A 56,895-nucleotide genomic window follows, 5' to 3' on the forward strand; every position below is an offset into this window, starting at 1 on the left:
ATCGGCCATGCTTACGAGGCGATCGCCGCAGACGTCATTGCCCGCCACCGAAAGGCCGAAGGCTTCGACGTGCGCTTCCAGACCGGCACTGACGAGCACGGCCTCAAGATGGCGCAGAAGGCGCGCGATCTGGGCATGACGCCGATCGAGCTGGCGACCGAGATGTCGGGCTATTTCCGCGACATGTGCGATGCTCTGAACGTCGGTTACGATGTCTTCATCCGCACCACCGAACCGCGCCACCATGCCGCCACGCAGGAACTGTGGCGCCGCATGGAAGCCAATGGCGATCTCTATCTGGACCGCTACGAAGGCTGGTACTCGGTGCGCGACGAGGCCTATTACGACGAAAGCGAACTGGTCGCAGGCGAGGGGGGCGAGAAGCTTTCCCCGCAGGGCACGCCGGTGGAATGGACGGTCGAGGAATCGTGGTTCTTCCGCCTGTCGAAGTATCAGGACCGGCTGCTGGAGCTTTATGGGGCCAGCGAGTTCATCCGCCCGGAAACCCGCCGCAACGAGATCACCAGGTTCGTGGAAGGCGGCCTGCGCGACCTCTCCGTATCGCGCACCAGCTTCGACTGGGGCATCAAGGTGCCCGGCAGCGACAATCATGTGATGTACGTGTGGGTCGATGCGCTCACAAACTACATCACCGGCCTCGGCTTTCCGGACGAGGAGGGCGATTACGCCAAGTTCTGGCCTGCCGACCTGCACCTGATCGGCAAGGATATCGTGCGTTTCCACACGGTGTACTGGCCTGCCTTCCTGATGAGCGCCGGTCTGCCGCTTCCCAAGCAGGTGTTCGGCCATGGCTTCCTGCTCAATCGCGGGCAGAAAGAGTCGAAATCGCTGGGCAATGTCACCGATCCCGTGGCGCTCTCGCAGCTCTACGGTGTAGACGCCCTGCGCTATTTCTTCCTGCGCGAAGTCGCTTTCGGGCAGGACGGTTCGTGGTCGCACGAGGCCATCGTCACCCGCTGCAATGCCGAACTGGCCAACAGCTTCGGCAATCTGGCGCAGCGCACGCTGTCGATGATCTTCAAGAACATGGGCGGCGTGCTGAAGCCCGGCCTGCCTGCCGCCGAAGCCGATGTGGCGCTGTCCGACGCCGTGGCGCTGGGCATTGCCGGGCTGCGCCGTGCGTTCATGGATCTCGATTTCTCGGCCGGTCTGGAAAGCTGGATGCGTGCGGTCTTCGCCTGCAATCAGTATGTCGACGAACAGGCGCCCTGGACGCTGCGCAAGACCGATCCGGAACGCATGGAAGCCGTGCTGATGATGCTGCTGCGCTGCGTGCGCAGCCTTGCCATTGCCGTGCGGCCCGTGGTTCCCACCGCGATCGACAAGCTGCTCGATCAGATGGGCGTCACCGCCGATGCGCGCGACTATGCCGCGCTCACCGATGCGGACTGGCTCGAAACGCTGGCGGCGAGCGACTTCGCGCTCTCGCAGCCTGCGGGCGTGTTCCCGCGTCTGGAGCTCCCGGCGGACGAGCCTGCCTGATGCTGATCGATTCGCATTGCCATCTCGAATACGAAGGCCTTGTCGAGGACCAGCAGGCGGTTCTCGACCGCGCGCGCGAGGCGGGGATCGGGGGCTTCCTCAATATCTCCACCCGCCAGCGCGAGTGGGACAAAGTGGTGGGCACGGCCGCGCGCGAAGCCGATGTCTGGGCATCGGTCGGCATTCATCCGCACGAGGCGGACCAGCATGCCGATCTGGGCGAGGGGGCTCTGCTCGAAGCCACGGCCCATCCCAAAGTGATCGGCATCGGCGAAACCGGGCTCGATTACTATTACGACAAGTCCGACCGCGCGGTGCAGCAGGCGCTGTTCCGTACGCACATCGCGGTTTCGCGCCAGACCGGCCTGCCGCTGATCATCCACACCCGCGATGCCGAAGAGGACACCGCGCGCATCCTGACCGAGGAAATGGAGAAGGGGGCTTTCCCCGCCCTCATCCACTGTTTCACGGCGAGTGCCGGGTTCGGCCGCACGATGCTCGATCTGGGCCTCACGATTTCGCTTTCCGGGATCGTGACGTTCAAGAACGCGGCGGACGTGCAGGCCGTGGCGGCCGAAATTCCCGAAGACAGGTTACTTGTCGAAACCGACTCTCCGTTCCTCGCCCCGGTGCCGCATCGCGGCCGCAAGTGCGAACCGGCCTTCACCGCCGATACCGCGCGCTTCGTGGCTGGCCTTCGCGGGGTGACGCCCGAACATCTGGCGGACGTGACGACGCGCAATTTCTTCGCGCTGTTCCGGAAAGCCGCGGCGTGAAAGTGACAATTCTCGGCAGCGGCACCTCCACCGGCGTTCCGCGCCTGGGCGGCGAACACGGCGCCGACTGGGGCAAATGCGATCCGCTGGAGCCGAAAAACCGCCGCACGCGTGTCTCGATCCTGCTGGAAAGCGACGCGGGCAGCCGTATCCTCGTCGATACGCCGACCGATCTGCGCGCGCAGCTTCTCGCTAACGAAATTCACCGGCTCGATGCCGTGTTCTGGACGCACGATCACGCCGATCATTGCCACGGCATCGATGACTTGCGCCCGCTGCGCTATGGCCGTGCGGGGCCGATCCCGGGCTATGCCGCCTCCGAAACCGTGCGGCGGCTGCGCCAGCGTTTCGGCTATGTCTTTGCCGGGCAGGAAGGCTATCCGACGATCGCGACGATCGACAATCTCGATACCTTGCGCCTGTGCGAAGGCTTCCGGGTGGATCACGTCCAGATGCCGCACGGCCCGGCGCAATCGACCGGATACCGGTTCGATTGTGACGGAAAATCCATAAGTTACGCGACGGACTTCAGTGAGATTACCGGCGGCATGGTCGATACGTTCTACGGAACGGACGTGCTCGTGGTCGATTGCCTGCGCCGCGAACCGCATCCTACGCATGCGCATCTGGGCATGGCGCTGGAACTTGCCGATGCGGTGCGGGTTAAAACAATCGTGCTGACACATCTCGACAAGAGCATGGACTACGCCGCGCTGAGCCGCGAAGTGCCCGACCATGTGCACGTAGCGTTCGACGGTCTGGTGATCGAAGCATGACGGGCACGATCGTTTCCATCATCGCCGTGATCGCATGCCTGATCCTGGCCACGCGCGGCGCGCCGTTCCGCGATCTCGGCACGAACAAGACGATCCAGTATGCGGCGATCTGGGGCGCGATCATCATTGGGCTCGTTCTGGTGATCCAGCTCACCGGTTTCCGCATCGAACAATAGGTGGCCCGCGGTTCCGGGGGGCTTTTCAATCATCTATGATTTTACATAATATATATTATCAATCTCAATGCCGTTGCTGGGAGGTGCCCTGTTGCCGCCCGAGCCCCTCCATGTAAGGTGTCCGGCATGAAACGTTGCTTTGCCATTGTTGTTCTCTGCGCCGCCATGATGCTGGCGCCGGTCGTGCCGGCTGAGGCCAATCCCGACGAGATACCGTATCTTTGTGGACCGGAGGATCTGCCGGAACCCGGCAGCGCGGTCACGCTGCACCCCGTTCCCGGAACTTACGAGTGCAGCGCCGAAGGCATTACAATCCGCCTTCGCCTCGATGCCGATGGACACTTTGTCCAGAGTGCGGTCTCGCACGATCCGGAGTTTGACGGTCCCGACGGAAACTTTCTGGACGGGATGAACCTGTCGGGCCGCTGGGAGGCCGAAGGCGAGTATTTGCGTCTGTTCAGGCGCCCGTCCCGGCCACCCCGGCTGACGCTCGCCTCGGCCACGCGCGATCCTTCGGTGCATTGGCGGATCGAGATCCGAACGCCCGATGGAGAACCTGCGCGCGGGCTCTATGTTGGACTGGGTGAAGAGGCCAATCCCAGAGCATCGCTTGATGACGGAGTTCAGCTCGAAGAGGCCGGGTACGACTGGTCTCCGGGGCTTCGCTCCATAGTGCGGGAAGGAGACGATCTTCGGCTCGGGTCTTTTAGCGCGACGGACAATGGTCCCAACAGTTTCCGTTATGTCTACCATCCCAGCGAGGTGGAGCCTTTTGAAATCTATGGCGAGATTTCGGGCGTTTCCGGCCAGTGGGTCATCGTTCCGCTAGGTATCAGCGGTGCGGTTCTACGGCGGACCGGGCCGGAGAAATAACGGGCCGGTTTTCAGCGCAACCGTTTGACGAACAATCCACTTTCCCGCTTCTCGGTGGCAAAGTTGGGCAAGGACTGCACCAGTTCGGACAAGCGCGTAAAGCCGTAGCTGCGCGCGTCGAAGCTGGAGCGGTTCGCCACGCGCTGTCCCACTTCCGACAGACTGGCGAAACCATCTTCGTCCCGCGTACTGGCTTTCCAGGCATCACCCAGCAGCTTGATGAGTTCGTCATCCACGGCAAATGTGGACGGAACCTCTCCCCCCTGCTCTTCACGGCTTTCCCCGGCGGCAAGCGCGTCGAGATCGATGAAGCGCGTGCAGGCCTCGCGGAACGCCTCAGGCGTACGGCGGGTGCCGAAACCATAGACCGGCGTACCGTTCTGGCGGATGCGGATCGCCAGCGGCATGAAATCGCTGTCGCTCGACATGATACCGAAGCCGTCGACATGCCCGCCGTAGAGCAAATCCATGGCATCGATCGTCATCTTCATGTCGGTGGCGTTCTTGCCCTTGGTGAGATCGAACTGCTGCTGCGGTTCCAGCGCGTGGCGGTGGACCAGCGCGGCCCAGCCTTTCAGCGCCTGCCTGCTCCAGTTGCCGTAGATGCGCCGCACGTTGACAGTGCCGAGATCGCCCAGGATCGTGAGCGCCGCGTCCAGCGTGGATGGTGAGGCATTGTCCGCGTCGATCAGCAGGGCAATGTTGCGCTTGGGGCTGGCCATGGTCTCTCCCTTTTGGGTGATTCTGGAAGGATTTCGCCAGAGACCAATACGCGTAAGCCCCTGAGGTTGCACTTGCCATGGCGCAATTTCACTTCGGCGTTGTCACAATCCCGTGATACGAGCCGTGACGGTATCCCAGTAACAGGCCAGTAACAGGAAACGGGTGTCGTCATGAACAGGATCGGATGGCTGTTGCTTCCCCTCCTCTGCCTGCTGGGCGGATGCGGCGGGTTGAAGTTGCCGAACCCGCAGCTCTACGCCGAGGCGTGTCCGCCGGTCCGGAATGGCGGGCCCGAAATGGCCGGAGACAACCTGTTCTTCGTCTCCATGGCCTTGCGCGATTGCCGCAAGGGCGTGCTCGACTATGCCGGATTTCGTGAGCGGGACACCACCTATGGGCAGGCCGTTCATCAGGCGCCCCTCACCCGCGGCGCGCGCGAATTCGCGACCGGGCAGTTCACCCACGCGGCCTGGCTGGACTTGCTGAGCAAGCGGGTGAACGCCCCCGGCAACGGCGGGCGCCTGCTGGTGTTCATTCATGGCTACAACAACGATTTTGACGAAGCGCTGGATGCGGCGTGGAAAGTCTCGCGGCTTTACTATGCCGGTGTCCCCGCCGTGGTTCTGCGCTGGCCATCGCGCGCGAAAGTCCAGGGATACGTCGCGGACGAGGATAGTGTGGTCTGGGCTCAGGCCGAAATGAACCGCACGCTGACGGAACTGGCCAGCATCAGTCCCCAGGTCACGGTCGTCGCCCACAGCATGGGCAGCCGCGCTGCAATAGCCGGAATCGAGCACCTCAACCAGGCGTTCCCGGGGCTGGCCGGTCATGTGCGCCGGGTGGTCCTGGCCTCCCCCGATTTCGACCGGGACACGGCAATGCGCGAAGGCGGCGCGCTGGACCGCTTGCTCGCGTTCGACCGCAAGGTTGTGATCTACGCCTCACGCAAGGACGATCCGCTGAAACTGTCACGCGTGGCGCATGGCTATGCCCGCCTTGGCAGCAGCAACTGCACCTATGACGTGAGCTATGCCCGCCAGCAGCTTGGCGATGATGGCTGGTGCCACCTCACCCGGCCGAACCCGGATCTGGCCATAGTGGAAACCTCGCTGGCGGCTTCCGACGGGCTGCGGCATTCGGACTACATCGATTCCTGCGCCGTGCGGGTTGATCTCGCGGCGTTTCTGCGTGGCGAAGATCCCGGGAAATTCCGCCGTAAGCTTACCGGCGAAAACGGGACAGTGGGATACCAGATCGATCCGGATCTTGTTGCGGCATCGGGCCTTTGCCCGGACGGCGGTGATTAGGCCGTCCGGCGCACGCGGCGAACCACGAGGGCAAAGAGCAAAGCCACAACCAGCGGCATGAACGGCATGCCGGTGTTCAGTGCGACGGGACGCGCGAGCGCAGGGGCAACGAAAGCCGTCAGAATGCCCAGCTTTTCCCAATCGAGAAAGCCGCGACGCAGCCCTTCCCCCACCAGCCAGAGTAGAGGGAACGCCAGCAGCACCAGATCGTAATCGAGCGCGAAGGGCGTCACCAGCAGAGCGCCGGTGAGCGTTGCAGCGCCAAGGCCCGGCGACCATTTGCGTCCACGGCACAAGACGCCAATGCACAAGGCGGTGCCCAAGGCCGCGATCGCCTGCAAGGCATAGGCCGCTGCCACCGGCGCACCGAGCAGCCGGGCGGCGGCAAACAGGCTCACCATCTTGCCGAACGGCACACTGCCCGCTTCCATCGCAGCCTGCGCCCGGGCGCTGGCGGCGAGCCATCCGCTCCATATTCCGCCGCCGAATATGAGCACGGACAGACCGGCCAGCAGCAACGCGGTGAGTGCTGCCACGATGAATACTTTCCACTCGCGCGTAAGCAGAAGCGCCAGTGGTATAAGCGGCCCGAACTGAGGCTTGATCGTGGCAAGGCCGAACAGAACTCCAGCCAGCACCGGGCGCTTCCCGGCCAGCAAGACCCCGAGCCCGAGCAGTCCGGCAATGAGAAACGATGTCTGCCCGTGATCGATGACAATCGGCACGGCGGGATAGGCCAGGAACAGCAGCCATAGCGGCATGCCGGTCCCTGCCCTTTGCCACCATGGCCGCACTGCGATCAGATAGGCTGTTCCGGTCGCCAGCAGCCAGGCGGCGAGCGCCGGGAAATAGCCCAGCCATCCCAGCGGCCAGCACAGCGGCAGAAAGGAAGGGGGATAAAAGAACGCGGTGTAGCCGTCTGCCGAAGCGAAATATTGCCGCTGTGCGGCGATATGGGCGGCGCCGTCGTAAACGTTCGCCCCCTGATGCAGCATCTGCCCGCTGGTCCAGAAACTGATGAAGTCCGAGCCGAGCAGGAAACCGTTGCGGTCCACGCCCCCGTGGGAAGCCGCCACCAGAAAGACCAGCATGGCGCTGTTCAGCAGCGCCAGCAGCCACAGGTAGCCTGTGGCCCGGTCCCGCCCCAGCCAGTCCATTCGTTTTAAATAAGCCCCCATGCGGGCAGCTTGTGCAACGCCCCGGCGGGGTTGTCCATGGCGCCGCAGCCAGACGGAGCCTGCGATCTTGCCTTGCTGCGGCGCACAACATAGGGCTTATTCCGAAAAACAAACGGACAGGATCAGCCGATGCAGCGTTTCGAAGGCACCAGCAATTACGTCGCCACCGATGACCTCAAGGTTGCGGTCAATGCCGCCGTGCTTCTGCGCCGGCCCTTGCTGGTCAAGGGCGAGCCGGGCACCGGCAAGACCGTGCTGGCCGAACAGATCGCCGAAAGTCTGGGCGCGCCGCTGATCACCTGGAACGTGAAGTCCACCACCAAGGCGCATCAGGGCCTCTACGAATACGATGCAGTGGCCCGCCTGCGCGACGGCCAGCTTGGCGACGAGCGCGTGCACGACATTTCCAACTACATCCGCAAGGGCAAGCTGTGGGAAGCCTTCACTGCCCCCAAACTGCCGGTGCTGCTGATCGACGAGATCGACAAGGCGGACATCGAGTTCCCGAACGATCTTCTCGCCGAGCTCGACCGCATGGCCTTCGATGTCTACGAAACCGGCGAGCACATCGCTGCCGCCGAACGCCCGATCGTGGTCATCACTTCGAACAACGAGAAGGACCTGCCTGACGCTTTCCTGCGCCGCTGCTTCTTCCACTACATCAAGTTTCCCGAGCGCGAGACGATGGAAGCGATCATCGACGTGCACTTCCCCGGCATCCAGAAGACGCTGGTGAAGAAGGCCATGGAAGTCTTCTACGAGCTGCGCGAAGTGCCGGGGCTCAAAAAGAAGCCTTCCACCAGCGAACTGCTGGACTGGCTCAAGCTGCTGATGAACGAGGACATGCCGCTCGACGTGTTGCAGAATCAGGATGCGGCCAAGGCGATCCCGCCGCTGCACGGCGCGCTGCTCAAGAACGAGCAGGACGTGATGATGTTCGAGCGTCTGGCCTTCATGGCGCGCCGCGGGAATTGATATGACGGCCCCCTATCATGGCCGCTGCAATTGCGGCGCCGTTACCGCCACTTTCGCCTCGGAACCGCTCTGGGTGCGCCAGTGCTGGTGCCGCCAGTGCCAGCGCGCCGCCGCGGGCAGCGCCACTGTCAATGCGCTGTTTCCGATCGAAGGCATGACGCTGGCTGGTGAGGTGGCGTGGAAAGCCTATGACGCGGCCAGCGGGAACACGGTGGAACAGGGATTCTGCCCTTCCTGCGGCACGCCGATTTTCGGGCGCAATTCGTCCCGCAAGGATTCGCTGGTCGTCCGGCTCGGTTTTCTGGATGCCGGGCATGGCCTGAAACCTTCCTCGGTAATCTGGCTCGACGAAGCGCCCGCGTGGGCCGTGATCGACCCGGCGCTGGAACAGTTTGCCCGCCAGTCTCCTCCGCCCCTGTCTCCCGGCGCGAGCTGATCCTTGGAGCCTCTTTCCGGGCCGCTTCCGGCCTCACACACACGTTTTGGCGCCATCCGCGCAAGGCTGGAGGCGTTCGAGCCTCGTCCGGGCTGGCGGGCGTGGCTCTATGAATTTCTGCTTTTCGGTTTCAAGCAAGGCTGGGCCTGCCTGTTCGGCGCCTTGCTGCTGGCCCTCTTGCTGGGAACGCACTTGTTCTATCCGCAGAACGCGGTTCTGGCGCGGTACGACTTCCTGACGCTGAGCGCGCTCACGATCCAGATCGCCATGCTGGCGCTGCGGCTCGAAACGCTGGAGGAAGCCAAAGTCATTCTGGCCTTCCATGTGACCGGTACGGTGATGGAACTGTTCAAGACGGCGCACGGATCGTGGGAATATCCGGAGGCGAGCCTGCTGCATATCGGCGCCGTGCCGCTGTTCTCGGGTTTCATGTATGCCGCTGTCGGCAGCTATATCGCCCGCGTCTGGCGTATTTTCGATTTCCGTTTCAGCCACTATCCGCGAGCCGGGTTCACATGGCTGCTGGCAGTGGCGATCTATGTGAACTTCTTCGCGCACCACTGGCTGCCGGACGTGCGGATTGCCCTGTTCGCCGCGATTGCCCTGCTCTTTGCCCGCACGCGCATCTGGTTCCGGGTATGGCGGCAGGACCGCTGGATGCCGCTGCTGCTGGGCTGGTTTCTGGTGGCGCTGTTCATCTGGTTTGCGGAGAACATTTCCACGTTCTCGCACGCCTGGATCTATCCCGATCAGCGCAGCGGCTGGGCCCTCGTCCATCCCGGCAAGCTGGGGGCGTGGTATCTGCTGATGTACATTTCCTTCGTCCTTGTCGCGGCGGTGCATCGGCCGCAACAACGCGCCGATACCGGGCAGGCGTTTCCTACAGCGGCATGAATGGGATATGATGGCGGCGATGACCTGCCCCCGCTCTTCCCTCACGCCGCCACAATCCGGCCTGCCGGAAAGTCACACGGCGTTTGTGGCTGAACCGCGCATTTCCTGGCGGTTCGGGATCGGGCGAGGCACACAATTGCGGCGTTCCGTGTCACGCCGAATGTCACACAGGCCCCTTGGGCAAAGGCTGGGCTCATGCTGCTGAACTTCGTCGACGAACTGCGCGCCGCGGGCATTCCGGCTTCGCTCAAGGAGCATCTCGTGCTGCTCGAAGCGCTGGAGCGGGACGTGATCGAGCAGACGCCCGAGGCGTTCTACTACCTCTCGCGCGCGACGTTCGTGAAGGACGAAGGGCTGCTCGACCGGTTCGATCAGGTGTTCCAGAAGGTCTTCAAAGGCATCCTAACCGATTACGGCCAGCAGCCGGTCGATATTCCCGAGGACTGGCTGAAGAAGCTGGCCGAACGCTATTTCTCCGCCGAGGAGATGGAAAAGGTCAAGTCGCTGGGCGACTGGGACGAGATCATGGAGACGCTCAAGAAGCGGCTTGAGGAACAGCAGAAGCGCCATCAGGGCGGCAACAAGTGGATCGGCACCAACGGCACTTCGCCCTTCGGCCATTCGGGCTATAACCCCGAAGGCATCCGCATCGGCGGCGAAGGTAAGCACGGGCGCGCGATCAAGGTCTGGGAAAAGCGCGAGTTCGCCAATCTCGACAATTCGAAGGAACTGGGCACCCGCAACATCAAGGTGGCCCTGCGCCGGTTGCGCCGCTTCGCCCGCGAAGGCGCGGCGGAGGAACTGGACCTCGAAGAAACGATCCGGGGCACCGCCAAGCAAGGCTGGCTCGATGTGGTGATGCGGCCCGAACGGCACAATGCGGTGAAAGTGCTGCTGTTCCTCGACGTCGGCGGATCGATGGACCCGTTCATCAAGCTGGTGGAGGATCTGTTCAGCGCGGCCACCGCCGAGTTCAAGAACATGGAATTCTTCTACTTCCACAACTGCCTTTATGAAGGTGTGTGGAAGGACAACCGCCGCCGCTGGTCGCAGCGCACGCCGACCTGGGACATCCTCCACAAGTACGGGCATGATTACAAGGTGATCTTCGTCGGCGACGCAGCGATGAGCCCTTACGAGATCAGCCATCCCGGCGGCTCGGTCGAGCATATGAACGAGGAAGCCGGCGCGGTCTGGCTGCAGCGGGTGACGCAGACTTATCCTGCCACCGTCTGGCTCAACCCGGCGCCGGAGCGGCAGTGGCAATATTCCGGCTCGACCAAGATGATCCGTAACCTGATGGGCGGGGCGATGTTTCCGCTCACGCTGGAAGGGTTGGAAGCAGCGATGAAGGAACTGACGCGCAAGAAGAGCTGAGATGTCTTTGCTATTGGATATAGCAGGTAATCTTGCGATTGAACCGGCGCGGCGAAGGCCCATCTTCATGCCATGACCAAGTCCATGCCTGCCCTGTTCGTCGGCCACGGTTCGCCGATGACGATGATCACTGAAAACCCCGAGCGCCGCTATCTGGAATGGCTCGGCCCCCGCCTGCCGCGCCCCGAGGCGATCCTGACCGTGACGGCGCACTGGGAAACCAATGGTGCGGCGCATATCACCGATGGCGATCATCCCCGCACGATCCACGATTTCCGTGGCTTTCCCGAAGAGCTTTACCGCAAGCATTACGCCGCCCCCAACGCCCCAGCCCTGCAAGCACGTATCGAGGAACTGGCGGGACCGGGCCGCGTCGTGCGCGATACCAGCTGGGGTTTCGATCACGGTGTCTGGGGCGTGCTGGCCATGCTCTATCCCGATGCGGACATCCCGGTCGTGGCAATGAGCGTCGATCGCGCGATGGGGGCTGAAGCGCACCTTGAGCTGGCCCAGCGTCTGGCACCTTTGCGGGGGGAAGGCGTGATGATCGTGGGCAGCGGCAATATTGTGCACAACCTCGCCCTGTACCGCAGCACGATGGGCACGGTCCCGGAATGGGCCGACGATTTCCGCAACCGCATCAACGCCGCCGTTGTGGCGAACGACCATGCGGCCCTGACCCGCTTCTCCGCGGACGACAAGGCCGCGGCGGCGGCGATCAACTCGGCCGAGCATTACCTGCCGCTGCTCTATGCCGTCGGCGCCCGCCTTCCCGGCGACGAGGTGGCGGTGTTCAACGACAGCATCGATGGCGCCCTGTCGATGACGTCCTACCTCTTCGGAGACGTGACGCCTGCCAAGCCTCAGGACGGATAGAGCAGAATATCGGCAATGCTCTCCCGCCAGGCTGCTTCGTCGGGAGCGGCGATAGCGTCGAGATCGCCCGGCAGCGCGGCCCTGTCGTCCACCCATTCGCGCAGGGACGGGCCGCCGTTGATCACGTCTATGGCCAGACGGTCGAATTCGTATTCGTAAGGAAAATCGCGCCAGATCGGATAGTCCGGCCAGAGATTGCGGATCGCCTTGAACGCCAGCGCCTGCAACCGCCAGGGCCGGAAGGCCGCGTGATCGTAGAACGGCCCTTCGGCATGGATCATCAGCGCATTGCACAAGGTCTTCTGATGCTTGTGGAATGTGGGCTCGAACCAGCATTCGCGCAGCGCGCATCCGGCGAGCCAATCAGGCGCGAGCCGCTCCATCTCCGCCAGGACGGCTCTGGCATCGATATCGGGCGCGCCGAACAGCACTTCGAGCGGGCGCGTGGTGCCCCGGCCTTCCGAAAGCGTAGTGCCTTCCAGCATCACCGTTCCCGCATAGGCCCGCGCCATGTTCACATTGGCGGCATTGGGGCTGGGATTGATCCAGATCCGGCTTTCCGGCCAGCCGAAGCCCGGCGCGGCATCGGGCTGCCAGCCTTCCATGGCGATCACCCGGTAATCGACATCAAGGTCAAAATGACGGACGAACCAGTGGCCCATCTCGCCCAACGTCAGCCCGTGCCGCATCGGCATAGGCCCGGCACCGACGAAGCTTTCCTGTCCGGATAGCAGCGTAGTGCCTTCCACTGGGCGTCCGGCGGGATTGGGGCGGTCCAGCACCCAGACGCTCTTGCCCTGCCCTGACGCTGCTTCCAGCAGGTAGAGCAGCGTCGTCACAAAGGTGTAGATACGGCAGCCCAGATCCTGCAGATCGAACAGGAAGACATCGGCCGTGGACATCATCTGTCCGCTGGGGCGCCGCACTTGGCCGTAGAGGCTGAAAACCGGGATGCCATAGGCCGGATCGGTCTCGTCGGCGGTCTCGACCATATTGTCCTGCTTGTCGCCCTTGAGCCCGTGCTGCGGGCCGAAAGCGCTGGTCACGTTCACGCCTGCCGCGATCAGGGCATCGAGCGAATGGACAAGCCCCTCAGTAACCGAAGCGGGATGGGCGACGAGGGCCACGCGCTTGCCTTCGAGCGGCTTGCGCAGCGCAGGGTCCGCCAGCAGGCGGTCGATACCGAATTTCATGCGGGGCTGGGTGCCGCAACCTCTTCCAGGAAGCAAGCCGGATCGTGAAAGTCCGGTGCATCGCCAGTGTGGGAAAGGGCCCAGTAGCTCTTCACGCCCCCCTCTTCCTCAATCACGGCCGTAGCACCATAGCGCCAGGGCGGCGCAGGAAGACCCCCTGCAGGAATGGCGGCGTCGAAGATCGCCATGTCGCTGCCAAGCCGCATCGTGCACTCCGGCTCTCGCGGCATCGGGCGTTCGCTCATGCCCTCGCGCCGCTGCGTGAAGTCATAGACGTTCCACCGTTCAGACGGGGAAAGGTTGATCTCGGTGTAGGCCGGGCCATCGGGAGACTGCAAGAACAGCTCGAAACAGGTCGTTTGCCACAAACCGTCCGCCCGGCCCTTTCCTGCGAAAGGCGGGACCGAGAGCTTGCCGCAGCCCACGATTTTCCATCGTGCGCGCAGCCAGTTGGCGTCAAAACCGATGATCCGGAATTCCACGCTGCGCACGAGGGCAGGCGGATGGGCGGGGTGACAGGTCAGTACGGCCATGGGCCATGGCTATATGGCCGGTATTCAAACCGGCAATACCGATGCGTCCGGCCGCCATACCCGGAGCGACCAACGGTTGATACGCCTTGCCGGTCAAACACAGCTGCGGCTTTGTTTCGCGCGCGCCGCGTGCTAGGCGCGCCGCTCCTGACCACGCCGAAAAAGACCCATGACCTACACATCATCCCTGCTCCGCCTGCTCGACGAACGCGGCTACCTCCACCAAGTGACCGATGCACAGGGCCTCGATACCCTGGCCGCCAAACAGATCGTGCCGGGTTATGTGGGCTTCGACGCGACCGCCCCTTCGCTGCATGTCGGCAATCTGGTGTCGATCATGCTGCTGCGCCGGTTGCAGCAGGCCGGGCACAAGCCGATCGTACTGATGGGCGGGGGAACGACCCGTATCGGCGATCCCACCGGCAAGGATGAAGTCCGCAAGATGCTGACGGATGAGGCGATCGAGGGCAATATCGCCTCGATCCGCACCGCGTTCGAACGCTTCCTGACTTTCGGGGACGGGCCGACCGATGCCATGATGGTCAACAACCACGATTGGCTGGGTAAGATCGGCTACATCGAGATGCTGCAGAAAGTCGGCACCCACTTCACCGTCAACCGCATGCTGAGCTTTGATTCGGTGCGCCTGCGGCTTGAGCGCGAGCAGCCGATGACGTTCCTCGAATTCAACTACATGATCCTGCAAGGGTACGATTTCCGCCACTTGTGCGACACGCAGGGCGTGCGCCTGCAGATGGGCGGTTCCGATCAGTGGGGCAACATCGTCAACGGCGTCGAACTAACCCGCCGCATGGATTCCACCGAAGTCTTCGGGCTGACCACGCCGCTGATCACCAAGGCGGACGGCACCAAGATGGGCAAGTCGGTGTCTGGCGCGATCTGGCTAAACGAAGGCTCGCTGCCTGCCTACGACTACTGGCAGTTCTGGCGCAATTGCGACGACCGGGACGTGGGCCGCTTCTTGCGCCTCTTCACCGATCTGCCGCTCGACGAGATTGCCCGGCTCGAAGCGCTGGAAGGCGGCGAGATCAACGACGCCAAGATCGTGCTAGCCAACGAAGCGACCAAGCTGTGCCGGGGCGAAGAAGCTGCCGCCGCCGCCGAAGCCACCGCGCGCGAGACTTTCGCGGGCGGCGGGCTTGGCGAGGATCTTCCCACCATCGAAGCGGGCAGCGAAGGCATCCGCCTGGGCGCGGCTTGCACGGCGCTCGGTTTCACCGCTTCCAATGGCGAGGCCAAGCGCAAGATTGCCGAAGGGGCGGTGAAACTCGACGATCAGACGATGGACGATCCCGGCTTTCTGATCACCGCTGGCGCCGGTGAAATCCGCAAGCTGAGCCTCGGAAAAAAGAAGCACGGCATAATTAAAGGCAACTGACCGGCAAAAATGCACCGTTCGTCCGGCATGAAACTGCCGGGTTTACCGAATATTGGTGATTTGGCCTCATTGTCGCCTCCTGAGGTCACGAACAAAGGCAACGACAATGAGTGCAGGAGCGCAGCTTTCTGTAACCGACAAGCGCCGGGCGGCACGCCATCCGGTAGACTATTCCGTGATCGCCGAGCATCGCCAGCTCGGCGACCTGAACTTGCACATCGTCAATGTCTCCGCCCAGGGCTTCATGGTTCAGGGCGATCTGGGCCTTGAACGCGGTGAGCGGGTGGTCATGCGCCTGCCTGTCGTCGGCCGGATCGAGGCTCATCTGATCTGGGCTCACGAAGGGCGTGCGGGCTTCCAGTTCGAGCGAATCATCCGTGTCGATGACTTCCTCAAGCTGGTCGATACCCTGCAGCCGAACCCGCGCCTGCGCCCCCGCCGCTGACATTCCGGCCTGCCCGTTCGCGCGGGCAGGCTCTCAACGCTTCCGCCTTCCATGTTGCACCGCCGCATCATTTTGCCGCGACTGCAAATTTTCCCTTGATACATTATAACGTCACAATTACTCGGGCGGGCATGATCACACGCCCCCCTCGAATCGCCATGCTGGCTTGTGCCAGTTCCCTTGCAACTGCAGCGCTGCTGGCCGCCCTTCCCGGCACGGCTCTTGCGCAGTCTGCTGCCCCTGACAGCACGGGCGCCGGCGGCGCGGGCAGTCACTCCAGCCATGCGCAGGAAAGCGGGCCGGAGATCATCGTTACCGGCCGTGTCATTTCCGGCAATACAGATCCGATCTCCGCGCCGGTCGTGCTTCAGGGAGACAGCCTGGCCCGCAATCTGAAGCCGCAGATCGGTCAGATGCTGGCGAACCTGCCCGGCGTCACCACCAGCGGCTTTGCCCCGGGCGTCTCCCGCCCGATTCTGCGCGGCTTCGACGGCCCGCGCGTGCAGGTTCTGCTGGACGGTATCGGCTCTCTCGATGCCTCTTCGGTTTCGGCCGACCACGCGGTGTCGCTTGATACGCTCAATGTCGAACGCGTCGAAGTGCTGCATGGCCCCCGCGTCCTGCTCTATGCCAGCGACCCGGCAGGCGGCGCCGTCAATGCCATCGACAAGCGCATTCCGCGCCACGTTCCGGAGAACACGTACAAGCTCGACGCCCTTGCCTCCTTTGGAACGGCCGCGAACCTCTTCAACGGCGGCGCGGCAGCCGACGTGAAGCTGGCGGACCGCCTTGTTGCCCATGTCGACGGATCGTACTTCCACAGTGACAATCTCGATATCGGCGGCCATGTGCTGTCGCCTGAATTGCGCGCGCAAACGCTTACCCGGGCCGACGATCTTGCCGCAGCAGGTGATACTGCCGGGGCCGCGACCCTGACTGACCAGGCCAACCGCAAGGGATCCATTCCGAACAGCTGGACCAAGGGCTGGTCCGTCGGCGGCGGCCTTGCCTTCATCGATGAGGGCGGTGACATCGGCGTGTCTGTCCAGCGCCTTTCCACCGACTACGGTATCCCGCCGCGCCCCTCCGTCGATCCCGGCGCAACGAGTATCGCGCTGCGCCAGACCCGGGTCGACCTGCGCGCAGGCCTCAATCTCGATGGCTTCTTCAAGCGAGTCGAAATGCGCGGCGCTTTCGGCGATTACGAACACGCCGAAATCGAAGATGGCAATGTTGGAACGAAGTTCCACAACAAGTCGATCAAGGTCCGCCTTCAGGCCGATCAGGCCCGCCACGGCATCTGGACCGGTTCGAGCGGTGTCCAGTACTCGACGGCCCGGCTGGACATCAGCGGCGACGAAATGCTGCTGCCAAACAGCCAGACCGATCAGTTCGCCGTCTTCACGCTGCAGCAGCTGGAAGTGGGGCAGTTCGATCTGGAAGGCGCGCTGCGTTACGAAAACACGCGGATCCACACGATCCCGGCCGCCGAACGCCGCAATTTCTCGCAGTATTCGGCTGTCGCCGGGCTGGCCTGGCATCCGATCGATCACCTGACCGTCTCGGTCAGCTATCTGCATGGCGAGCGGGCCCCCGCGGCAGAGGAATTGTTCGTGGACGGCATGCACGATGCCACCCAGTCCTACGAGCGCGGCAACCCGAATTTCACTGTTGAGCGCAGCGACGGGATCGAGGCCGGCATCCGCTACAACGGCGGCGATTTCGCGGGATCGGTGACGGCCTACGGCACCAACTTCGCCAACTTCATCACTGGCGTGCCCACTGGTGAAGTGATCGAGGAATTCCCCGTCTATCAGTATATCCAGGCCCCTGCCCGTTTCCGGGGCGTGGAAGCCGAAGGAGCCCTGACGTTCCTTCGCTGGAGCAGCGGCGGCTCGCTCAAGGCCGATACCGGCGTCGACTACACGCACGCCCGGCTGGTCGGGATCGGTCCGGTGCCGCGCATTCCGCCGCTGCGCGTTCGCGGCGGGCTGGAATTCGATTCGTCCAACCTCGATCTGCGCGGCGAAGTCGAATGGAACGACCATCAAAAGCGCGTTGCCGACAATGAAAACCCGACGCGGGCCTTCACGCTCGTGAACCTGAGCGCCACCTGGCGCCCGATGGGGGATCAGAGCCCGGTGTCGCTGATCCTGGCGGCGGACAACCTGCTCAACGCCAAAGGACGGCTGGCGGCTTCGGAAACACGCGATTTCGTGCCCATCGCCGGGCGTGATGTGCGGTTGACCGCCAAGCTTTCCTTCTGACTTCCCAACAGGGTATCTCTTGGCAAGGGGGGGAGGTGCTGCCATGCAGCATCGCGTGAATACGCCCTCCTCCCCTCTCCAAATCGCCAACTACCGCAAATTCTGGTTAGCCCGCTTCTGCTCGGTACTGGCAGCGACCGGCATGGTCGTCATCATCGGCTACCAGCTCTATGATGTCGCCCGCAGCGAATACGGGATGTCGATCACGCAGGCCTCGTTTCAGCTGGGGCTGCTCGGCTTCGCGCAGTTCCTGCCGGTGTTCCTGCTGACGCCCGTCGCCGGGGTCATTGCCGACCGGATAGACCGGCGCAAAGTGGCCGGCATGGCCGCCCTGCTTGATGTCTGCGTGGCGCTGGGACTGGGTATCACCACCGAACTCGAAGTGCGCAGCCTGCCGGTGCTGTTCGGATTCGCGGTGCTTCACGGCGTCGTGCGGGTCTTTATCGGCCCGGCTATGAGCGCCATTGCGCCCAATGTCGTTCCCTCCAGCCTTATCCCCCGCGCCATCGGCTTCAATTCGATAGCCATGCAGGCCGGGGTGATCATCGGCCCGGCCACTTATGGCTTCCTGTTCGCCGCCGATCGCGCGCTGCCCTATTGGTCGACTGCGGTGTTCCAGGTGATCGCGGCGCTTACGATCGTTTCGATCTCCAACCTGCCCGGCGTGCACAGCGATGCCCGCAAGGCGCATCCGATCCGGCAGATTATCGACGGCTTTCGCTTCGTCTGGCATGAACGCTTCCTGCTCGGCTGTATCACGCTGGACCTGTTCGCCGTATTGCTGGGCGGGGCGACAGCGCTGATGCCGGTTTTCGCGCGCGATATCCTGCATGTCGGCCCCGAAGGGCTGGGCTGGATGCGCGCGGCGACAGCCGCCGGGGCCGCGCTTGTCGCGCTATGGCTCTCGTTCCGGCCGCTGGAAAAGAACGTGGGCGTCAAGATGCTGCTGGCGGTCGCGGGCTTTGGCGCCATGACGGTGGGCTTTGGCCTCTCGCGCAGCTTCGCGCTGACGCTGCTGTGCCTGGCACTGCTCGGCGCGGCGGACATGATTTCGGTCTTCATCCGCACCACACTGGTGCAACTGCGCACGCCGGACGACGTGCGCGGCAGGGTTTCAGCGATCTCGGGGCTGGCGATTTCCGCCTCAAACGAACTCGGCGAAATGCAGTCGGGCATTGCGGCTGCGCTGCTGGGCGCAACCGGAGCGGTTGTTTTCGGCGGCGCCGGTGCCATAGTTATTACTCTAATCTGGGCATGGATGTTTCCTGAAATCCAGCGCGCCCGCACATTCTCACCACGTTGGGAGCAAGAGCCATGAAGGCAGACAGCATTCTCGCCACTATCGGCAACACGCCGCACATCCGCTTGTCGCGTCTGTTTCCGGATCACGAAGTGTGGGTAAAGGCCGAGCGCGCCAATCCTGGCGGCTCGATCAAGGATCGCATCGGCCTCGCCATGATCGAGGCCGCCGAAGCCGATGGCAGCCTGAAACCCGGCGGCACGATCATCGAGCCGACTTCGGGCAATACCGGCATCGGCCTTGCCATGGCGGCCGCTGTGAAGGGTTACAAGCTCATCCTCGTCATGCCCGAATCGATGTCCATCGAACGGCGGCGGCTGATGCTGGCCTATGGCGCCGAGTTCGATCTGACTCCGCGCGAAAAGGGCATGAAGGGGGCGATCGACCGGGCAAAGGAACTGATTGAGGCGACGCCGGGCTCATGGATGCCCCAGCAGTTCGACAATCCCGCGAACATTGCCATCCACGTGAAGACGACGGCGCAGGAAATCCTGGCCGACTTCGCCGGTACGCCCATCGATGCGCTCATCTCCGGCGTTGGCACCGGCGGCCACCTCACCGGCTGCGCGGAGACGCTCAAACAGAGCTGGCCGGATATGAAAGCCTATGCGGTAGAGCCGACGCTGTCGCCGGTGATCTCCGGCGGCCAGCCCGGCCCGCACCCGATCCAGGGCATCGGCGCTGGTTTCATTCCCTCCAACCTTCACACCCAGGCGATCGACGGCGCCATCCAGGTCGATCCTGCCGATGCCAAGGAAATGGCGCGGCTGTGCGCAACCAAGGAAGGCATGCTGGTGGGCATCAGTTCCGGCGCGACGCTCGCGGCTATCGCTCAGAAGCTGAAGGAACTCCCGGCAGGATCACGCGTGCTCGGCTTCAATTACGATACCGGTGAACGCTATCTTTCGGTGCCGGATTTTCTGCCCGAGTAATGGTGCTCGAACCGCTCGCCTATGGCCATGCCGGTCAGCACCTCACCGGCTGGCTGGCCCGGCCGGAAGGCGTATCGCGTGCGGCGGTGGTGGTCTTTCCCACCATTGCCAATTTCAATGCCGCGATGGAACGCCGCGCGCGCATGCTGGCGGATCTGGGCTATCTGGCCATGGTCGCCGATTTCTATGGCAATCAGACGCCATCCTTCCCACTCGCGGATGAACTGCGCGCTGACACTGCGAATTACCGCGGCAGGCTGGCCGCCGCGATCGCTGCGATGCGCGGACTGCCTGAAGCCGCAGGCCTGCCTATGCTGGCGATAGGATACTGCATGGGCGGACAAGCCGCGCTTGAAGTGATGCGCGACGGCCAGGACCTGCTGGCCGCCGTCAGCTTCCACGGCATCCTCTCAACGGGCAGGCCCGCCGAACCCGGCACGGTCAAGGGGCGGCTGCTCGTCTGCCACGGCGATGCCGATCCCCTTGTCCCGCGCGAACAGGTCATCGCGTTCTGGGAAGAAATGGACCGTGCCGGTGCCGATTGGCACTTCCACGCATACAGCGGCGTCCGTCACGGCTTCACCGATCCGGGCAGTGATGCACGCGGGGTTGATGCCATTAAGTACAACGCCAGTGCCGACCGGCAATCATGGGCCGCGATGACAAGCCTGTTCGACGAAGTGCTGGCCTGACCGCTAGCCTTCGATCCGGGACAGGCTCTCGCCATCGAGCCGCCGGTAGAAACAACTGCGCGCGCCGGTGTGGCAGGCGGGCCCTTCCGGCGTAACCACCAGTTCCAGCGCATCCTGATCGCAGTCCACACGGATTTCCTGCACACGCAGGAAGTGTCCGGATGTCTCCCCTTTCAACCACAGCTTGCCACGCGAACGCGAATGGAAATGCGCCAGTCCCGTCTCGCGCGTTTTCTGCAGCGCCTCCGCGTCCATATAGGCCACCATCAGGATATCCTTCGTTGCCGAATCTACGGCAATCGCAATCAGCAATCCCTGCGCATCGAAGCGCGGCAGAAAGGTGGAGCCAAGTTCCCGGTCGGCAGTGGACGCTTCGGTCATTCCAGAGATTTCCTCAATCAGGCTTTCAACATTGTAATGTTGCACGATAACCACAGTTGCGGGGCAAAATCCACGCTTTCATGCGAATCCTCTTTTCAACAGCCCGGTTTAAATGGACGTTGAGCATGCAGCTGGGGGGCTGCTTCTGACCCACAGGTCGCTGTTAGACAAGCGCCACGGTTCAGGGAATTACGGCCGGTTGTGGCAGGGGCTACGCGGCCGTCGCGATGAGGGATTGACCAGACGGCAATCAGGGGTGCCGTCGAACTGCTTGCAGGGTCTCAAAGTTTCGTCACGAGGACGCCCGGGGCCAAAAAGGCTCCGGGCGTTTTCTCTTTGCCGTTCAGGTGTGGGGCAAAGCTTCGTCGAGCACCCGGGCGAAGCAGGATACGATCACCTTTTCGGCTCCGGCCCGTTTGAGCACCGATATGCAGGCGTCACTTGTTGCACCGCTGGTAAGCACATCATCCACCAGAACCACTTGTGCGCCTTTCAGCAGGGAAACCGAGCGTGAGTTCACGCCGATGGCGCCAGAAAGTGCTCTTTTCCGTGCCTTCTTTCCCAGCCCCCCCAGCGATGGCGTAGGCTTGCGCCGTACAAGCGCATCGACGGCGAGCCTGCTCCCGGTCCGCCGGGCTATGACCCGGCCCAGTTCCGCTGCTTGATTATATCCCCGCTTCCACAGCCGCCAGCGGTGGAGCGGCACGGGCACGATCATCCAGCCCGGCTCCGCCATATCCAGTTTCGCCGCCATCAGCCCGGCCATCATCGGCGCCAGCGAAATCCGGCTGCCATGCTTGAGCGACAAAACGAGCTTGCGGGAGGCATCGTTGTAGAGCGTGGCCGCCGCGATCCCGTCATGACGCGGCGGATCGTCCATACAGGGCGCGCAGACAGAACCTTCCGGCACGCCCTCGCCAAACGGCCGCCCGCACGAGATGCAGGACGGTTCTCCGGGGATCGCCAGTTCGCTCCAGCACGCCATGCACAGCCCGGTCTGTTCGCCGATCCCCTCGCCGCACAACGGGCAGCGAGGCGGGAAGACGAGATCTATTGCTGGGGCCAGAGCTTGGAGAATACGCACCTGTCCCATGCTATCCGCGTCCGCTCGTGCGACAAGCGGTTGCAAGGATTTCATCGAGACGGCAGGGGAACGCGATGGCCAGCAAAGCACCGCCCCGCATCTTCTCCCCGTCCCGCCGCATTGCCGCCCGCCAGCGCATGCTGGCCTTGCAGGCACAACCCGACGCCCCGCGCTACCTGATCGACGACATGGTTGAGGATGTGCTGGAAAGGCTGGCGTTCCTGCGTTTCGAGCCCGCCAGCGCCCTGATCGTTGGAGACTACAGCGGGGAACTGGCCCGAGCCCTCTCCGCACGCGGGGTCACCGTGACCGAAGCCGAACCGGCACAGGGCTTTGCGGAAGAGCAGCCCTATCCGTTCGAGGGATTCGATCTGATTGCCAGTCTCGGCACGCTCGATACGGTGAACGATGTTCCCGGTGCGCTGGTGCACTTGCGCAAGGCACTGGCGCCGGGCGGACTGGTGATCGCCAGCTTCACATCTTCCGGCAGCCTGCCTGTCCTGCGCGAGGTCATGCTGGCGGCGGATGGCGACCGTCCTTCCCCGCGCTTGCATCCTGCCATTGACGTTCGTGCAGGCGCGCAACTGCTTCAGCGCACGCTCTATGCCGACCCGGTGGCAGACCACCGGCCACTCGACGTCGCATTCCGCAGTCTGGAGCGTCTGGCGGGCGACTTGCGCGCGCTTGGTTTGAGCAATGTACTGGCCGATCCCGGTCCGCCGCTGGGTAAAACGGCGTTGATGCGCGCGCGCGAAGCGTTTGCCGCTGCCGGGAAAGACGGCCGCACTGTCGAACGGTTTGAAATCCTGACCCTGTCGGGCTGGAAGCGCTGACTTCCAGCCCGCAGGCGATCAGGCCAGCACGGCCTGCGCCGCCGCCAGCCGTGCGATCGGCACGCGGAACGGCGAGGCGCTGACGTAATCGAGCCCGGTCTTCTCGCAGAACGCGATCGAGGCCGGATCGCCGCCATGTTCGCCGCAGATGCCGAGCTTGATCCCCGGCCGCGCCGCGCGCCCGCGCTCGGCCGCCAGTTCGACAAGCTGGCCCACGCCCTCCACGTCGAGGCTGACGAAAGGATCGCGCGCGAAGATGCCCTGCTGCACGTAGACGGGCAGGAACTTGCCCGCATCGTCGCGCGAGAGGCCCAGCGTCGTCTGCGTCAGGTCATTGGTGCCGAACGAGAAGAACTCGCCCTCTTCAGCGATTTCGCCTGCCATCAGCGCCGCGCGCGGCAGCTCGATCATGGTGCCGGCCATATATTCGAGCGTGGTGCCCTTTTCCTCAAAGACTTGCGCGGCCACGCGGGCCACCAGCGCCTTGAGGATTTCGAGTTCCTTCTTCGTCGCCACCAGCGGGATCATGATTTCCGGCACGATGGCCTCGCCATGCGCCTTGGCCACGTCGCAAGCCGCCTCGAAGATCGCGCGAGCCTGCATTTCGTAGATCTCGGGGAAGGTAATGCCGAGGCGGCAACCGCGATGGCCGAGCATCGGGTTGAACTCGTGCAACTCGTTCGCCCGGCGCTTGAGCGTGTCGACGCCGATGCCGATCTCGTCCGAAAGTTCCGCGAACTCCGCATCTTCGTGCGGCAGGAATTCGTGCAGCGGCGGATCGAGCAGGCGAATCGTTACCGGCAGCCCGCGCATGATCTCGAAGATCGCGGCGAAGTCCGCGCGCTGTTCCGGCAGCAGCTTTTCCAGCGCAGCGCGGCGGCCCGCTTCGTCCTCGGCCAGGATCATCTGGCGCACGGCGGAGATACGGCCCGCGTCGAAGAACATATGTTCGGTGCGGCACAGGCCGATGCCTTCGGCGCCGAACTGGCGGGCCATCTTGCAGTCGGCGGGGGTTTCCGCGTTAGTGCGCACTTTCATCCGGCGGTGCTTGTCCGCCCAGACCATCAGCGTGGCGAAATCGCCGGCCAGTTCGGGCTCGATGGTCGGCACTTCACCAGCCATGATATCGCCCGAAGCGCCATCGAGCGTCAGGATATCGCCTTCCTTCAACTCGCGCCCGCCCATCTTGAGCGTGCGCGTCTTCATGTCGATCGAGAGGCCCGAGGCACCCGAAACGCAAGGACGGCCCATGCCGCGCGCGACCACGGCCGCGTGGCTGGTCATGCCGCCGCGCGCGGTGAGAATGCCCTTGGCCGCGTGCATCCCGTGGATGTCTTCCGGCGAGGTCTCGATGCGCACGAGGATCACCGCCTCGCCCATTTCCGCGCGCTTTTCGGCGCTATCCGCATCGAACACGATCGCGCCCGACGCCGCGCCGGGCGAGGCCGGAAGCCCTTTGCCCAGAAAATCGCGCGGCGCCTTGGGATCGAGCGTCGGGTGCAGAAGCTGGTCGAGCGCCATCGGATCGACGCGCAGGATCGCCATCTTCTCATCGATCAGGCCTTCGCCGACCATATCGACCGCCATCTTGAGCGCGGCCTTGGCTGTGCGCTTGCCCGAACGGGTCTGCAGCATCCACAGCTTGCCCTGCTGCACCGTGAATTCGATGTCCTGCATGTCGCGATAGTGCTTTTCGAGCAGTTCGAACACGGCAGCGAGTTCACCGTAAGCCTCGGGCATCGCCTCTTCCATAGAGAGCGGCTTGGCCCCGGCCTTTTCGCGTGCGGCCCTGGTCAGGTACTGCGGCGTGCGGATACCGGCGACGACATCCTCGCCCTGCGCATTGACCAGCCATTCGCCGTAATAGGCCTTTTCGCCGGTCGCGGGATCGCGGGTGAAGGCAACACCAGTGGCCGAAGTATCGCCCATGTTGCCGAACACCATGGCCTGCACGTTGACCGCCGTGCCCCAGCCCGCCGGAATGTCGTTCAGGCGGCGATAGACCTTGGCGCGGTCCGAATCCCACGAATCGAACACCGCGCGGATCGCGCCCCAGAGCTGCTCGTTCACGTCCTGCGGGAACGGACGGCTCAGTTCTGCCTCGACGATGCCCTTGTATTGCTTGACGATCTTGCGCCAGTCATCGGCGGACATCTCGACATCGTTTAGATAGCCACTGTCTTCCTTGGCGATTTCCAGCGCTTCCTCGAACAGGTGGTGTTCGACGCCGAGCACCACATCCGAATACATCTGGATGAAGCGGCGGTAGCTGTCCCAGGCGAAGCGGTCGTCGCCCGAAACCGTGGCGAGCCCTTCCACGGTCTGATCGTTGAGGCCAAGGTTGAGCACGGTGTCCATCATGCCCGGCATCGAGACACGCGCGCCCGAGCGGACCGAGACGAGCAGCGGATCGGCGGCATTGCCGAAGCTCTTACCCACGGCCTTTTCGATATGGGTGAGCGCCTCGGCCACGTCTGCGCGCAGGGCGCCGGAAAAGTCACCGCCCTCGGCAAGGTAGGTTACGCACTGTTCGGTTGTGATGGTGAAACCGGGGGGCACGGGCAGGCCGATCCCGGCCATTTCCGCAAGGTTCGCGCCCTTGCCTCCCGTGATCACCTTGTCCTTCGCGCGCGGATCATCGTGCTTGACCCCACCGCCGAACGTGTAAACCTGCCTGTTCATCTATCCCCTGACTTTCTTGTTGCTGCCGAAACGGTTGGCACTGTCCAGACTGGAGGCAGGCCTACCCCTCGATTCTTGCGAAATCTGCAACATTGTGCACTGCAACACGGAAGCGATCAAGCAGTGCGAGACGTGTTGTTCTCTTGGCGGGATCGGCATCGTTGACCGTCACATCCTCGAAAAACGCATCGATGGGCTTCCTGAGCGAGGCCAAGGCCGCCATCGCGCCAGCGAAGTCTTCCTTGGCGACGGCAGCGGCAGCCTGAGGGGCTGCGTTGTCGAGCGCCTCGATTAGTGCCTTCTCTGCCGGTTCGGGCACGTAGGACGGCGTTTTCTGCGCCGCGATCTCGGCCGCGTAGACCTCGGTCATGTCCGGATCATCGACGTTTTCGAGCGGATCCTCATCACCGGAGCGCTCCAGGAGCGTGCCATTCCCGGCTGCCGCGCCTTTCCAGTCCTCTTTCTTGAGGATGTTGGCAGCGCGTTTGTATCCGGCGAGCAGATTGGAGCCATCCTCGGTCTGCAGGAACGAGGTCAGAGCCCGGGCCCGGGCCTCAACCCGGTCGAGCCGCATGTCCACCTGCCCCTGCCAATCGCGGGAAGAGGCAATGTAGTCATAACGAACCCCTTCTTCGCGAAGCTGCACCCCGAGCCGGTCGAGCAGGAACTCAGCGACTTTTTCCGCGAGGGCCGGGTTCGGCCTGCTTTCCCAGGCGTGGACCACTGTGTCGAGCGACAGTTCAAGCTTGTTTGCCTGTACCAGACGCAGATAGCCGAGCGCCGCGCGGCGCAGAGCAAAGGGATCTTTGGAACCCGTCGGCAGGATGCCGATCTTGAAGAAGCTGAACAGATTGTCGAGCTTGTCGGCAAGGCTGACAGCCACTGTTGTGGGCGCCGTGGGCACTTCGTCGTTCTGGCCGACCGGCTTGTAGTGGTCGCGAATGGCTTCGGCGACTTCGGACGGGAGCCCTTCAGCCGAAGCATAGTACCCGCCCATCAGGCCTTGCAGTTCGGGAAATTCGCCGACCATCTCCGTAACCAGGTCGGCCTTGCACAGTTCAGCGGCCATCCGTGCCAGTTTGTGATCGCCATTGGGCGCCTTCGCATCAAAGACCAGCCAGTCTGCCAGCTTCGCCACGCGATCGACCTTGTCGTCCAGCGTACCGAGCTTTTCGTGGAACGTGATCCGTTCCAGCTTACGGTTCTGGACGCGCAGGCTCGTCTTCTTGTCCTGCTCCCAGAAAAAGCGCGCATCGGACAGGCGGGCGGCGAGCACCTTGCGGTTGCCCGCGACAATCGCCTCGCCGCCATCGGTGGCGGCGATATTGGCGGTGCAGACGAAGGCGTTGGCCAGCTTGCCAGCGCTGTCCTCGCACACGAAATACTTCTGGTTCACGCGCGCGGTAAGCTGGATCACTTCGGGCGGCACTTCGAGGAATGCCTCGTCGAAGCGGCCGAGCAGTGGCACCGGCCATTCGGTCAGGCCCGCGTTCTCGATCACCAGACCTTCGTCCTCGACCAGCGTCAGGCCGGCGGCAGCCGCAGCTTCGCGGGCCTTTTCGCGCACGATCGTCTGACGTTCCTCGTGGTCCACCAGAACGTGGCAGGCGCGCAGCTTTTCAGCATAGTCATGGGGGCTGCCGATGGTGATTTCATCGGGGTGATGGAAGCGGTGGCCTTTGGTGGCAAAGCCGGACGTCACGCCGCCCACTTCGCATTCCACCAGGTCCTCACCGAAGATCGCGACGATGCCGGAGAGCGGACGCACCCAGCGCACCGATTCCGGGCTGAGCGAGCTCGCCCCCCAGCGCATCGACTTGGGCCAGGGGAACGCGCGCACGATGGCGGGGATCGCCTCTGCCAGCACGTCCTTCACTGCACGGCCCGGCTTTTCGACCACGGCGAAGTAAGTTTCCTTGCCCTTGATCTCGCGGACTTCGAGCTGGTCTTTCGTCAGCCCGGTCTTGCGCAGGAAGCCTTCCAGCGCCTGTTCGGGGGCGCTGGTGGCGGGACCCTTGGTTTCCTCGCGCACGGCCTCGGTAGAGGCGGGCAGGCCTTCCGCGATCAGAGCGAGGCGACGCGGGGTCGACCACACCGTGATCTTGCCCGGCACAACGCCCACGGCGTCCATTTCCTTGCGGAACAGCTTTTCCAGATCGGCGCGCGCGCCAGCCTGCATGCGAGCGGGAATTTCCTGCGAGCGCAGTTCGAGCAGAAAATCCGTCATGCCGTCCACCCCGGGAACTTGGCTTCCCATTCGTCTTTGTTCTTCTCGATCAGGGCCTGCGCCGATCCCTTGGCGAGATCGCGCACGCGGCCGATGTAGCTGGCGCGTTCCTGCACGGAGATCACGCCGCGCGCCTGCAGCAGGTTGAACAAGTGCGAGGCTTCGATCGCCTGATCGTAGGCCGCAAGCGGGATTTCCGCCTCGATGCAGCGCTGGCATTCCGCCTCTGCATGCTGGAAGCCTTTGAAGAGCTGATCGGTATCGGCTACTTCGAAGTTGTATTTCGACTGCTGCTGTTCGTTGGCAAGGAACACGTCGCCATATGTAACGCCGTCGTTGTTGAACTTGAGGTCATAGACCCAGTCCACGCCCTGAATATACATTGCCAGACGTTCGAGCCCGTAAGTCAGCTCGCCCGAAACCGGCTTGCAATCGTATCCGCCGACTTGCTGGAAATAGGTGAACTGCGTCACTTCCATCCCGTCGCACCAGACTTCCCAGCCCAGGCCCCAGGCGCCCAGCGTCGGGCTTTCCCAGTCGTCCTCCACGAAACGGATATCGTGCATCAGCGGATCGATACCGATCGCGGCGAGGCTCTGCAGGTAGAGTTCCTGCAGATTGTCCGGGTTCGGCTTCAGGATCACCTGATACTGGTAATAGTGCTGCAGCCGGTTCGGGTTCTCGCCATAGCGGCCGTCCGTGGGGCGGCGCGAGGGCTGCACGTAAGCGGCCTTCCATGGCTCCGGGCCCAGCGAGCGCAGCGTGGTGGCCGGGTGGAACGTACCCGCACCCACGCGCATGTCGTAAGGCTGAAGGATCAGGCACCCCTGCGCGCTCCAGAAATTGTGGAGCGTCAGGATCATGTCCTGGAAGCTGAGCGGCTCTTTCGCGGCGGCAGACATGGAAAATTCCGTAGAGTTCTTGGTTGCGCGGCCTTTGGCGGATCGGGCGGTTCAAATCAACCACGCAAGCGGCCGCAGTCAGCGCAGGCTTGCATTAAGCTTGCGTTTGGCCTTTGTCCTGCAACGTTATGTCTATGAGCATCATGAAAAACGTTCTGTGCGGCGCCGCTTGCGCGTTCGCCCTGTTCTCCGCCCTGCCCGCAGCCGCCGAAGATGCAACTCCGGCATCCTCCACCGCGGAATCGGCGCCCCCGGCCCGCCCTGCGCTGTGGAAGGTGGCCGACGATGACACCACGATCTGGCTGTTCGGCACGATCCATATCCTGCCGGAAAACGTTGCGTGGTATGCAGGCCCCATTGCCAAGGCCTTTGACGCGTCCAGCGAGCTTGTGACCGAAATTCCCATCGACAAGACGCAGGATTCGCAGGCCGCCATCATCCAGCAAAGCCTGCGCGAAGACGGCAAGGCCCTGCGCGATACTCTCGATGAAAAGGAGCGCGCCGCTTACGAGGCAGGGATGGGCTCGCTGGGCCTGCCGCCGCAGGCTTTCGACCGCAACGACACCTGGTTCGCCGCGCTGATGCTCACGCTGATCCCGCTTAAAACCTCGGGCTACAATCTGGAAAGCGGCATCGACACCCAGATCGGCGCCATGGCCAAGGCACGCCAGATGCCGAACGAGGCGCTCGAAAGCCCGGAATATCAGATTTCGCTGTTCGACAACCTGCCACAGGAAACCCAACGCCGCTATCTGGATGAAGTGCTCGACGCCCTGCCGACCGTCAAATCCGATATCGGGGCCATCGTCACGGCATGGAAAGCCGGAAAGGCGGACAAGCTCGCCCATCTGCTCAACGAGGAGGAAGACGATCCCGACTTGCGTAAGGTCCTGCTGACCGATCGCAATGCCCATTGGGCCAAGTGGATCGAAACCCGCCTGAAAAAGCCGGGCACGGTCTTTATCGCGGTCGGCGCCGGCCATCTTGCGGGTGAAGGCAGCGTGCAGGATCAGTTGGCCCGGGACGGCATTTCTTCCGAAAGGGTACAGTAACCGGCCATGCGCTGCTGGGTCCTCATCGTTTCGGCATTCCTGCTGCTGGGCTGCGCCTCGCAGCCGCAACCGGCCGATCCAGCCCTGTGGCATGTCGAAAGCGCGAACGGGCAGGAAGGATGGTTGTTCGGCACCATCCACAGCGCCCCCCGCCCGATCGAATGGGAAACGCCGTCCGTGCGCGCGGCACTGGCCGATGCCGGCACGATCATGGTGGAAGTCGCCAATATCGCGGACGAGGCAGCCGTCGGCGCCACATTCGCGAGGCTGGCGAAGAGCGAAGGGCAACCGCCCCTGTCCCAGCGCATCGCCCCGGCGGAGCGCCCTGCCCTTGCCGCCTTGCTCAAGCGCACGGGCTTTCACGATGGCGATTTCGCGGCAGTGGACACCTGGGCAGCAGCGCTGACGATCGTCCGGCAGGACAACGATGGAAGCGATCCCCGCTATGGCGTAGACCGGGCGGTCATTGCCCGGGCCAACGGGCGGCCGGTCGTCGAACTGGAAGGTGCTGCCAGACAGCTGGGAATCTTCGATGCCCTGCCGGAAAAGGAGCAGCGCAACCTGCTGGACGTCGTGGTGAAGGAAGCGGACAAACCGGACCTCGATTTGCCCGCCGCATGGCGCAAGGGGGACATGAAGGCCATCGAACAGGAAACCCGCACTGGCCTTCTGGCGGACCCGGGCTTGCGCGCAGCGCTTTTTACCGGGCGGAACCTGCGCTGGACTGCGCGGATTGCCAGCACTCTTCGCGCCGGAAAGAAGCCGTTCGTAGCCGTGGGGGCTGCGCACATGGCCGGTCCTGACGGCCTGCCCGCCATGCTGGAACAGCAAGGGTTCAAGGTTACGCGGATCGAATAGCTGCAGGGTACGCTCAATGCTTGCTTTCATGCCCATTTGCGCGTAAGGGCGCGCCCTCTCTGTCATGGTCATCCCTGGAGGCGTGACGGACGGCACCGGCTGAATTCGCAGCTCGGAGCCGGAATTTATCCAGTTTTCGAAAGGCAAGTCCTATGAGCGATCAGCTTACCCTGCCGGCCGAGACGCGCGAACGGGCGGGCAAGGGAGCCTCCCGTGCCCTGCGTCGCGAAGGCCGCGTTCCCGCCGTCGTCTACGGTGCCAATGAAGAACCCCTCGCCATCCACGTCGAGGAAAAGGAGCTGACCCGTCAGCTCATGACCGGCCACTTCTTCAACTCGATCGTCGAAGTCGAAGTGGGCGGCAAGAAGGTTCGCACCCTGCCGAAGGACGTTGCCTTCCACCCCGTCTCCGACCGTCCGCTTCACGCTGACTTTCTGCGCCTTGCCAAGGGTGCGACCGTTCACGTGAACGTGCCCGTTTCGTTCGCCAACGAAGAGCTTTCGCCCGGCCTCAAGCGTGGCGGCGTGCTCAACGTCGTGCGTCACGAGCTGGAACTGATCTGCCCGGCAGACAAGATTCCCGACGAAATCGTGATCGACGTCACCGGCTTCGACGTGGGTGAATCGATCCACTTCAGCCACGTGAAGGTTCCCGCCGGTGTCGAATCGGCGATCACCGATCGTGACTTCACCATCGCGACGATCGCGGCGCCCTCGGCTCTCAAGAGCTCGGAAGGCGACACGACCAAGACCGAAGGCGAAGAAGAAGCCGAATAAGCCATTCAGGCTTGAAACGGCCCTTTCCGCCCCGGCATACCGGCGCGCGGAAAGGGCCTTTCTTTTTTCTACGGATACGGATTTGCCATGCAGCTTTGGGTCGGCCTCGGAAACCCCGGTCCGCAATATGCGATGCAGCGCCACAACGTGGGCTTCATGGCAACGGACACCATTGCCGAAGTGCATGGCTTCGGCCCGGTCCAGAAGAAGTTCCAGGGCTGGCTGCAGGAAGGCCGGATCGGCAGCGAGAAGATCCTGCTGCTCAAACCCGCGACTTTCATGAATGAAAGCGGGCGTTCGGTCGGCGAGGCCATGCGCTTCTACAAGCTGGACCTGCAAGACCTTACCGTGTTTCACGACGAACTTGATCTCGCCCCGTTCAAGGTCAAGGTGAAGCAAGGCGGCGGCCATGCCGGCCACAATGGCCTGCGCTCGATCGGCCAGCACCTCGGCGCGGACTTTCGCCGCGTGCGGCTGGGCATTGGCCATCCCGGGCACAAGGACCGGGTGACGGGCTATGTGCTCGGCAACTTCGCCAAGGCCGAAATGGATTCGCTGGCAGACATGCTGGGCGCCATCGCAGGCGAAGCAGACAGGCTGGCCGCAGGCGAGGATGCGCGTTTCATGAACGATGTCGCCTTGCGCCAGCAGGACAGTGCCTAAGTCCTGCACTCCAGGCGGCATTGCAGCCCTACCCTACCCATGCCAAAATCGTCACCCTGAACTTGTTTCAGGGGCTATCAAGCGCTTTGCCCTTCTGTTGGTATGTGACGCGACGATGCCAAGCAAGATCCTGAAGAAGAGCACGGCGTATCAATCCAAATGCCGGTGAAGCGGCACGCTGGATGCTGAAACAAGTTCAGCATGACGAGTAGGGAGGCCTGCTATTCAAGCTGGAATTTATACACGCCGCCCAGCTCCGGATTTTCTGCCGGTTAGGCGTGACTAAGCGTAAAATGTGTCGAGTTAGCTTACAGATCGAATGGGTTCTCAAACCCGTTAACCGTCAAGATCCCTGAAAAACTCCACTTGGCACGCCGCTTGCGAAGAATGGCGGCAACCAATTCGTGTTCTGTAAATTCAAGGGGTACTCAACATGATCCGCAAGACCTTCCTCGCTCTCACGCTGGCCGCTGGTTCCACGCTGGCCATCAGCACGCCTGCCATGGCCACCTGGGGCTGGCCCAAGCACACGCACTACTGCAACTGCGGCGACTCGACCGGTTCGTCCTACTGCGGCACGACGACTTCGGGCGGCACCACCACGACGTCCGGCGGCACCACGACCACCTCGGGCGGCACGACGACTTCGGGTGGCACCACCACGACGTCCGGCGGCACCACCACGTCTTCCTCGGGCGGCACCTCGGTTCCCGAACCGGGCATGCTTGGCATGATGGGCATGGGGCTGCTCGGCCTGGGCTATGCCCGCCGCCGCAAAGCGCGCCGCTGATTTAGCGCTTTCCCGGCCGCTCCAAGTGCCCATCGCGGGGCTGGCCTTATAGGGACTTCGCCCGGACCTGCAGCTCCCGTCATGTCCGGGGAAACGAAGCCGCTGCCGGTTTACCCGGCGGCGGCTTTCGCTCTTTCCAGAGCGCGCGCGATCACAGTGTTGCGCGGATCGGCAGCGGCAGCTTCTTCCAGCAGGCGCCGGGCACCGGGAAGATCGTGATCACCGTCGAGCCGCACCAGCCCTGCCAGATAGAGATAGTCCGGATTGTTTGGAGATACGGCCAGCGCCCGGTCCGCATAGCTGACGGCCTCCGGCACCTGGCCAAGGTTGCTGGCGGCAAGAGCCAGTCTCTTGAGCACTTCCGGGTCTTCACCCTGCTGCAAAAGCTGGCTGTAAATGGTGCGCACCGCGTTCCAGTCGTGGTGCATCACGGCCATGTCACCTTTGGCGACGAGCGCCTTGGTGGCGTTGAGCCTGGCCGGCTCCAGGCGCGCGCGCAGGCTCTCAGCCTCGGGAGCTCCGGCGGCCCGAGCTGCCTTTAAGGCACTTTCCAGCAATTGGGGCCGGGCCAGCGTGCTGGCGGCCAGCGGCTTCAGCGTGGCCCAGGCGCTTTCGGCATCGCCCGACGCCAATTGCGCTTCGCCCAGCATCATGCGCGAATAGGGATTTCCCGGCAGCGCCAGTACGGCGCGGCTGAACAGCACCCTGGCCTGCTGTGCATGACCAAGCCGCAGCAGTGCCTCCGCATAGCGCATCTGCAGACCGGATCCGGGGTCCAGCTGCGATTCCTGCCCCTGCAGGCCAAGCCGGATCTTTTCCCACTCACCCTTCTCGGCCAGCAATTGATACTTGAGCGCCTCGACTTCGGTGCTGTCCGGCGCAAGCTTTCCGGCCTGCTCCACCAGTTTCTCCGCCTCGTCGATCTTGCCCTTGGCGTCGTACTGATTGGCCAGGGCAATCATCGGCGCCACGCGGCCCGGATAGGCCTTGAGAACCTTGCGGTAGCCGTCGATAGCCAGATCCGTCTGCCCGCGGGCGGCGGCAAGGTCCCCCGCCAGAACCAGCGTTTCAAAAGCGTCCGGTGCCATTTTCTCCATCCGCTTCAGCACTGTGGCCGCGCCGGAAGTATCGTTCGACATCAGCTTGAAGCGCGCATAGGCCTCCGCCAGCCGGATATCGTCACCGGCCGCCATGCCGTTCTTAAACGCCGTTTCGGCTTTTGCGGGATTGCCCAGCGCCAGTTGCGCGGTGGCCCGGATGCGCCAGCCATCGATCGTGGTATCATCGCTGGCCAGGGTGAGCGCCTCTTTCGCCTGGCCGCGCATCAGAGCGATCTGGGCCTTGATCAGCGGCAGCTCCGAAACCTTCGCCCCTGTCTGCCGAAGGCGCTTCACCGCGCTTTCGGCGGCATCGGGATCGCCCAGATGCAACTGCGTGCGCACCATCAAGGCCAGCAGCTTCGGGTTCTCCGGCTCTTTCAGCAAGGCCTCGGCCAGTTGCTTGCGGGCGGCGGTATAATCCTGAGCGGCGAAGCTGCCCTGGGCTTTGCCAAGGAGGGTTGCGGCACTGTCTCCGCACCCGGCGGCGAGACTCAGGGCGGCGAGCGGCATGGCCAATCGAATGATCCTGTTCATGGCGCGGACGCTAGAGCCAAGGGCTGAAATTTCCGTCAATCCGCACCGGCTTTTCTCACCGAACTGGCCAAGACCGATCCCTGCCGCTATGGGCGGCCAAATTTCATTTCCGGAGTTACACATGGGTTTCCGTTGCGGGATCGTGGGCCTGCCCAATGTCGGCAAGTCGACCTTGTTCAATGCACTGACCGAGACACAGGCGGCGCAGGCGGCGAACTATCCGTTCTGCACGATCGAGCCCAATGTGGGCCAGGTCGGCGTGCCCGATCCGCGCCTCGACAAGCTGGCCGCAACGGCGGGCAGCCAGAAGATCATTCCCACCCAGCTTTCCTTCGTGGACATTGCCGGGCTGGTTCGCGGCGCCTCCAAGGGCGAAGGCCTGGGCAACCAGTTCCTCGGCAACATCCGCGAGGTGGATGCGATCATCCACGTGCTGCGCTGCTTTGAAAACGACGATATCCAGCACGTGGACAACAAGGTCGATCCGCTGGCCGATGCCGAGACGGTGGAAACCGAGCTGCTGCTGTCCGACCTCGAAAGCCTGGAAAAGCGCGTGCCGGCGGCCCAGAAGCGCGCCGCCGGCGGCGACAAGGAATCGAAGATCGCGGTATCGGTGCTCGGCCAGGCCCTGGAGCTTCTGCGCGACGGCAAGCCCGCCCGCCTCACCCAGCCCAGGGACGAGGAGGAAGCCCGCGTGTTCCGTCAGGCGCAGCTCCTGACGGCAAAGCCGGTGCTCTACGTCTGCAACGTCGAGGAAGAGTCGGCTGCCGAGGGCAACGCATTCTCCAAGCGCGTCTTCGAAAAGGCGGCAGCGGAAAATGCCACCGCGGTTATCGTTTCCGCCGCGATCGAGGCCGAGCTGGTCGGCATGGAAGCGGACGAGCGCATGATCTTCCTTGAGGAAATGGGCCTGCACGAAACCGGCCTCGCCCGCGTCATCCGCGCCGGTTACGAACTGCTCGACCTGCTCACCTTCTTCACTGTCGGTCCGAAAGAGGCCCGCGCCTGGACCGTCCACAAGGGCGCCAAGGCACCCGAGGCCGCAGGCGAGATCCATTCCGACATGCAGCGCGGCTTCATCCGTGCCGAAACCATTGCCTTCGACGATTTCATCGCGCTGGGCGGCGAAAGCGGCGCCAAGGAGGCGGGCAAGCTGCGGCAGGAAGGCAAGGACTATGTCGTGCACGACGGCGACGTGATGCACTTCAAGTTCAACGTCTGAGCGCGTTTCAAGGCTGGAGCCCCGGCCGTCCGATCGGGCGGCCGGAGTAACTCTATCGCGTTATTTTTCCAGGAGACTTCAAATAGTCACGCATAGGCGCCAATAGGCCAGCATGTCTTTCATCCGCTTGTTGTCCGCCGCGCTGATCGCGCTGTTGCCCGCCCTGCCTGCCGCTGCGGAAGCGCCGAAGCCTCCGGTTGTCATTCTGGTTTCCATTGACGGTTTCCGGGCGAGCTATCTCGATCGCGGCGTAACCCCGCATCTTTCCGCGCTGGCGGACGCCGGGATCAGCGCTGCGATGCGGCCCTCGTTTCCCAGCAAGACCTTCCCCAACCATTGGGCGCTGGTGACGGGCAAGACGCCGGATCACAACGGCATCGTTGCCAATCATTTCGAAGATCCCCGCCGTCCGGGCGAGCGCTTTGCCCCCGGCAATGCCGATCCCTTCTGGTGGAACGAGGCCGAGCCGCTCTGGGTAACGGCCGAAAAGGCAGGCATCCGCACTGCCGCCATGTTCTGGCCGGGATCGGACGTGGCATGGGGCGGCAAGCAGGTCAGCAACCCCTGGCCCGAACAAATCGGCGGCACACGCCCAGAGGACTGGCAGCACTATGACGCTGCGGTCACGCCGCAGCAGCGGGTCAATACGGTGCTGGACTGGCTGCGCCGTCCGGAAACGATCCGGCCCCGCTTTTTGACGCTCTATTTCGATGCGATTGACCATGCCGGGCACGAATACGGGCCGGACGATCCGCGCACGGATGAAGCGCTGGCGGAGGCGGACCGGTACATCGGCCTGCTGGTCCAGGGGCTGCGCGATCTGCACCAGCCTGCCAACCTGATCGTGGTCGCCGACCATGGCATGGCCGCCGTGTCTAGCGAGCGGGTCATCGCGCTCGATACGATCGCCGATCCTGCGCTTTACCGCATTGTCGATACGGGCCCTTTTGCCGCGCTTGAACCGACGCCCGGAAACGAGGGCAAACTCGCTGCCGCATTGCGCAAGCCGCACGACCACATGCAGTGCTGGCCGCGCGGCGAGATCCCGGCCCGCCTCCGTTACGGCAGCAATCCGCGCGTTGCGTCCTACTTCTGCCTGGCCCAGGTCGGATGGGAAATCGGTGCCACTGCACCGGACAAGCCTTACACGGGCGGCGCGCACGGATACGACAATGCCGCGCCGGAAATGGCAGCATTGTTCATTGCCAGCGGCCCGGCCATCGCCCCGGAAGGACGAATCGCGCCTTTCGGCAATGTCGATGTCGCTCCCTTGCTGCGCGACCTGTTGAGCTTGCCCCCGGCGCCGGACGCCGATGGCAACGATGCCCCGTTCAGGAAAGCGCTGCGCCACTGAAGACGGCAGGCGCGCTCCCTGCGCGCCCGCTTGATCACTTCCGGCCGAACAGTTTCTCAATGTCCTGATGGGCCAGCTTGACCCATGTGGGGCGGCCGTGGTTGCATTGGCCCGAGCGCGGTGTGCGCTCCATTTCGCGCAGCAAGGCGTTCATCTCGGCCACCGAAAGCGAGCGCCCTGCCCGCACCGAGCCATGGCAGGCCATTGTCGCCAGCACGAGATCGAGCTTTTCACCCAGCAGCAGCGCATCGCCGTTGCGGGCCAGATCGTCAGCGACATCGCGCACCAGTGCGTGAACATCGCTCTTGCCCAGCACGGAAGGAACCGCGCGCACCAGCATGGCGCCCGGCCCGAAACGTTCCAGCGCCAGGCCGAAGCGGGCAAGGTCCGCCAGCTTGTCCTCCAGCGCATCGCAGGCCGCCTCTTCCAGTTCCACGACTTCGGGCAGCAGCAGCGCCTGCGAACGGGCCATGGCATCTTCCGCACCGGCCGCCTTGAGCCGTTCCAGCACGAGCCGCTCGTGCGCGGCGTGCTGATCGACGATCACCAGCCCGTCGTCCGCCTCGGCGACGATATAAGTGTCCGAAACCTGCCCGCGCGCCACGCCCAGCGGGTAATGCAGCGCTTCCTCTGCTTCGGCATCGCCGGCCGCCGGTTCCGCACGGGCCGCAGGCTCGGCCATGACTTCCGCCTCATAGGACCGCCACGCCGCTCCGGCATCGGAAACACGCGGCGGCACGCGGGTTTGCGGAGCCGAATATTCGCGGGCGAACAGCGATCCTAGCGCCGGGGCAGGCGCGGCTGCGGGGGCCACCGGCTCCACTTGCCAGTTGCCCATGGCACTCGCGGACGGCGGCTGCGCGCTTCGCTGCCCTGCTCCTTCCAGGGCATGGCGCAAGGCGCCCACCAGAAACCCGCGCACGAAGGCGGGATCGCGAAAGCGCACTTCGGTCTTGGCCGGATGGACGTTCACGTCCACTTCTTCCGGCGGAATTTCCAGAAACAGCGCCAGCACGGCATGCCGGTCGCGCGCGAGCATATCCGAATAGGCCCCGCGCACCGCGCCCACCAGCAGGCGGTCCTTCACCGGGCGCCCGTTCACGAACAGGTACTGGTGATCGGCCACGCCCCGGTTGAACGTCGGCAGACCGGCCACGCCGGTAAGCCGCGCCGAGCCGCGCTCGGCTTCGATCACGACGCCGTCCTCGGCCAGTTCGCGCGCCACGAGCCGGGCCACGCGTGCGGCCAATTCCTCGCGCGGCTGCACCGCCAGCACGCGGCGCCCGTCATGCTCCAGCACGAAACCCACGTCGGGCCGGGCCATGGCAAGACGGCGTACGACATCCTGGCAGGCCGCATATTCCGAGCGTGGAGTGCGCAGAAATTTGCGGCGCGCAGGCACTTTGCCGAACAGGTTCTCCACCCGGATGCGCGTTCCCGGCGGCAAGGCGGCGGGCGAATCGAGCGAAATTTCGCCATGATCGACCACGCGCTTCCAGCCCTCGTCCGCATCGTGCGGGCGGCTTTCGATCGTCAGCCGCGCCACCGATCCGATCGAGGGCAGCGCTTCGCCGCGAAAGCCGAGTGTCAGCACTTGCTCGATATGTTCGTCGGGTAACTTCGAGGTAGCATGGCGTTCCAGCGCCAGCGCGATTTCGTCCGGCCGCATGCCGCAGCCGTCATCGGTCACTTCGATCATGTCGAGGCCGCCGGAAGCGATCCGCACAGTGACCTGCGTGGCACCCGCATCTATCGCATTTTCCACAATTTCCTTGAGCGCGGAGGCAGGGCGTTCGACCACTTCACCGGCGGCGATCCGGTTGACGAGATGTTCGGGAAGGCGGCGAATAGTGGGCATCGGCAATACCTAGCGATGAAACGGCCTCAATTCGAGACGGACGCCTGCGGAAACCCACCGGAAATTGGCACAAAATTTTGGCGTTTCGCGAATCGATGGGCTAAGGGGGCCCCTTCCATGCCAACCAGCCTGTCGACGGGTCCGGGGATTCTCGGGCAAACGACTGGATAAATGACGGATTTTAGATGGCCGGCCCCTTTTCGCGATTCTTCAAACTAGGCTCCCAGAACATGGCGATCGACCTTGGGACCGCCAATACACTCGTCTACGTTCAGGACCGCGGAATCGTGCTCAACGAACCTTCGGTCGTTGCCATCGAAACGCTCAATGGCATCAAGAAGGTCAAGGCCGTTGGCGATGACGCCAAGATGATGATGGGCAAGACGCCCGACAACATCGAGGCGATTCGCCCGCTGCGCGACGGCGTGATTGCGGACATCGAAATCGCGGAAGAAATGATCAAGCACTTCATCCGCAAGGTGCACGGCAAGAAGAACCTGTTCCGCTACCCCGAAATCGTGATCTGCGTGCCTTCGGGCTCGACTTCCGTCGAACGCCGCGCGATTCGTGACGCCGCCTCGAATGCGGGTGCCAGCCAGGTCTATCTGATCCTGGAACCGATGGCCGCCGCGATCGGCGCCGACATGCCCGTTACCGAACCGGTCGGTTCGATGGTGGTCGATATCGGCGGCGGCACCACCGAAGTCGCGGTGCTTTCGCTGCGCGGTCTTGCCTACACCACTTCGGTGCGCGTGGGCGGTGACAAGATGGACGAAGCGATCGTCTCCTATGTGCGCCGCCACCACAACCTGCTGATCGGCGACGCCACGGCCGAGCGGATCAAGAAAGACTACGGCATCGCTGTCGTCCCCGAAGACGGTATCGGCGAGACGATCCACATCAAGGGCCGCGACCTCGTGAACGGCGTGCCCAAGGAAATCACCATCAACCAGGCGAATGTCGCCGAAGCCCTGGCCGAACCGATCGGCGCGATCATCGAAGGCGTGCGCATCGCGCTGGAAAACACTGCGCCGGAACTGGCTGCGGACATCGTTGATCAGGGCATCGTGCTCACGGGCGGCGGCGCGCTGATCCAGGGCCTTGACGATTATCTTCGCGAGGAAACCGGGCTGCCTGTCAGCGTGGCCGAAGATCCGCTGTCCTGCGTGGCGCTGGGCACCGGCCGCGCGATGGAAGATCCGGTGTATCGCGGCGTGCTGATGTCCGCCTGACAGGTCGCTAAGGGAGCGGCGACAGCCCTGAAGGGACCGCCGCCAGAAATACAGGAGTGCATGGCGCATGGCACCGCCTGCAAATCGGCGCTCCGGATTTTCCCGCAGAGCGCAGTATTCGACGTTCTTGAGTTATACTGCCGGCGCAGTGGCCGTTGTGGTGGGGTTGGTGTTGCTCGCCCTATCCATCGTCAGCCCCGGTGCCTTTGCCAGCGTGCGCAGCGCGGCTGCCGATGTTACTGCGCCTGCCGGGGACGCCGCCGCCGTGAGCCGTTCCTTCGGCAGGCACACAGTAGACAGTATTACCGGCTTCTTCACTTCGGGGCGTGAGCACGCCCGTCTGAAGCGCGAACTGGCCGAAGCCAAAGTACGGCTTGTCGAAGCGGAAGCCACCGCCGCGGAAAACCGGCGCCTCAAGAAACTGCTGGGGCTTAAGGGCACGGGGAGCGCACCTGTGGCCTTCGCGCGGCTGACACGCTCCACCAGCGCCAGCGCGCGGCGTTTCGCCATCGTCAATGCAGGACGCAACGATGGCCTCGCCAAGGGGATGCCGGTACGCTCTTCGGACGGCTTGATCGGGCGCATTCTGGAGACCGGCGCATCCAGCGCCCGGGTCCTTCTGATTACGGATACGGAAAGCCTGGTTCCGGTGCGCCGGGCAACAGACGGGGTGCCCGCCTTCGCCCAGGGCAATGGCGATGGCACCATCCGCATCCGCCTGATCAATCTCGGCATCAATCCGCTCAAGAACGGAGACGTCATGGTCTCCTCAGGCTCGGGCGGCCTGTACCGCCCCGGAACGCCGATGGCGATCGTTACCAAGATCCTGCGCGACGGCGCGACGGCGCGTGTGCTCGCCAATCCGTCCGATACTGATTTCGTGATGGTCGAACATACCTGGGCCCCGAAAGAGACGCCGCCCCCCGCCAGCCCCAAATCCGGAGGGCGCTAACCGTGCCTATGCTATCGCGCGGCGGCGGACCGGCACGGCGGAGCATTAATCGCGCGCCCTCCCCATTGATCGCGCTGGCCCTGCCCTGGCTGACCATCTTTCTGGGCTCACTGCTGCCTGGCTGGGTGCTGATCGCCTCGGCACCAGTACTGCCGCCGGTCGGATTCCTGTTGTTCCTGTCCTGGCGGCAATTGCGGCCGGGGCTGCTGCCGATCTGGTCGGGTTTGCCGCTCGGCCTGTTCGATGATCTGTTTTCGGGCCAGCCCTTCGGCGCCGCGGTGCTGTTGTGGTCGCTGGCCGCAATCGTGCTGGAACTGGTCGAGGCGCGCGTGCCCTGGCGCAGCTTTTTCACCGAGTGGCTGGTGGCGATTGGGCTGATCGTTGCCTATATCGTTATGGGTCTGGCGCTGGCCAATCTGGCGGGTGCAGGCGCGCACATCGGGATTATCCTGCCGCAGATCGTGATTTCCATTCTTTCCTATCCCCTGGTCGGGCGTCTTGTTGCCGTTGTGGACCGTTTCCGGCTTACGCCGTTCATGGCCGTATAATGAAGATTTCGTTCCGGCGCCTGCTTCCCAAGAGCCACACGACTTCCGGCACGCTGCGCAACAGCTTTGACCGGCGCACTCTGGTGGTGGGATCGGTACAGGGCGGGCTCGGCATGCTGCTGGCCGCGCGGATGGGTTATCTCGCGGTTTTCGAGAACGAGAAGTACAAGCTCGAAGCCGAAAGCAACCGCGTCAACCTCTCGCTCATTCCCCCGCGCAGGGGGTGGATTCTGGACCGTCACGGCACCCCGCTCGCCTCGAACCAGGCCGACTTTCGCGTGGATGCGATCCCGGCGCGGATGACCAATGTTGCGCAGGAGATTAACGCTGTCGAGAAACTGCTCCAGCTCGATCCTGTCCAGCGGCAGGACCTTGGAGACAAGATCGACAAGGCGCGCGGGTTCGCAGCCGTCGAAGTTGCCTCTGGGCTTGATTGGGAGCGTTTCGCCGCGGTGAGCGTACGGCTGCCCGACTTGCCGGGGATCGTCACTCAGCGCGGCTTCTCGCGCTACTATCCCAACGGCCCCTCCGTCGCCCATCTCATCGGCTATGTCGGACCGGCCTCGGCCGAAGAGTACCAGAAAGACCACGATCCTCTGCTGATCACGCCGGGATACAAAGTGGGCAAGGACGGCCTTGAAAAGGTCTTCGAAAAGGAATTGCGCGGCTCGCCCGGCGCGCGGCGGGTGGAAGTTACAGCCTCGGGCCGCATTGTACGGGAACTGGAAACGCGAGAAGACACGCCCGGCAAGGCCGTCAAGCTGACAATCGACGGCGGGCTGCAGGACTATGCCTCGCGAAGGATCGGCCTCCAATCGGCTGCGGTCGTTGTGATCGACTGCCTTACCGGCGGCGTTCTTGCGCTTTGCTCGATGCCTGCCTTCGATCCCAACAGCTTTGCCGACGGCATCGGCCGCCTCGAATGGAAGATGCTTAACGAGGATGATCACATCCCGCTGCTGAACAAGGCACTGCGCGGCCTGTATCCTCCCGGATCGACCGTGAAGCCTCTGGCAACTCTCGCCCTTCAGCAACACGGCATATCTCCCGACGAGCGCGTGTTCTGTCCTGGCGGCTACCGGCTCGGCAGGCGGTATTTTCGCTGTGACGCCGTGCATGGTTCAATGGACATGCGCAGCGCGATCGAGCGCAGCTGCAATACCTATTTCTGGAGCATGGTGGACCGTGTCGGCTACGATACGATCGCACCGGTCGCCAAGCTGCTCGGGCTGGGGCAGGAATTCGACCTGCCGGTCGCACAGCAACGCTATGGCACCGTTCCCGATAGCACCTGGAAGATGCGCCGCTACGATCAGCAATGGACCGCGGCGGATTCGCTCAACGCGTCGATCGGTCAAGGGTACGTTTCGGTTTCACCGTTCCAGCTTGCTGTGATGACCTCGCGGATTGCCAGTGGACGCAACCTTCAACCATCGTTGCTGTACGGGCAGCCCAAGCCGCTTGGGCCTGAACTGCCGTTTACGCCGGAGCAGCTTGCCGTTGCGCACGACGGAATGTTCCGCGTGGTCAACGGAGCCGGCACCGGGCGCGGCAGCCGGATTGACATCGATGGCGTCCTCATGGCCGGAAAAACCGGGACGGCCCAAGTGCGCAGGATGATTTCGCGCGGGCATGTCGCGGACTGGGGATCGCGCGATCACTCGCTGTTTATCTGCTACGCCCCCACCGACGCGCCGCGCTATGCGATGTCCGTGGTGGTGGAGCATGGCGGCTTCGGGGCCACGTCCGCTGCGCCCATCGCCAAGGATGTCATGACTTACCTGTTCAATCCGGGGAAGGCCTGGGACACGCTGCTGGCACTGGAAAAAGGCTGGGGCGGAACCGCGCAGGAGCGGCTCGATGCCCGTTACCGGCAATATGTCGCGCAATATGGCGTTGGCGCGCCGAAAGTATCTGCCGAGAAGGAAATCCAGAAGGCACGGGAAGCAGAAAACGCGCAGCCAGCAGCAAACGAGGCACAGGCTCCACCCGAACCGGAGAGCGCTCAAGATACCGCTGGCGGACAACCTGCAGGGGCAGCTCCCCCGGATTCAAACAGCCAGGCGGAATCGAACAGCTCAGGCGGCACCCCATGAGCAGGTCGATCATCCCCGATTTCATCGCCCGCCAGCCATGGCAGATGCTGATTCCGCTGTTCGGCCTCGTCCTGCTCGGAGGGGCCGTGCTCTATTCGGCGGCGGGCGGACACTTGCATCCTTATGCATTCAGTCATGTGCTCCGTTTCGGCTTCTCCCTCGTCATGGCCGTGGCGATATCGTGCGTCAGCCGCAACTTCTTCCGGATGGCGGCCTATCCCATCTACGGCGGTATTGTGGCGCTGCTGGTGCTGGTGGAACTGATCGGCGCCGTTGGCGGCGGCAGTCAGCGCTGGCTCAATCTCGGTTTCATGACGCTGCAGCCTTCCGAACTGATGAAACCCGCGATCGTTCTGGTTCTGGCAAAGTTCTATGAGACCCTGCCCCCGCCCATGACGGGAAGCTGGCGCGGACTGGTTCCGGCCGGCGTGCTGATCGGTATTCCTGCCGCGCTGGTGGTGCTTCAGCCTGACCTTGGCACCGCGCTTGCAATCTGCTTCGGGGGCGCCGTGATAATGTTCCTGGCCGGACTGCCCTTGTGGTGGTTTCTGAGCGCGGGCGCCGCGACGATCATTTCTATCCCGGTCGCGTTCTTCACTCTGCTGCATGACTATCAGCGCAACCGCGTGCTGACGTTCCTCAATCCGGAAAGCGATCCGCTGGGCACGGGCTACCACATCACCCAGTCGAAAATCGCGATCGGATCGGGCGGTGTGTTCGGCAAGGGATTCGGCAACGGCACACAGAGCCACCTGCAATACCTGCCCGAAGCGCACACCGACTTCGTCTTTGCCACCATGGCCGAGGAATGGGGCTTTCTTGGCGGGCTGTTCGTGCTCTTCGTGTTTGGGGTAATCCTGACCTGGGGCCTCAACGTAGCCCGCCGCGCTCCCGACCGGTTTTCCGGCCTTCTCGCCGCAGGCATGGCGGCCACGATCTTCTTCTATGTAGCGATCAATCTGATGATGGTCATGGGCCTGGCACCGGTGGTGGGGATCCCGCTGCCATTCATGAGCCACGGCGGCACGTCGATGCTGACCAACATGATCTGCCTGGGTTCGATGATGGCGGTAAACCGCTGGAATCAGAAGCCAAGCACATTCTCCTGAATTTCCTTCAAGTTTCCCCTTCCAATGCGCGAAACATACGTTATAGGAGCCGCTCCGCCGCCGAATCGGCGGGGCCATAACGGCCCTTTTCGGACAGGCCGCGTGGACGCATAGCTCAGTTGGTAGAGCAGCTGACTCTTAATCAGCGGGTCCTAGGTTCGAGCCCTAGTGCGTCCACCAAGCCTTTCCTCCCGCGGTACTCGTGGGGACGCATAGCTCAGTTGGTAGAGCAGCTGACTCTTAATCAGCGGGTCCTAGGTTCGAGCCCTAGTGCGTCCACCACTCCCCTTCCTAAACGAATATCTCCGGCGCTTTAGCGCGCGCTTGGCGATGCACCGTCTTGCGGAGTGCCGCTGGCTTCGATTCGCGCATCGATTTCGGCGGCTGTGCCACTGATCCGGGCACTGGCGTCCTGATAGCGCTCGTCGAACGTGGGCTCACGCTTGCCGCAGGCGGAGAGAGCCGCGGCAAGCGTCAGCAGCGCGAGCAGGACTGGACGCCGCGCCATCAGTAGTTCTTCTTGATCTGCACGTTGACGCTGTTGGCGCCCGAGCCGCCGGCCTGGCTGAGCACCGAAAGCCACTTGGTCACACTCACTTCGAGCTGAGTCGCGGTAAAGCCGCGGGCATCGGTGATCAGTTCCACATAGATGTCGTCGGTCAGGTATTGCCCGGCCGCGAGTGCCGTGCCGCGCCCCGTGGTTTCATCCGCGCCGAGGATGCGCAGGCGGTCGATCCCCGCCGCCGAACGCAGCTTGCCCAGCGGGTTCAGCCCGCCGCCGGTGCCGCGCAGGGAGTTCAGCGAACTTGCTAGTTGCACAGCCTGGATCGCCGAAAGGTTCGCGACCGAACTGCCGAACAGGATGCGCGAAAGCACTTCATCGTCGGGCAGCGAGGGCGAAGAACTGAAACCGACTTTCGGATTCATCGCCTGACCCGACACGTTCACGTCCACGTCCACGTCCTCGATCGTGTCGGAGGCCGTGATCGCCACGGTCGGATCAATGGTCTTGCCGCCGGTAAACGTGATCAGCCCCTCTTCCAGATCGAAGGAATGCCCGGCAAAGCCAAGCGTGCCGCGCACAAGGTTCACTTGCCCTGTCATGACCGGCGCCGCACTGGTCCCGCCCAGATGGAACCGGGCGTTCCATTCCGATTCCAGTCCCATGCCGGACACATAGAGCTTGTCAGGAGCCCTGAGATTGAGATCCAGCCGGACCAGCGCAAATACGCTGGAGAACGCGGGTGCCGGTTCATCGCCCGTGACGCGGGCGGGCCCCCGCTGCGGTTTGAAGCGCACGCCCGTCAGTTGCGGCACCTGGGCAGCGCCTTCGCGCACGATCTGATAGCGCGTCTCCGGCAGCTTGATATCGCCGCTGAGCAGCGCCGGTTCGCCTGCGGACTTGGTCAGGTGCAGCGTGCCCGTTGCCTCTGCGGCAAGAGCCTCGCTGCGGGCGAGACGGGCCTTGTCCAGCTCGACAGAGATATCCATCGGATAACCTGCATCGGCCGCAAGGCTCACGTTACCGCTGGCGCGGACCGTGCCGTCTCCCGCCTTGGCGGTCAGCGATGTGAGGTTGAGCGAATTGCCCGTAAACTTGCCCGCCAGGTCCATGCCGGTAAGGCGCGTGCCGTAGGCGAGGTTTTCGTAAGTCATGTCCTTGCCCTGCAGCACGCCGTCAAGGCAGGGATCGGACACTCGGCAGGAGAAATCGGCCGCAAGACCGACAGATCCGGACAGGGTCTGCCCGCCCTGCCCGGCAAACGAAAACAGCGTGTCTGCAGGCCCGTTATAGCGCACGCCGCCGCCCAGCGGTGCGCCCATCAGCCGCGTCAGCCAGGAACCGCCGCCCGGGGGCAGCGGGCGCAGGCTTGCGGACAGGCGGCCAATCACCGAGCCGCGCTGGCGGATCACCGCGCGCGCCTCGCCGCCGTCGGGCAGCAGCTTGCCGACGAAATTGACATTGACGGACTGGCTTACCGTGCTGGCGCTGGTGCGGGTGAAATCGCTGAGCGTCAGCCGGGCATCGGCGCGCGGGAAGGCTGCCGGATCTTTCTGCTCGAAATCGAAGCTGCCGCTTGCCTTTCCGCCGATCCCGTATCCTGGCAGAAAGGCATTCACGAGCGCCATGTCGATGTTTTCAAGGCGGCTCTGAATCTTCATGCCCGGGCCATAGCGGCCCGCGATCCTTGCCGTGCCGCCGCCAATGGAAATGGCCGTGGGCAGCAATTCGTAGCCGTCCTTGCCGGGAACGATACGGGCGGGGCTGGCCGTCTCAATGGTCTGCCCGCGCATGCGGCCGCGCAACGCCACACGCCAGACTTTCGGGGTCAGGCTGGCATTGAGGCCAAGACGGAACGGCACACCACTGACGCCCTCGATAAGCGCCCTGGCTTTGCCGCGCCCGTCCCGGTAATCGATCTGCACGCGCCCGGCCGCCAGATCGAAATCCCCCAGTTGCGTTCCGGAAAGCTGGGCATCGGCCACCAGCAAGGGCTGATCGTAAAGGACGGCGCGGCCATCGATAATCGCCGATCTGATCGCAAGGCGCGCCGGGCCGTCGAACACGGCATTGTTCGCCCGCAAGTTGAAATTGATCGCCTGATACTTGTCTTCGGCGCCCAGCGTCAGCACGCCGCCAACGCCATTGCCTTTTGCCGTCAGTTTACCCGCGAAAGGACCGGCAGGGGTCTGAACGAGATTGCCAGCGAAGCGGACGCCGGACAGGTTCGCGCTATTGACCGTGAGCGCCATCGCCTTTTCGGTGGCAAGCGTGACATCGGCTTTCAAGGGGCCGTAGTCGGTGTCGCTGGTCAGCGCGAGGCGGTATCCGCCGCTTGCGCCGGTAACGCGGGCATCGACATTGGCAAGGCCGATCCCCAGCCCCGGATGCTCCGCCGTGACATGCGCATCGGGATTGCGGATCGTGCCCGCCACGCGCACGCCGATCGCGCCATAGCGCTGCGACGCGCCATCGGCATTCAGGGCAATGCGCCCGTCCGACGACCAGACGCCGTTCCCGCCAGTCACGCGCAGATCCGGCGCGGTCAGGCGCAAGTTGGAAAACCGCACGGCGCCGTCCGTCCCGTACCGCACATGGCTGGAGACAGCGAAGTTGCCGCCCAGATATGTCTGCAGGTTGTCGTTGAGCAGCTTGGTGGACTGTGCCTTCACGTTCCCCTGCAAGGCGAAGCCCCGGGGCTCGCTCTTGAGGTCCATATCGGTACGCAGGTTGAAGATGCCGACACTGGCAAGGCGGTAATTGTCCATACGCCCATCGATGGCACCGGTGTAGTATCCCTTGCTCATGTCTGCGGCGAGGATCAGCTTGGCATCGATCCGGTCGGAGCGCAGCCGCATGTTGTCGGACAGGATACGCGCGCCCTGCACGGCCAGATCGCCGTTCAGCGTGACATTGGCGAGCGTGCCGCCAGCGGCGGTGTCGAGCCCGGTAATCCGCTGGACTTTGGCGGAGACGGGAATGGTAATGTGCTCCGCATCGACTTTGGCCGCTCCACTTGCCACCAGGTTTTCCAGCCCCATGCCGTTCATCGCCAGCCGCCGGGCGTTGAGCTGGTAGTCAATCGCAGGTGCAGAGAAAGAGCCCTCCAGAACGGCAAGAGCGCGAATGCCCGCACCGTTCACATTCCCGGCCATGGCCGAGGGCTTGAGCAGTTCGAACGCGAGCTGCAGCTTCTCGAACCGGTTCTCGCCCAGATCGACCGTGCCGCTTGGCGTGAAATTGAACGTATCGCTGGAGATCATGCCTGCCAGCTTGGCGCGCCGCTGGTCGAGCGTGGCCGAAACATCCAGGTTCGTGACCGGGCCCAAAAGGGTGGCCGCAGAGCCCTCAAACAGGCGGGCAATCCGCGTAGGCCCCTTGATGGCAAACGTACCGTCACGCGCCGTCAGCGTCAGCCGGGCCAGTTCTCCCCCGCCCAGATCGGCATTCAGCGTGCCGCTCCACGATGCCCAGTCGCCACGGCCTTTGACCGCCAGTTTCAGAGGCTGCGTCAAGCCGGCAAGCGATGCGATGAGCCCGCCCGCCGGTGCGTTCATGTCCAGATCGATGGCCAGGCGGTTCTTCGCGGGCAAGGCATCGAGATCGAAGGTGAAAGCATCTCCCCCCTCCTTGCCCTTGATTGCAACAGTGCCGCCGCTGGCTTTCACTTGCGCGCGGCCATCGGCGATGTGCGCGCTGCCGTCGATCGTCACGATGCGGCGTTCGCCCGAAACGGGCGGCTCCGCGATGAACTGGCCGATGCGCAAGGTGCCGACATCGATATCGATGTCCGGCAGGAGCGGCCCCTCGCTCGGCGGCGTTTCCTTGAAAACGGGAACCCGGCGCAGGATCATGCGCTCGGCGGTAGCGCTGCGCACGTCCACATGATTGTCGAGATAAGCAAACGGCCGCCAGTCGACATCGATGGCGGGCGAGAACAGGAACTCGCCCTTGGTGTCGCGCACCGAAAGATCGTGCAGCGTCATCTTGCCATAGAGCGATCCCTCGATCCGCCCCACGGAAATGCGCATCCCGTTTTCGAATTTGAGCCCGGCGATCTGGTTGGCGACGAACCGGTGGCCCGGGCCGGTGTCGATCCCGAAAATGACCGCCACCGCCAACGCGACGATCCCCAGAACGGCCAGCACCAGCGTTTTGAGCGCCCGCACTTTCGCCCGTTGCCACAGCGTGCGCCGCACTGGTGCCGCATCCCCGGCGGTCTCTTCCGGCCCCTGGCTTCCGGCCGCCTGCGGAAGGTCTTCCTCTTCCGCCATCAGAATGCCTGCCCGATCGAAACATAGACATTGATCCGCGATTCCCCCGGACGCCGGTTGACCGGCGTTGCGACGTCGAGGCGGATCGGGCCGAAATTGGTGTAGAAGCGCCCGCCAAGGCCCACGCCGTACCGCAAGTCAGAGAACTGCGGCATCGTTTCGCGGTAGGCTTGCCCCGCATCGACAAAGGCGACCACGCCATAGTTTCCGAAACGGTAGCGTGCCTCGAACGACGCTTCGTTGAGGCTGCGCCCGCCCACCGGCTTGCCGTCCGGCGCCTGTTCGCCCAGTCCCTGATAGGAATAGCCGCGCACCGAGCCGCCGCCGCCAGCATAGAGCCTGCGCGAAGGGGCGATGTCGAACAGCCCGGTTCCCTGAATAGTGCCCAGCCGCACGCGACCTGCCAGCACAAAGCTGCTGCCCAGCGAATAGTAAGTGGAAGCGTCCAGACGCGCCCTTACATAAGGATCAAAGCCCTTGTGCACGGTCGTTTCAGGCTGGACCAGCGCCGTCAGGCGAAAGCCTCTGGTGGGGTTGAGCAGATCGTCCGTCGTGTCGAAACCGGCCTGCCCGTTGAGACCCGCGACGTAATAGGTGCGGCGCTTGCGGTCCTCGGTTTCCGCGTCGTAATCGGTTTCTGCCGTCGCCAGCAGTTCCACGCCATAGGCATATGTATAACGCTTCTGCCAGAGCGGGGTGGAATCGCGGCTGATGCGGGCGGCCAGACGCCCAGTATAGGCGCTATAGGCATCGTAATCGTTGTGGAATGCCTCGGCCACCGCCTCGAAAGTCCGGTCGCGCTTGCCCGCGTTGGAGCGGCGGAAGGTCGCACCCACACCCTGCTGCTGCGTGCCTGCGGTGGCATGCGCGATCAGCGCGCCTTCGGGCGGGAACAGGTTGCGATGGGTCCAGGTCGCCTGTGTGGTCACCCCCTCGCCCGCGGCATAGCCGACCGATCCCGCGATCGTGCGTGGCGGCCCGGCTTCCTGATGCACGTGCAGGGTGACGTATTCGGTGCCGTCGCTCCCGGCATCCCCGCTGCGCCGCGGCTCTACCGAAACCGCACGGAACAGGCTGGTGGCGACCAGCGCCTTGCGCAGATCGTCAACCTTGCGGCTGTCGTAGATCTCGCCGCGCTTGAACCGGGCAAGCACGCGGATATGGCTGGCATCGAACACCGGATCGCCATCGGTCGTGAAGCTGTCGAAGCGGCCGCGCGGGCCCGTCGTCACCGGGAGGGTATAGGCCCCCTCGCCGGTATCCCGGTCCAGCAGGATATCGCGTTCGCCTACAACGGCGAAAGGATAGCCGTTTTCGGGCAGAGCCACAGCCACTTGCGCTTCGGCGCCCTGCACCCTGTCGGCCACGATCGGCTCTCCGGGCCGCAGCGCCAGATTGTCCTCGATCAGGCTGGGCGGCTGGGTCGGGTCCGCCTTGATCGTGATACCGGAAAAGACATAGCGCTTGCCGGGATTAACCGAGAGCATCGCGGAAAGCCCTTTGCTCCCCTTTTCGCGCGAGGGCATGAGCCGGGTGCGGACGACCGGCGAATACCACCCTTCAGAAGCCAGAATCGTCTGCAGAAGCTGACTGTCCTCGGTCAGCCGGGCGCGCACCATCGCGGTATTGGCGGCCTTTCCGTCTCCCTTCTTGAGGGCGGAAAACGAATTGAACTCGCCTTTCAGGCTGACTCCGGTTTGCTTGTCTGCCTCTTCCAGCCCTTGCAGTTCCACCGAGTAAGTGACTTCCACGTCCTTCTCGCTGCCGGAATTGTCTTCCGCGAACTCCACCGGCGTAACTTCGAACTGGCCGAGCGGCGGCAAGGGCGCGGCCAGTTCAGTATCGTTTACAGGCGCATCGCCGATTTCCTCGGCGGCGTCCCCGTCCGACAGTGCCGCTTGGCCAAGCGGTGGTGCCTCGGCCTGTTCAGGCCTGGCATCCGCTTGCTCCCCGGCCAGCCTGCGCTCGAATGCCTCGATCGATTCCAGCGGCTTGTCCAGCTCCGGATCATCTCCAGCATCGAGCGCAGGAACCCGGGCTTTAAACTCCCTGTCCGAAATGACCGGTTCGACCGCAGGCAACTCGGCATCCGCCGGAGGGGCCGGAATGTCTGCACGGTCTGTTTCGGATTGCTCGCTCTCCGAATCATCCTGCCCCGGTGCGGCCGTCTGCCCGGAGGGCGACGGCGCATCCCTGTCTCGGGCGAGCAGCGGCGTGGCCGATGTGCCAAGAGCGATGGAAAGCGCAAACAGGCCCGCGCCGCAGCGGTGGCGCAGGGAAAGAGATGTTGGGTGATCAGTTAGCCAAGGCATACGGAACGCTGTGATTCTTCCCCCTGCGGAACCGGAATATACGATCTTTCCTGAACATCGCTATCGCATTGCAACCGCGAAAGTTCCCGTGCAGACTCCGCATCATGCCGAAAAGCGACGCTCCGGCCGCTGAATTGCCCCCCGGCGCCATGGCCGTATCGCCATGGGCATTGCCGTGGCTGGCCTGGCGCAGAGTGCTCAAACGGGTCTGGGTGATGACGGGGTTTCACGAACTCGGTCTGCTTGCAGCTGGTTTGGCTTTCTACACTTTTCTGGCACTTACACCACTCATCGCGGCAACCGTGATGATTTACGGGCTTGTCGGCAATGCCCGGACCGTCGGCAGGCAGATGGAGCGGCTGGCCCAGGTCCTGCCCCCGGAAGCGGCCCATATTCTCGAAGCGCAGTTGATCCGAATCGTCTCGACCAGTTCGGGCGTAACCGGTGTTGCGCTGGCGATCGCGCTGTTCTTTGCGATCTTCGGTGGCATGCGCGCGGCCAGCGGCATGATCAGCGCCCTCAACATCATCAACGATGAACACGAAACGCGCGGAACGATCGCCCTGTACCTGCGTGAGGCCGCGCTGACCCTGGCAGCCGTGCTGATCGCCCTCACCGGCGTCCTCTCCGGCGGTGTTTTCGCCTGGCTGCAGACGCATGCCAGCTTCTATCTGGGATCTTCGGCGCAAATGCTGTTCACGGCGCTGACGTGGATCCTTGCTGTCTGTCTGGGCAGTGGCGGCTTCGCACTGATCATGCGCTATGGGCCGGACCGCCGCCCGGCCAAGTGGCGCTGGCTGGCCCCCGGCGCAGTGCTGGCAACGCTGCTGTGGATCGCCATTTCGTTCGGCTTCTCGCTCTATGTTGCCTACCTCAGCGACTACAACGCGACTTACGGCTCCCTGTCCGCCATTGTTGTGTTCCTGATGTGGCTGTTTCTATCGGCCTATGGCGTTCTGGTGGGCGCGCTGCTCAATGCCGAGATAGAGCGGCAGACCCGGAACGATACCACTGTCGGCCCGCCCCGTCCCCCGGGCGAGCGTGGAGCGGTTCTGGCCGACATTATCGACGACTCCGAACCGTCTCTGGCACAACTGGAAGCCCGCAAGCGCCGCCGCGCGGAAAGGGCCCGCGCCCATACCGGCAAGGCCTGACATCAACGCATAACGTCAACGGCGCGAAAGGATCTCCACCGGCTTGCGCCTGGCATCCAGCCTGATCACCAGGTCGGCCCGCGCTGGCATTTCGTTCAGGATATGACGGGTGAGCCGTTCATAATGGGCAATGAACCGTGCGATCTCCGCCTCGCTCATCACCGCCCCGCCGCTTCCCTCCGCGGCAGCAAGTTCCTGCTCCTGTTCTAGGCGCCAGCCATGGACTGCCTCGAAACCGGGCGCTTCCAGCAGGACCAGCGTGTCCAGCCAGGCGAACAGCTCCTGATAAGGGCCTGACAAGGCGTTGTTGGCATATGTGCGCCAGACAGCACCGGTATCCTCGCAGGCTTCAAGGGCATTGATGGGCTGGCGCAGCGCCGCCTGTTCCTGCGGGCGGGCGCCCACACACCAGCCTTCGAACAGCAGCACATCACAGTCTTGCGGCGCGCGCCGCCAGATGGCTTCGGGCGCGCGATCATCGCGGGCCTTGTCGAAACGCGGCAGCGCCACAGGTTCGCCTCTGGCCAAGGCCTCGAACACGGACAGACCGAGCGCCACGTCGTGCGTGCCGGGAACGCCGCGCGTCGCCAGCAGCGGATGAACGCGTTGCGCCAGCGCCTGCCGCTCAGCCCGGGTCAGATAGAGGTCGTCGATCGAAAGTACGGCGGCGCGCCATCCGGCGTCGGTGCAGGCCTCCAGCACGGCCCGCGCCAGCGTCGTCTTGCCCGATCCTTGCGCACCGCACAGCCCGATGATCACGAGGCGCTCGCGGGGCTGTGCCAGCGCGGCTTCCACTCTCGCCATGACGGCGGCAACCGCCTGCGGATCAGCCGTGCTCATTCCCGCTCCGTCATGGTGTAAAGCACGCCGCCTGCCCGTGGCGCAGCCCTTCCGCATCCAGAAGGTTCCACACCACGGCAGGGCCGATACGAAACCGGCGTCCGCGGGCGCTGATGCGGATGCCGGCATAGTCATCGATAAAGCCATTGGCCGTTACCCGGTCGAGCAAGGCCTGCCGCTCCTCGCGCAGGGGGGCTTCGGCAGACAGGCGCGAAGGCATGCCGGTAAAGGCCTTCACATTCGTTTCGAACGCCGCCAGTGCCGTGGCATTGCCGAAGAAAAACACCGGGTCCGCTTCCGTGCCATGGGCGACGATCGCGCGCGGAGAGGTCCAGAGTGCGGCCACGATGTCCGTGCTCTCTTCAACCAGCGGCCTGCCCAGCAACCGCGCATAGCTATCGGCTATCAGCTTAATTCGCGCGGCCCGGTCAGGCTCGCGGTAGAGCCGGGGAACCGGCTGCTTTCCATCCAACTCAACACTCCCGCCTCTGCGTTCCGGCTCCTCCTAGCAAGCAGGCGCTGGCGATGCGAGCGTGAGCGGATATGGGCATGGACTTGCGGGTACCGGCAATCGCGCTTGCCCGTGCCTGTTCCTCAGCCCCCCGCGTCCGGCAGGCATTTCCGCGCCGGGCTGATCCCGGTTATCGTGCCAGCGATCAGCCCGAGCGGCAGTTGAAGCAGGGCCCCCTCCCCGCGTAGCTATCGCACACGGTTTTGGGGCTGGACGCTGCGCATCGGGCCCGAGAGAGGAAGGACGACAAGATGAGTGATGTTCTCGGCTACAAGGGCAAGCGCGTAATCGTCAGCGGCTGCTTTTCGGGCATGGGTGAAGCGACCGCCAAGTTGCTGGTCGAACTCGGCGCCGAAGTGCATGGCTTCGACTTCAAGGAAAGCAGCGTGCCGATGGCCTCCTTCACGCAGATCGACCTGCGCGATCCGGCCACCATCGAAGCGGCCGTGGCCGGTGTCGGCGGCAAGGTGGATGCCCTGTTCAACTGCGCGGGCCTGCCCGGCGGTGGCGGTTTCCCCGCGATGGACGTGATGAAAGTGAACTTCCTCGGCACCCGCCACCTGACCGAACAGGTCGTTCCGCTGATGGACGGCAAGGGCGCGATCGTTTCTATCGCCTCGACCGGCGGTCTGGGCTGGAGCCGCCGCATCCCGGTCCATATGCAGCTGCTGATGACGCAGGGCTTCCAGGCCGGGCTCGACTGGTGCGATGCGAACATGGATCAGGTTTCCGAAGGCTATGCCTTCTCCAAGGAAGCCGTGATCGTCTGGACCCAGTTCATGGGCGCCCAGCTCATCAAGAAGGGCATCCGCATCAATTGCTCGCTGCCCTCGCCCACCCAGACGCCGATGATGAAGACGTTCCACGAGACTTCGGGCAAGGATGTGGTCGATGCCGCCGCCGAGCCGCTCGGCCGCTACACCACGCCGGAAGAACAGGCCGGTCCGCTGGTGCTGATCAACTCGGACCTTGCCAGCGTCGTCAACGGCATTGTGATGCCGGTGGACGGCGGCTTCATGGGCGGTCTTGCCACCGGCCAGGTGGACATCTCCAAGATGATGAGCGCAGGCAAGAAGCAGGACGCCTGAGGGCGCACGGCCCGGTTGGGAAAATGACAGGGCGGGCTCGGAAGGGCCCGCCCTTCTTGCATCCGGGGATTGGGCCAGAGTGGAGGCAAAGCACTGTTGCATCACAATGTGATTTCAATGTACGGGATGCACATCAAAATGTGAAAGTGATATGCCAATGTCCAGCAATGTGATCGAAAAGGTCCGCCAGCTCGTGTCCGACGGCGGAATGAGTAAGGCCGGGCTCGCCCGCGCCGCAGGCCTGCACGCCAACACTCTGCGTGACTGCACCGAGCCGGACTGGAATCCGACTGCCGAAACGCTCGGCAAGCTTGAACGCGTGCTGTTTTCGAACGACGACCGCGAAGTGCTCGTCCCCATCGAGGAAATCATAGACGAAGCGCGCAACGGCCGCATGTTCATTCTCGTGGACGATGAAGACCGTGAGAATGAGGGCGATCTCGTTATCCCCGCGCAGATGGCCACGCCTGCCGCAGTGAACTTCATGGCCACCCACGGGCGCGGCCTGATCTGCCTGACGCTGACCGGCGAGCGCGTGGACCAGCTTGGCCTCGATCTGATGAGCCAGAACAACGGTACCCGGCACGAAACCGCCTTCACCACCTCCATCGAAGCGCGCGAAGGCGTCACCACCGGTATTTCCGCCGGAGACCGCGCCCGCACCGTCTCGGTCGCGATCGACGGCAGCAAGACGAAGGACGATATCGTTACCCCCGGCCACGTCTTCCCGCTGCGCGCCCGTGACGGCGGCGTGCTGGTGCGCGCCGGGCATACCGAGGCTGCCGTCGATATCTCGCGCCTGGCCGGCCTCAATCCCTCGGGCGTGATCTGCGAGATCATGCGCGACGACGGAACGATGGCGCGCATGGACGATCTCGTCAGCTTCGCGCGCATGCACGAGCTGAAGATCGGCACGATCCGCGATCTCATCGCCTACCGCCGCAAGCATGACCGCATGGTGGAGAAAAAGGCCGAACTCACATTCGACAGCCGCTATGGCGGCCAGTGGACCGCCCGCACCTATTTCAACAAGGCCACGGGTGATGAAACCATGGCCCTCGTCAAGGGCCGTATCGATCCCCACAAACCCACACTCGTGCGTATGCACACGCTCTCGATCTTTTCCGATATCCTGGGCGAGGAACAGGGCGACCGGGCCGATCTGCTGCACCGCTCGATGGAAATCATCGCCGAGGAAGGCAGCGGCGCAATCGTTCTGATCAACCGGCCGATGGGCCGCCTGATGTCGCGCGCCATCGATATCAAGCAGCAGGTGCGCGCTGGCGAGGCTCCCGATCTCGAAGAACTGCGCGACTATGGCGTCGGTGCG

Annotated in this window: 49 protein-coding genes and 2 tRNA genes (2 of these 51 only partly in view); 35 read left to right on the forward strand and 16 right to left on the reverse strand. The window is 63.7% G+C overall.

All coding sequences use genetic code 11. The annotated features are described in order from the left end of the window. The 5 genes from metG to MTR66_RS06050 form a co-directional block, all read left to right on the forward strand. Positions 1 to 1,503: the 3' portion of a methionine--tRNA ligase gene (metG, locus tag MTR66_RS06030; RefSeq protein ID WP_243918731.1), read on the forward strand. 57 nt of this gene lie to the left of the window's left edge; only the last 1,503 of its 1,560 coding nucleotides appear in the window; the start codon falls outside the window, past its left edge; the stop codon is at positions 1,501 to 1,503. After that, on the forward strand, positions 1,503 to 2,279 hold the full coding sequence (locus MTR66_RS06035) for a TatD family hydrolase (protein ID WP_243918733.1): 777 nt from the start codon (positions 1,503 to 1,505) through the stop codon (positions 2,277 to 2,279). Before metG ends, MTR66_RS06035 begins: the two co-directional genes overlap by 1 nt. Continuing rightward, positions 2,276 to 3,055: an MBL fold metallo-hydrolase gene (locus MTR66_RS06040; protein WP_243918735.1), complete on the forward strand. Its 780-nt coding sequence runs from the start codon at positions 2,276 to 2,278 to the stop codon at positions 3,053 to 3,055. The genes MTR66_RS06035 and MTR66_RS06040 overlap by 4 nt, the downstream gene beginning before the upstream one ends. Then, positions 3,052 to 3,231, forward strand: coding sequence for a hypothetical protein (locus tag MTR66_RS06045; protein ID WP_243918736.1), 180 nt, complete (start codon positions 3,052 to 3,054; stop codon positions 3,229 to 3,231). Before MTR66_RS06040 ends, MTR66_RS06045 begins: the two co-directional genes overlap by 4 nt. A gap of 126 nt (positions 3,232 to 3,357) precedes the next feature. Continuing rightward, entirely contained in the window at positions 3,358 to 4,104 is a 747-nt protein-coding gene (locus MTR66_RS06050) for a hypothetical protein (RefSeq protein ID WP_243918737.1), read from the forward strand. Positions 4,105 to 4,115: 11 nt separating this feature from the next. Here the strand turns inward: MTR66_RS06050 and MTR66_RS06055 are convergent, their stop codons facing one another. Then, positions 4,116 to 4,826: an NYN domain-containing protein gene (locus MTR66_RS06055; protein ID WP_243918738.1), complete on the reverse strand. Its 711-nt coding sequence runs from the start codon at positions 4,824 to 4,826 to the stop codon at positions 4,116 to 4,118. Positions 4,827 to 4,997: 171 nt separating this feature from the next. Between MTR66_RS06055 and MTR66_RS06060 the strand changes: the two genes are divergently transcribed. Beyond that, the gene (locus tag MTR66_RS06060) at positions 4,998 to 6,134 is read left to right on the forward strand and encodes an alpha/beta fold hydrolase (protein ID WP_243918739.1); all 1,137 of its coding nucleotides are present in this window, start codon (positions 4,998 to 5,000) and stop codon (positions 6,132 to 6,134) included. Here the strand turns inward: MTR66_RS06060 and MTR66_RS06065 are convergent. Further along, positions 6,131 to 7,291 carry a glycosyltransferase family 87 protein gene (locus MTR66_RS06065; RefSeq protein ID WP_243918740.1) on the reverse strand — a complete coding sequence of 387 codons (1,161 nt, stop codon included), beginning with the start codon at positions 7,289 to 7,291 and terminating at the stop codon, positions 6,131 to 6,133. The genes MTR66_RS06060 and MTR66_RS06065 overlap by 4 nt on opposite strands. A 150-nt stretch (positions 7,292 to 7,441) precedes the next feature. On the opposite strand from MTR66_RS06065, the gene MTR66_RS06070 reads away from it, so the two are divergent. From MTR66_RS06070 to ygiD, 5 genes are all read left to right on the forward strand, one after another. Further along, a complete protein-coding gene (locus MTR66_RS06070; protein WP_243918741.1) occupies positions 7,442 to 8,287 on the forward strand; it encodes an AAA family ATPase in 846 nt (281 codons plus the stop codon). A 1-nt stretch (position 8,288) separates the two neighbouring features. Continuing rightward, on the forward strand, positions 8,289 to 8,723 hold the full coding sequence (locus MTR66_RS06075; protein WP_243918742.1) for a GFA family protein: 435 nt from the start codon (positions 8,289 to 8,291) through the stop codon (positions 8,721 to 8,723). A gap of 3 nt (positions 8,724 to 8,726) precedes the next feature. Then, positions 8,727 to 9,617, forward strand: coding sequence for a DUF817 domain-containing protein (locus MTR66_RS06080; RefSeq protein WP_243918744.1), 891 nt, complete (start codon positions 8,727 to 8,729; stop codon positions 9,615 to 9,617). Positions 9,618 to 9,812: 195 nt separating this feature from the next. Continuing rightward, positions 9,813 to 10,994: a vWA domain-containing protein gene (locus tag MTR66_RS06085; RefSeq protein WP_243918746.1), complete on the forward strand. Its 1,182-nt coding sequence runs from the start codon at positions 9,813 to 9,815 to the stop codon at positions 10,992 to 10,994. Between the two features lie 72 nt (positions 10,995 to 11,066). Continuing rightward, entirely contained in the window at positions 11,067 to 11,870 is an 804-nt protein-coding gene (gene ygiD, locus MTR66_RS06090; protein WP_243918748.1) for a 4,5-DOPA-extradiol-dioxygenase, read from the forward strand. On the opposite strand, the gene MTR66_RS06095 is transcribed toward ygiD, so the two are convergent. Both MTR66_RS06095 and MTR66_RS06100 read right to left on the reverse strand, forming a co-directional pair. Further along, positions 11,858 to 13,063: an exo-beta-N-acetylmuramidase NamZ family protein gene (locus MTR66_RS06095; RefSeq protein WP_243918750.1), complete on the reverse strand. Its 1,206-nt coding sequence runs from the start codon at positions 13,061 to 13,063 to the stop codon at positions 11,858 to 11,860. The two genes, ygiD and MTR66_RS06095, sit on opposite strands and share 13 nt — an antisense overlap. Beyond that, positions 13,060 to 13,596, reverse strand: a complete 537-nt coding sequence (locus MTR66_RS06100) for a DOMON-like domain-containing protein (protein ID WP_243918751.1) — start codon at positions 13,594 to 13,596, stop codon at positions 13,060 to 13,062. The genes MTR66_RS06095 and MTR66_RS06100 overlap by 4 nt, the downstream gene beginning before the upstream one ends. A gap of 169 nt (positions 13,597 to 13,765) precedes the next feature. Here MTR66_RS06100 and tyrS point away from each other — a divergent pair, with 169 nt between their 5' ends. From tyrS to MTR66_RS06130, 6 genes are all read left to right on the forward strand, one after another. Beyond that, positions 13,766 to 14,995: a tyrosine--tRNA ligase gene (gene tyrS / locus MTR66_RS06105; RefSeq protein WP_243918752.1), complete on the forward strand. Its 1,230-nt coding sequence runs from the start codon at positions 13,766 to 13,768 to the stop codon at positions 14,993 to 14,995. Positions 14,996 to 15,101: 106 nt separating this feature from the next. Continuing rightward, the gene (locus tag MTR66_RS06110) at positions 15,102 to 15,440 is read left to right on the forward strand and encodes a PilZ domain-containing protein (RefSeq protein ID WP_067734652.1); all 339 of its coding nucleotides are present in this window, start codon (positions 15,102 to 15,104) and stop codon (positions 15,438 to 15,440) included. Between the two features lie 131 nt (positions 15,441 to 15,571). Beyond that, positions 15,572 to 17,707, forward strand: a complete 2,136-nt coding sequence (locus MTR66_RS06115; RefSeq protein ID WP_243918753.1) for a TonB-dependent receptor — start codon at positions 15,572 to 15,574, stop codon at positions 17,705 to 17,707. Between the two features lie 43 nt (positions 17,708 to 17,750). Further along, entirely contained in the window at positions 17,751 to 19,025 is a 1,275-nt protein-coding gene (locus MTR66_RS06120) for an MFS transporter (RefSeq protein ID WP_243918754.1), read from the forward strand. Further along, positions 19,022 to 19,939: a cysteine synthase A gene (gene cysK / locus MTR66_RS06125; RefSeq protein WP_243918755.1), complete on the forward strand. Its 918-nt coding sequence runs from the start codon at positions 19,022 to 19,024 to the stop codon at positions 19,937 to 19,939. Before MTR66_RS06120 ends, cysK begins: the two co-directional genes overlap by 4 nt. Continuing rightward, a complete protein-coding gene (locus MTR66_RS06130) occupies positions 19,939 to 20,631 on the forward strand; it encodes a dienelactone hydrolase family protein (RefSeq protein ID WP_243918756.1) in 693 nt (230 codons plus the stop codon). Before cysK ends, MTR66_RS06130 begins: the two co-directional genes overlap by 1 nt. Positions 20,632 to 20,634: 3 nt before the next feature. Here MTR66_RS06130 and hisI read toward each other — a convergent pair whose 3' ends face one another. Then, positions 20,635 to 21,012 (reverse strand): phosphoribosyl-AMP cyclohydrolase, encoded by a 378-nt coding sequence (gene hisI, locus MTR66_RS06135; RefSeq protein ID WP_243918757.1) that lies wholly within the window; start codon positions 21,010 to 21,012, stop codon positions 20,635 to 20,637. Positions 21,013 to 21,355: 343 nt separating this feature from the next. Beyond that, a complete protein-coding gene (locus MTR66_RS06140) occupies positions 21,356 to 22,096 on the reverse strand; it encodes a ComF family protein (RefSeq protein WP_243918759.1) in 741 nt (246 codons plus the stop codon). Between the two features lie 74 nt (positions 22,097 to 22,170). On the opposite strand from MTR66_RS06140, the gene MTR66_RS06145 reads away from it, so the two are divergent. After that, positions 22,171 to 22,929: a methyltransferase domain-containing protein gene (locus MTR66_RS06145; RefSeq protein ID WP_243918761.1), complete on the forward strand. Its 759-nt coding sequence runs from the start codon at positions 22,171 to 22,173 to the stop codon at positions 22,927 to 22,929. An 18-nt stretch (positions 22,930 to 22,947) separates the two neighbouring features. Here MTR66_RS06145 and ppdK read toward each other — a convergent pair whose 3' ends face one another. The 3 genes from ppdK to MTR66_RS06160 all read right to left on the reverse strand — a co-directional run bounded on the left by ppdK (position 22,948) and on the right by MTR66_RS06160 (position 28,740). Beyond that, positions 22,948 to 25,611, reverse strand: coding sequence for a pyruvate, phosphate dikinase (gene ppdK, locus MTR66_RS06150; RefSeq protein WP_243918763.1), 2,664 nt, complete (start codon positions 25,609 to 25,611; stop codon positions 22,948 to 22,950). Between the two features lie 61 nt (positions 25,612 to 25,672). Then, on the reverse strand, positions 25,673 to 27,838 hold the full coding sequence (gene glyS / locus MTR66_RS06155; RefSeq protein WP_243918765.1) for a glycine--tRNA ligase subunit beta: 2,166 nt from the start codon (positions 27,836 to 27,838) through the stop codon (positions 25,673 to 25,675). Then, positions 27,835 to 28,740 (reverse strand): glycine--tRNA ligase subunit alpha, encoded by a 906-nt coding sequence (locus MTR66_RS06160; RefSeq protein ID WP_243918767.1) that lies wholly within the window; start codon positions 28,738 to 28,740, stop codon positions 27,835 to 27,837. The genes glyS and MTR66_RS06160 overlap by 4 nt, the downstream gene beginning before the upstream one ends. 134 nt (positions 28,741 to 28,874) lie before the next feature. Here MTR66_RS06160 and MTR66_RS06165 point away from each other — a divergent pair, with 134 nt between their 5' ends. From MTR66_RS06165 to MTR66_RS06185, 5 genes are all read left to right on the forward strand, one after another. Continuing rightward, positions 28,875 to 29,792 carry a TraB/GumN family protein gene (locus tag MTR66_RS06165; protein WP_243918769.1) on the forward strand — a complete coding sequence of 306 codons (918 nt, stop codon included), beginning with the start codon at positions 28,875 to 28,877 and terminating at the stop codon, positions 29,790 to 29,792. Between the two features lie 6 nt (positions 29,793 to 29,798). Further along, positions 29,799 to 30,650 (forward strand): TraB/GumN family protein, encoded by an 852-nt coding sequence (locus tag MTR66_RS06170; protein ID WP_243918770.1) that lies wholly within the window; start codon positions 29,799 to 29,801, stop codon positions 30,648 to 30,650. A gap of 152 nt (positions 30,651 to 30,802) precedes the next feature. Continuing rightward, positions 30,803 to 31,426 carry a 50S ribosomal protein L25/general stress protein Ctc gene (locus MTR66_RS06175; protein ID WP_243918772.1) on the forward strand — a complete coding sequence of 208 codons (624 nt, stop codon included), beginning with the start codon at positions 30,803 to 30,805 and terminating at the stop codon, positions 31,424 to 31,426. Positions 31,427 to 31,513: 87 nt separating this feature from the next. Beyond that, entirely contained in the window at positions 31,514 to 32,089 is a 576-nt protein-coding gene (gene pth / locus MTR66_RS06180; protein WP_243918774.1) for an aminoacyl-tRNA hydrolase, read from the forward strand. A gap of 433 nt (positions 32,090 to 32,522) precedes the next feature. Further along, entirely contained in the window at positions 32,523 to 32,879 is a 357-nt protein-coding gene (locus MTR66_RS06185) for a PEP-CTERM sorting domain-containing protein (protein ID WP_243918776.1), read from the forward strand. Between the two features lie 110 nt (positions 32,880 to 32,989). Here MTR66_RS06185 and MTR66_RS06190 read toward each other — a convergent pair whose 3' ends face one another. Continuing rightward, positions 32,990 to 34,513, reverse strand: a complete 1,524-nt coding sequence (locus tag MTR66_RS06190) for a tetratricopeptide repeat protein (protein WP_243918778.1) — start codon at positions 34,511 to 34,513, stop codon at positions 32,990 to 32,992. Positions 34,514 to 34,634: 121 nt separating this feature from the next. Between MTR66_RS06190 and ychF the strand changes: the two genes are divergently transcribed. After that, positions 34,635 to 35,735, forward strand: coding sequence for a redox-regulated ATPase YchF (gene ychF, locus MTR66_RS06195; protein ID WP_243918780.1), 1,101 nt, complete (start codon positions 34,635 to 34,637; stop codon positions 35,733 to 35,735). A 112-nt stretch (positions 35,736 to 35,847) separates the two neighbouring features. Then, on the forward strand, positions 35,848 to 37,089 hold the full coding sequence (locus tag MTR66_RS06200; protein WP_243918782.1) for an alkaline phosphatase family protein: 1,242 nt from the start codon (positions 35,848 to 35,850) through the stop codon (positions 37,087 to 37,089). A gap of 34 nt (positions 37,090 to 37,123) precedes the next feature. Here the strand turns inward: MTR66_RS06200 and mutL are convergent, their stop codons facing one another. After that, positions 37,124 to 38,947: a DNA mismatch repair endonuclease MutL gene (mutL, locus tag MTR66_RS06205; RefSeq protein ID WP_243918784.1), complete on the reverse strand. Its 1,824-nt coding sequence runs from the start codon at positions 38,945 to 38,947 to the stop codon at positions 37,124 to 37,126. A 185-nt stretch (positions 38,948 to 39,132) separates the two neighbouring features. Between mutL and MTR66_RS06210 the strand changes: the two genes are divergently transcribed. The 7 genes from MTR66_RS06210 to MTR66_RS06240 all read left to right on the forward strand — a co-directional run bounded on the left by MTR66_RS06210 (position 39,133) and on the right by MTR66_RS06240 (position 45,166). Next, a complete protein-coding gene (locus tag MTR66_RS06210) occupies positions 39,133 to 40,179 on the forward strand; it encodes a rod shape-determining protein (RefSeq protein WP_243918786.1) in 1,047 nt (348 codons plus the stop codon). A 127-nt stretch (positions 40,180 to 40,306) separates the two neighbouring features. Then, a complete protein-coding gene (locus tag MTR66_RS06215) occupies positions 40,307 to 41,131 on the forward strand; it encodes a rod shape-determining protein MreC (RefSeq protein WP_243918788.1) in 825 nt (274 codons plus the stop codon). A gap of 65 nt (positions 41,132 to 41,196) precedes the next feature. Further along, entirely contained in the window at positions 41,197 to 41,679 is a 483-nt protein-coding gene (locus tag MTR66_RS06220; protein ID WP_327194489.1) for a rod shape-determining protein MreD, read from the forward strand. Continuing rightward, positions 41,679 to 43,775, forward strand: coding sequence for a penicillin-binding protein 2 (gene mrdA / locus MTR66_RS06225; protein ID WP_243918790.1), 2,097 nt, complete (start codon positions 41,679 to 41,681; stop codon positions 43,773 to 43,775). Before MTR66_RS06220 ends, mrdA begins: the two co-directional genes overlap by 1 nt. After that, positions 43,772 to 44,884, forward strand: a complete 1,113-nt coding sequence (gene rodA / locus MTR66_RS06230) for a rod shape-determining protein RodA (protein WP_243918792.1) — start codon at positions 43,772 to 43,774, stop codon at positions 44,882 to 44,884. Before mrdA ends, rodA begins: the two co-directional genes overlap by 4 nt. 104 nt (positions 44,885 to 44,988) lie before the next feature. After that, positions 44,989 to 45,064 (forward strand) — tRNA-Lys (locus MTR66_RS06235). Positions 45,065 to 45,090: 26 nt separating this feature from the next. After that, a tRNA-Lys gene (locus MTR66_RS06240) sits at positions 45,091 to 45,166 on the forward strand. A 31-nt stretch (positions 45,167 to 45,197) separates the two neighbouring features. On the opposite strand, the gene MTR66_RS06245 is transcribed toward MTR66_RS06240, so the two are convergent. The 3 genes from MTR66_RS06245 to MTR66_RS06255 are packed head-to-tail and all read right to left on the reverse strand — an operon-like array spanning position 45,198 to position 51,972. Then, positions 45,198 to 45,392 (reverse strand): hypothetical protein, encoded by a 195-nt coding sequence (locus MTR66_RS06245; RefSeq protein WP_243918795.1) that lies wholly within the window; start codon positions 45,390 to 45,392, stop codon positions 45,198 to 45,200. Beyond that, entirely contained in the window at positions 45,392 to 49,660 is a 4,269-nt protein-coding gene (locus MTR66_RS06250) for a translocation/assembly module TamB domain-containing protein (protein ID WP_243918797.1), read from the reverse strand. The genes MTR66_RS06245 and MTR66_RS06250 overlap by 1 nt, the downstream gene beginning before the upstream one ends. Next, a complete protein-coding gene (locus tag MTR66_RS06255; RefSeq protein ID WP_243918798.1) occupies positions 49,660 to 51,972 on the reverse strand; it encodes an autotransporter assembly complex protein TamA in 2,313 nt (770 codons plus the stop codon). The genes MTR66_RS06250 and MTR66_RS06255 overlap by 1 nt, the downstream gene beginning before the upstream one ends. Before the next feature lie 104 nt (positions 51,973 to 52,076). Between MTR66_RS06255 and MTR66_RS06260 the strand changes: the two genes are divergently transcribed. Continuing rightward, positions 52,077 to 53,126, forward strand: a complete 1,050-nt coding sequence (locus tag MTR66_RS06260) for a YihY/virulence factor BrkB family protein (protein ID WP_243918800.1) — start codon at positions 52,077 to 52,079, stop codon at positions 53,124 to 53,126. Between the two features lie 15 nt (positions 53,127 to 53,141). Here MTR66_RS06260 and MTR66_RS06265 read toward each other — a convergent pair whose 3' ends face one another. Continuing rightward, positions 53,142 to 53,966, reverse strand: coding sequence for a kinase (locus tag MTR66_RS06265; protein WP_243918802.1), 825 nt, complete (start codon positions 53,964 to 53,966; stop codon positions 53,142 to 53,144). A gap of 10 nt (positions 53,967 to 53,976) precedes the next feature. After that, positions 53,977 to 54,438 carry an MEKHLA domain-containing protein gene (locus tag MTR66_RS06270; protein WP_243918804.1) on the reverse strand — a complete coding sequence of 154 codons (462 nt, stop codon included), beginning with the start codon at positions 54,436 to 54,438 and terminating at the stop codon, positions 53,977 to 53,979. 290 nt (positions 54,439 to 54,728) lie between these two features. Here MTR66_RS06270 and MTR66_RS06275 point away from each other — a divergent pair, with 290 nt between their 5' ends. Both MTR66_RS06275 and ribB read left to right on the forward strand, forming a co-directional pair. After that, on the forward strand, positions 54,729 to 55,565 hold the full coding sequence (locus tag MTR66_RS06275) for a coniferyl-alcohol dehydrogenase (protein WP_243918806.1): 837 nt from the start codon (positions 54,729 to 54,731) through the stop codon (positions 55,563 to 55,565). A gap of 157 nt (positions 55,566 to 55,722) precedes the next feature. Next, positions 55,723 to 56,895: the 5' portion of a 3,4-dihydroxy-2-butanone-4-phosphate synthase gene (ribB, locus tag MTR66_RS06280; RefSeq protein WP_243918808.1), read on the forward strand. The gene runs 141 nt beyond the window's last position; only the first 1,173 of its 1,314 coding nucleotides appear in the window; its start codon is at positions 55,723 to 55,725; its stop codon lies off the right edge, out of view.

It is taken from the genome of Novosphingobium beihaiense, assembly GCF_022832375.1.
GTDB classification, from domain to species: Bacteria; Pseudomonadota; Alphaproteobacteria; order Sphingomonadales; family Sphingomonadaceae; genus Novosphingobium; species Novosphingobium beihaiensis.

Excerpts from the sequence above, each read along its gene's own strand:
- MTR66_RS06210 (WP_243918786.1), top strand. The coding sequence starts at position 39,133 with ATGGCCGGCCCCTTTTCGCGATTCTTCAAACTAGGCTCCCAGAACATG.
- MTR66_RS06045 (WP_243918736.1), top strand. The coding sequence starts at position 3,052 with ATGACGGGCACGATCGTTTCCATCATCGCCGTGATCGCATGCCTGATC.
- MTR66_RS06120 (WP_243918754.1), top strand. The coding sequence starts at position 17,751 with ATGCAGCATCGCGTGAATACGCCCTCCTCCCCTCTCCAAATCGCCAAC.
- MTR66_RS06060 (WP_243918739.1), top strand. The coding sequence starts at position 4,998 with ATGAACAGGATCGGATGGCTGTTGCTTCCCCTCCTCTGCCTGCTGGGC.
- MTR66_RS06070 (WP_243918741.1), top strand. The coding sequence starts at position 7,442 with ATGCAGCGTTTCGAAGGCACCAGCAATTACGTCGCCACCGATGACCTC.
- hisI (WP_243918757.1), bottom strand. The coding sequence starts at position 21,012 with ATGACCGAAGCGTCCACTGCCGACCGGGAACTTGGCTCCACCTTTCTG.
- rodA (WP_243918792.1), top strand. The coding sequence starts at position 43,772 with ATGAGCAGGTCGATCATCCCCGATTTCATCGCCCGCCAGCCATGGCAG.
- MTR66_RS06055 (WP_243918738.1), bottom strand. The coding sequence starts at position 4,826 with ATGGCCAGCCCCAAGCGCAACATTGCCCTGCTGATCGACGCGGACAAT.
- MTR66_RS06160 (WP_243918767.1), bottom strand. The coding sequence starts at position 28,740 with ATGTCTGCCGCCGCGAAAGAGCCGCTCAGCTTCCAGGACATGATCCTG.
- MTR66_RS06260 (WP_243918800.1), top strand. The coding sequence starts at position 52,077 with ATGCCGAAAAGCGACGCTCCGGCCGCTGAATTGCCCCCCGGCGCCATG.
- MTR66_RS06115 (WP_243918753.1), top strand. The coding sequence starts at position 15,572 with ATGATCACACGCCCCCCTCGAATCGCCATGCTGGCTTGTGCCAGTTCC.
- tyrS (WP_243918752.1), top strand. The coding sequence starts at position 13,766 with ATGACCTACACATCATCCCTGCTCCGCCTGCTCGACGAACGCGGCTAC.
- MTR66_RS06250 (WP_243918797.1), bottom strand. The coding sequence starts at position 49,660 with ATGGCGGAAGAGGAAGACCTTCCGCAGGCGGCCGGAAGCCAGGGGCCG.
- MTR66_RS06065 (WP_243918740.1), bottom strand. The coding sequence starts at position 7,291 with ATGGACTGGCTGGGGCGGGACCGGGCCACAGGCTACCTGTGGCTGCTG.
- glyS (WP_243918765.1), bottom strand. The coding sequence starts at position 27,838 with ATGACGGATTTTCTGCTCGAACTGCGCTCGCAGGAAATTCCCGCTCGC.
- MTR66_RS06245 (WP_243918795.1), bottom strand. The coding sequence starts at position 45,392 with ATGGCGCGGCGTCCAGTCCTGCTCGCGCTGCTGACGCTTGCCGCGGCT.
- MTR66_RS06175 (WP_243918772.1), top strand. The coding sequence starts at position 30,803 with ATGAGCGATCAGCTTACCCTGCCGGCCGAGACGCGCGAACGGGCGGGC.
- MTR66_RS06110 (WP_067734652.1), top strand. The coding sequence starts at position 15,102 with ATGAGTGCAGGAGCGCAGCTTTCTGTAACCGACAAGCGCCGGGCGGCA.
- MTR66_RS06095 (WP_243918750.1), bottom strand. The coding sequence starts at position 13,063 with ATGAAATTCGGTATCGACCGCCTGCTGGCGGACCCTGCGCTGCGCAAG.
- MTR66_RS06275 (WP_243918806.1), top strand. The coding sequence starts at position 54,729 with ATGAGTGATGTTCTCGGCTACAAGGGCAAGCGCGTAATCGTCAGCGGC.
- MTR66_RS06035 (WP_243918733.1), top strand. The coding sequence starts at position 1,503 with ATGCTGATCGATTCGCATTGCCATCTCGAATACGAAGGCCTTGTCGAG.
- ppdK (WP_243918763.1), bottom strand. The coding sequence starts at position 25,611 with ATGAACAGGCAGGTTTACACGTTCGGCGGTGGGGTCAAGCACGATGAT.
- MTR66_RS06200 (WP_243918782.1), top strand. The coding sequence starts at position 35,848 with ATGTCTTTCATCCGCTTGTTGTCCGCCGCGCTGATCGCGCTGTTGCCC.
- ychF (WP_243918780.1), top strand. The coding sequence starts at position 34,635 with ATGGGTTTCCGTTGCGGGATCGTGGGCCTGCCCAATGTCGGCAAGTCG.
- MTR66_RS06185 (WP_243918776.1), top strand. The coding sequence starts at position 32,523 with ATGATCCGCAAGACCTTCCTCGCTCTCACGCTGGCCGCTGGTTCCACG.
- MTR66_RS06255 (WP_243918798.1), bottom strand. The coding sequence starts at position 51,972 with ATGCCTTGGCTAACTGATCACCCAACATCTCTTTCCCTGCGCCACCGC.
- cysK (WP_243918755.1), top strand. The coding sequence starts at position 19,022 with ATGAAGGCAGACAGCATTCTCGCCACTATCGGCAACACGCCGCACATC.
- MTR66_RS06130 (WP_243918756.1), top strand. The coding sequence starts at position 19,939 with ATGGTGCTCGAACCGCTCGCCTATGGCCATGCCGGTCAGCACCTCACC.
- MTR66_RS06050 (WP_243918737.1), top strand. The coding sequence starts at position 3,358 with ATGAAACGTTGCTTTGCCATTGTTGTTCTCTGCGCCGCCATGATGCTG.
- MTR66_RS06265 (WP_243918802.1), bottom strand. The coding sequence starts at position 53,966 with ATGAGCACGGCTGATCCGCAGGCGGTTGCCGCCGTCATGGCGAGAGTG.
- MTR66_RS06085 (WP_243918746.1), top strand. The coding sequence starts at position 9,813 with ATGCTGCTGAACTTCGTCGACGAACTGCGCGCCGCGGGCATTCCGGCT.
- pth (WP_243918774.1), top strand. The coding sequence starts at position 31,514 with ATGCAGCTTTGGGTCGGCCTCGGAAACCCCGGTCCGCAATATGCGATG.
- ygiD (WP_243918748.1), top strand. The coding sequence starts at position 11,067 with ATGACCAAGTCCATGCCTGCCCTGTTCGTCGGCCACGGTTCGCCGATG.
- MTR66_RS06165 (WP_243918769.1), top strand. The coding sequence starts at position 28,875 with ATGAGCATCATGAAAAACGTTCTGTGCGGCGCCGCTTGCGCGTTCGCC.
- MTR66_RS06190 (WP_243918778.1), bottom strand. The coding sequence starts at position 34,513 with ATGAACAGGATCATTCGATTGGCCATGCCGCTCGCCGCCCTGAGTCTC.
- mrdA (WP_243918790.1), top strand. The coding sequence starts at position 41,679 with ATGAAGATTTCGTTCCGGCGCCTGCTTCCCAAGAGCCACACGACTTCC.
- MTR66_RS06075 (WP_243918742.1), top strand. The coding sequence starts at position 8,289 with ATGACGGCCCCCTATCATGGCCGCTGCAATTGCGGCGCCGTTACCGCC.
- MTR66_RS06170 (WP_243918770.1), top strand. The coding sequence starts at position 29,799 with ATGCGCTGCTGGGTCCTCATCGTTTCGGCATTCCTGCTGCTGGGCTGC.
- mutL (WP_243918784.1), bottom strand. The coding sequence starts at position 38,947 with ATGCCCACTATTCGCCGCCTTCCCGAACATCTCGTCAACCGGATCGCC.
- MTR66_RS06100 (WP_243918751.1), bottom strand. The coding sequence starts at position 13,596 with ATGGCCGTACTGACCTGTCACCCCGCCCATCCGCCTGCCCTCGTGCGC.
- MTR66_RS06145 (WP_243918761.1), top strand. The coding sequence starts at position 22,171 with ATGGCCAGCAAAGCACCGCCCCGCATCTTCTCCCCGTCCCGCCGCATT.